Here is a 55,818-nt window from a genome sequence, read left to right on the forward strand (position 1 = left end):
ATCTCTGGAGTTTTCCAGCAGCAGGGCAAGGCTTTCATAAAGGCGCCGCTCGCCATCTTCTGGCGGCGCGACGCTATCAAAGCGCACCAGCGCATGCAGACCCAGTCGTGCAAGTGCCTCGCGCCATGCGGGCTCCCGGTGCTCTGCACTGCTGACAAAATTCAGGACTGGCAGCAACGGTTTGCCACAACTGGCCAGGATCGACAGCTCGTCGCGGTACTTGGCCAGTACCGGCTCGCGGGCATCGATGATGTACAAGCCGGCGTCAGAGGCCAGTAACTGGCGCATGACTTTGGCTTCCTGCTCAAAGCGCTGTCTTGCTTCACTGCCCTCCAGAAAGCGTGCCAGCCGTGCGGGGCCGTCCAGCCGCTCGCCCGGTCGATCCTGGCGTTCGAGAAAGTCCAGTAGCGCGATGGCATCTTCCAGGCCCGGCGTGTCGTAGAGCTCAAGCAGTGCCTGACCATCTACCGACAACCGCGCGCCTTCCACATGGCGGGTGGTGCTCGGCCGATGGGAGACTTCCCCGAAGCCTACGTCGCGAGTCAGCGTTCTGAGCAGCGAGGTCTTGCCGACATTGGTGTGGCCGACCACCGACAGTTTCAGCGGGCGGATCTTGTCCTTGTCAGTCATGACCCGTCTCCAGCCAGTTCAGTGGCGCGCTGTCGCTCCACGCGAGATCCAGTTGCTGCAGCGCCGCGTGCCAGTCACTGACTCGCTCTGCGTTCAGATGTTGCCCGGCAGGGGCCGATAGCAACCAGACCCGTGTTGCGCCCGCACAGCGAGCAAGTTCGGCAACCAGTGCAAGACTGCCGCGATCCGGCGAGCGACGTGGGTCGCAGGCAATCGCCAACCTTGCAGGTGGAAAGCGGGTCAGTTGATCGAGCAGTTTTTGCCGGGATTCCCGGCTGTCGAGAATGCCTGCATCGACCACGCCTTCCGGCAACCGGGGCGGCCATGGCTGTTCATCGTCCAGCTCGATAGCGACCAACAAGGCGCCGTTGCTTTGTTGTGCCGTGCCATTGGGCAGTACTTGATGCAGTTGCTCTGGCGCAGCGTCGCTGACCCCCAGTCTCTCGCTGCTGGGCATCAGGCGTTCGCGAAGCTGGCTGTAACCTGGCAAGGTCAGGTCCAGACTCAGTGCAGCCTGGCCGATGCGCCAGCGCCACAGGCAGACCAACGCAAGGATCAGGCGCGGCACGATGCCATAGACCAATAGCACGCCGACCAGCCATGCCGCCCAGGCCTGACGACCTGATTCAACAACCAGGGCGCTGTCGCCGCTGGCGCGGATCATGGACTCGTCCGGCACAGCAAAGCCCAGCATGGCCGGGAGAATGCCGAGCGTCTGGGTCAGGCTGACGAAGGTGTCGCTGCCTAAAATAGTGGTTTCCCACACAAAGCCATAACGTCGCGTCGCCATCAGCATCAATAGCAGCACCAGCGCGCTGACCAGTGCCAGCAGCCATAAACCGTGTATCGCCGCACCCAGTACCCATCGATTCAGGCGTTTGCGCTGCAACAGCACAATCAGCGCAGGTGCAAGCTGTGCGGCCTGGGCATCGCGGGCGAGCTTTTCGCTGAGCCATAGCCAGAGGCGTCCAAGGCTGGCGGTGTTTTGCCCGGCGACGCTAAAACTCATCGCCCAGCTGAAGAGCATAATCAGGTTCAGCCCGAGCAGGCTGCCCAGCGCCCAGAACACATTGACCGGCGTTTGGCCGTCGCCCAGCGCCGCGAAGGCGAGCCCGGCACCGCTGAGTACCGAGAGAATCGCCAGTGCAATCAGGGCCAGTCGGGCGCCTTGTTTCCAGTGTGGCAGTGCGGAGCGCATGCCATCGCGTTCGGCCAGCCACAGGGCCCGGCTTTGCACGCGGTTCGTCAGATCGCCACCGTTGGCCCGGGCGCGACGGTTGGCTTCAAGGTCTTCCAGCGGGCCGGCCTGTTCTTCGCGCAGGCGCACGGCTTCGGTCAGCCAGAGGGTATCGAGGGGAGTCAGAGCAGTCACACAGCGTCTCGTCGAATGAATCAGTAAAGGAGCATAACCTCTGCGCCCTGTATTCGAGCAAATCGGCCGCTACGAATTCAGTGTCAGCGTCTGTTATTCTCGCCGCCATGAAAAATCAACTTCCGCTTAGCCTGATTGCCGCCCTTGGTGAGAACCGAGTGATTGGCGTCGACAATTCCATGCCCTGGCACTTGCCGGGGGATTTCAAATACTTCAAAGCCACGACTCTGGGCAAGCCGATCATCATGGGTCGCAAGACCTGGGATTCGCTGGGGCGGCCACTGCCAGGTCGCCTTAATCTGGTGGTCACGCGCCAAGCGGATCTGCAGCTTGAGGGTGCCGAGGTCTTTACGTCGCTGGAGTCCGCTGTTGCCCGCGCTGAAGAATGGGCGCTGGAGCAGGGCGTTGCGGAAGTGATGCTGATCGGCGGTGCGCAGTTATATGCCCAGGGTCTGGCTCAGGCAGATCGCTTGTACCTGACCCGTGTGGCATTGAGCCCCGAGGGCGATGCGTGGTTCCCGGAGTTTGAACTGGCCGAATGGGCATTGGTGTCCGAGGTGTTGAACCCAGCGGTGGATGACAAGCCTGCGTATAGTTTTGAGGTTTGGGAGCGGCACTAATCTCCGGTTGACTGCGGACTTGTGCAGCCTGTGTGAAAACTGCTGCAGGCTGGGCACCTTCGGTGCTACGCGCACAATACTGCGTTAAAAACAGGCGAAAAATGCTCATTTAGAACACTAGAGTCGGACGCGACCCCGGCCGTTTTTCGCCTGTTTTTGCCTTGTCTTGCCGTCGCTCGCTACGTTTTCACACAGTCTGTGTGGGACCGGATTCATCCGGGAAGGGGTATTTCAGCCGAGATAAATTCAGCGTCTGCACCGGCCCCTTCGCGAATGAATTCGCTCCCACAGGATTTCTGACGGGTCACAAAAGTGTCGTAATCGGAAATCTGCGTCGCGAATCGCTTCCAGTGTGACGCCCTCGGAACGTACACAGTCGCTGGCATCCCCAATCAGTCATCATAATTTGTTACGGTCCATCCTCTTAACTTTCAGGGGGATACCACGATGAAGTTCGCTCCACGATTGCTTGCCGCCGCGCTCTGCCTTGGTCTGGCCGGGCAGGCGTTTGCTGCCACCGAGTTGAAACACTGGCCTGAGCCCGCCGCCAAAGCACTCGACGCGATGATTGCCGCCAATGCTAACAAGGGCAATTACGCGGTTTTCGACATGGACAACACCAGCTATCGCTTCGACCTCGAAGAGTCGCTGCTGCCGTACATGGAAAGCAAAGGGCTGATCACCCGAGAGAAGCTCGATCCATCCCTCAAGCTGATGCCTTTCAAGGACACGGCTGATCACAAGGAAAGCCTGTTCAGCTACTACTACCGCCTGTGTGAAGTCGACGACATGGTTTGCTATCCATGGGTCGCTCAAGTGTTCTCGGGCTTTACCCTCAAGGAGCTCAAAGGCTATGTCGATGAGCTGATGGCCCTGGGTAAACCGATCCCTGCCACTTATTACGATGGCGATGTGGTCAAGAAGCTCGATGTCGAGCCGCCGCGCATCTTTACCGGCCAGAAAGAGCTGTTCAACAAGCTGATGGAAAACGGCATTGAGGTCCACGTCATGACCGCCGCATCCGAAGAGTTGGTACGGATGGTCGCCTCAGATCCCAAATACGGCTACAACGTCAAACCGCAAAACGTGATCGGCGTGACTATGCTGCTCAAGGACAAGAAAACCGGTGAATTGACCACCGCGCGCAAGCAGATCACGGCAGGCAAGTACGACGAGAAGGCCAACCTTGGTCTTGAGCTGACGCCTTATCTCTGGACACCAGCGACCTGGATGGCGGGCAAACAAGCGGCGATCCTGACCTACATCGACCAATGGAAGAAGCCGGTGCTTGTGGCAGGCGATACGCCAACCAGCGATGGCTACATGCTGTTCCACGGCGTAGACGTCAACAAGGGCGGCGTGCATTTGTGGATCAACCGCAAAGACAAATACATGACTCAGTTGAACGGCATGATCAAAAGCAACGCAGAGGCTCAGGCCAAAGAAGGTTTGCCGGTGACCGCAGACAAGAACTGGGTGATCGTCAAGCCGGATGAGATTCAGTAAATAACAGAATGACGTGACCCCCTGTGGGAGATTCTATGGTTGTGATCAAGCCATAACCCACCCTTTGGGTTGATATTCGCTCTGATTTTTCATCAGGGCGAACGCCACCCGAGCGAGTTTGCGAGCGAGCATCACAAGTACCTGTGTGGTTGCTTTTCCGCGGCTGCGATGATGGTCGTAAAACTCTTTCCAGGCACTCGATCGGCTGGCCGACATTGCTGCGTTGTGCAGCAATCGGCGAATCTCCGAGCAGCCTCGTTTGGTTAGGAACCTACGGCCATTTTTTTGGCCAGAATCGGTCACTCTCAGATCCATGCCCAAAAAAGCAATGTAGGAGTCGCCGCTCTTGAAGTCGCCTCGGTTGTAAGCCATGACCAGAGCTGTCGCGGTCAGGAAGCCGATACCTTCAACAGCTTGGCAACGGGCCACTTGCTCCAGCAGGCCGGCTTCGCGCAAGGCATCTTTGAGCTTTGCCTTGACCAGCAGGTCCAGCCGTTCGATTGACTTGAGGAAGGCTGCAAATGACGCCTTCAAGCTGGTGTCATTTGCCCAGCTCTGGGTCAGGCTGGTTTTGGCTTGAATCAGTGAAGCCCTGCGTCGCAGAAGGCTTTGCAGCTTTCCGTAGACTGCTGGGGGCGGCGTCCAGGGGCGAAGATTTTCGCCTTCGTTTTTCAGAAATCGGGCAAGAAGACGGGCATCAGATGCGTCTGTTTTACTACGGCCACCGACACCTTTACGGTAATTACTGAGTTGAAAACCATCGATGATGTAGACGTCGAAACCAGACTCGTAAGCCAGCTCGACCAGATCGACGTGATAAACATTTGTCGCTTCAACAGCAATGGCAGTGGTCCTCGGTAACGTTTTAAGCCAGCGTTTTATGGCAGGCTTTTCGTTGGTTATCGAGGTGAGCAGATCCGGATCTGCCTGGTAGGTAACGAGCTCAACTTTGGCGACATCCACGCCTACGATTGACTTCGAAACACGCATTGCCATGAGCATTTCTCCACGCTAAGGTTTGACGACTTGTTGGGGGTTCACCCAGAGGCGCAGGCTTGTTTCTATCGTCGCTTGAACGAAGCATTCTTTATCGGCGCTTTTGGTGGAAGGGGTGGGGCGAGGTCTCCCACGGTCTGTACTGTTGCAGCAGTCAGATGCGAACTGTTCGTCCCACCACCCCTTCAAGTCTAACCATACAAGCGAATTCATTCGCGAATGCGGTGTTCCAGTCGACGGATATGTATCGTTTGTACCGGCCCTTTCGCGAATGAATTCGCTCCCACAGGTTTTGCGTTGATCCTGTCAGCCCAATAAAAAACCCGGCATCGCTGCCGGGTTTTTTGTGTTCACTGAAAAAGCTTAAGGCACCAGCTTGTCCAGCAACGCCTTGTCGCGCACAGCGCCTTTGTCGGCGCTGGTAGCGAGCAGGGCGTAGGCTTTCAGCGCTGTCGTCACTTTACGTGGGCGCGCTTCAACCGGCTTCCAGCCTTTCTTGTCTTGTTCAGCACGGCGCGAGGCCATTTCTGCGTCGTCGATCAGCAGGTTGATCGAGCGGTTCGGGATGTCGATCAGTACTTTGTCGCCGTCGCGCACCAGACCAATCGCGCCACCTGCAGCTGCCTCAGGCGACGCGTGGCCGATGGACAGACCCGAAGTACCGCCCGAGAAACGACCGTCGGTGAGCAACGCGCACGCTTTGCCCAGACCTTTGGATTTCAGGTATGACGTCGGGTACAGCATTTCCTGCATGCCCGGGCCGCCTTTCGGGCCTTCGTAACGGATGATCACGATGTCGCCGGCCTGGACTTCGTCCGCAAGGATGCCGCGCACAGCGCTGTCCTGGCTTTCGAAGATCTTGGCATTGCCTTCGAATACATGGATCGATTCGTCGACGCCCGCGGTTTTCACTACGCAGCCGTCCAGCGCGATATTGCCGTACAGCACGGCAAGACCGCCCTCCTGCGAGTAGGCGTGCTCGAAACTGCGGATGCAGCCGTTTTCACGGTCGTCATCCACGGTTTCCCAACGCGTCGACTGGCTAAATGCAGTCTGGGTCGGGATACCGGCAGGGCCTGCGCGGAAGAAGGTATGCACAGCTTCATCATCAGTCTGGGTGATGTCCCATTTGGCGATCGCTTCTTCCATGGACGGGCTGTGGACGGTCGGCAGGTCGGTGTGCAACAGACCACCGCGGGCCAGCGAGCCGAGGATGCTGAAGATACCGCCAGCGCGGTGCACATCTTCCATGTGGTACTTCTGGATGTTCGGCGCCACTTTGCACAGCTGCGGAACGGTGCGCGACAGGCGATCGATATCACGCAGGTCGAAGGGGATCTCGGCTTCCTGAGCGGCAGCCAGCAAGTGCAGGATGGTGTTGGTCGAGCCACCCATGGCGATGTCGAGCATCATGGCGTTTTCAAACGCTTTGAAGTTGGCGATGTTGCGCGGCAGCACGGCTTCGTTGTTTTCGATGTAGTACTGACGGCACAGGTCGACGATGGTGCGGCCAGCCTGCAGGAACAGCTGCTCGCGGTCGCTGTGAGTGGCCAGTGTCGATCCGTTACCCGGCAGTGCCAGACCCAGTGCTTCGGTCAGGCAGTTCATCGAGTTGGCGGTGAACATGCCTGAGCATGAACCGCAGGTCGGACAAGCGCTGCGCTCGTATTCGGCGACTTTCTCGTCGCTCGCTGTCGAGTCGGCTGCGATGACCATGGCATCGACCAGATCCAGACCGTGGGAGGCGAGCTTGGTCTTGCCGGCTTCCATCGGGCCGCCGGAAACGAAGATCACCGGGATATTCAGGCGCAAAGCAGCCATCAACATGCCGGGGGTGATCTTGTCGCAGTTGGAGATGCAGACGATGGCGTCAGCGCAGTGGGCGTTGACCATGTATTCGACGGAGTCGGCGATGATCTCGCGGCTCGGCAGCGAATACAGCATGCCGTCGTGGCCCATGGCAATGCCGTCATCCACGGCAATGGTGTTGAATTCTTTGGCGACGCCACCGGCCCGCTCTATTTCACGGGCAACCAGTTGGCCCATGTCCTTGAGGTGGACGTGGCCCGGTACAAACTGGGTGAACGAGTTGGCAACGGCGATAATCGGTTTCTTGAAGTCTGCGTCCTTCATCCCGGTTGCGCGCCACAAGGCACGAGCGCCGGCCATGTTGCGGCCGTGGGTGGACGTTTTAGAGCGGTAATCAGGCATGGAGCACTCCGGGCGGCTAACCAGGTAAATAGAAAGGGATTGAGCCTCTAGTGTCGTCACGGACAAACGGCAGTGACCGCTTGCTGCGAGGGAAACCGACACGCCACGGGATCACCGTGCGCTCGGCCTGAGCTCATAAACCCGCCGGGGATGACTGGCGATGAATAGCGCCGATTCTACACCTGTAGGGCGCAGAAGGGATGTGTGGGGTGGGATTTATGGATGAACGCTGGATCCGATACATTCGGCAGCACTCGCTTTGCGGCAATATCAACGTCGGAAGGCTAGCGTTTTAAGCTTTCAGCGGAGGGCAATGGATTGTCAGATTTCCACCGTAGTGAACGAGCCCGCACCGGTAGGTACTCGCAGCCTGGTCGGATCTATTTACTCACCTCTGTAGCTCAGGGCCGACAGCCTGTTTTTGCGGATTGGAGGCTTGGACGCTGTGTTGTAAAAGAGTTTCGAAGTGCTCAGGAACAGGGTTTGATCCATTCACTTGCGTGGGTGGTGATGCCGGATCATTTTCATTGGCTTGTCGAGCTTCAGTCTGGAACTTTGCAAGCGCTGATGCAGGGCACAAAATCCCGTAGTGCAATTGCGGTCAATCGTATGAGGGGATGTAGCGAACAGCTTTGGCAGCGAGGATTCCACGACCGTGCCATGCGCTACGACGAGGATTTGCTGAAGGCCGCCCGCTACATCATCGCGAACCCCTTAAGAGCAAGGTTGGTAAAGCGCGTTGGGGATTATCCGCTTTGGGATGCTGTCTGGCTTTGAGTACGTCATCGCGAGCAAGCTCACTCCTACAGTTGGAATGCGTTCCCCTGTAGGAGCGCGCTTGCCCGCGATGGCGTCATGTGCCGCAACGCAAAATCAGTTTTGATAATGCGTTCCCCTGTAGGAGTGAGCTTGCTCGCGATGACGTCATGTGCCGCAACGCAAAATCAGTTTTGATAATGCGTTTCCCTGTAGGAGTGAGCTTGCTCGCGATGACGTCATGTGCCGCAACGCAAAATCAGTTTTGATAATGCGTTTCCCTGTAGGAGTGAGCTTGCTCGCGATGGCGTCATGTGCCGCAACGCAAAATCAGTTTTGATAATGCGTTTCCCTGTAGGAGCGCGCTTGCCCGCGATTGCGTCAGTTGTCGTTACGCAGGTTTAAACCCAACCATCATTCTTCTTACGGCCGCGTGTCATGGCCGGGATGATCAGGCCGACGAGGAGGCCTGCGCCGGCGATGCTGCCGCCGTAGACCATATAGCGCATCAGGACGAGGTTGTTCTCATCGCCGAGTTTGGCCTGTGTGGTCCGCAGTTCTGACTGGGCCGCGGTGAGTTGCTCGTTGAGGTCTTTACTGCGGGCTTCGAGCTCATCGATCAGCTTTTTACGGGTATCCAGGGTTTCCTGCATGCCTTGCACGCGCACCTTCCAGCCGTCATCGATGGTCTTGAGCTGGCCACTCAGATCAGCCACCTGTTCAGTCAGCTCCGGCAGACGTTCGGCCTGGCCGGGCTGGCTTTGCAGGTCGGCAGTCGGAATCCATACCGAGTTACCACCCTCGCGCACCTGGCTGTACTCGCCTTGAGTGCTGATCAGCTCAACCTTCTGGCCGGACTTAAGGGTACCGACAATCCGATAGCCGTCGGTTGGTCCGCTGCGCACATACGTATTGAGGCTGTCACTGACCCAGCGGTCGTTGGCTTTGGGTTCTGCCGCATGGGCTGTAGTGCAAGCAGCGATCAGCAAGCCAGCGCCTAGAGTGCGGTAGTTGAAAACACGAGGAAGACGAGAAATGAATGCTGAAAGATGACGAGACATAGACATGGTTATCTTCGATAAAAGGAAAGATAAAGGCGCCGATGGTCGGGCCGGTAAAGATGGGGCAGTGATCTGCAGGGCAAAAGCGCTGCAACTGCGATGGATGATCGGCATGGGCGAAAAGGGGAATACATGAGCCTTTTGGGGCTCAACGCCAGCAACGCCATCCTTTTTTATCCCCACACACTGACCGTCAAAAAACGTTCGGGTTCATTGCCGGGGTGTGACAGTGACGGAATTCTGACTTGCGGTAGAAAGTCTTGGCTAGGATGACAGCGAATAGCTCGGCAGATGATCGTTGTATCTAACGTACAGTTTTGTTTGTAGGAGGTTTCTGAAAGTGCTGCTGACGGATTTTTTACATCCAGTCATCTCTATAGGATGCCGACGCACCGCAGCGCTTTCCACTAGGGAGGCCCGGTTTGGTCGGGAGGATGAAGTGGGCGACAATTTTGTTTGTGTCGTAGGCATGAAGGCGGATTGCAGTGATTGCGACAAAACGTTTTTACCAAGCAAGGAGCAGCAAAAAACATTGTTTATAAGGCAGCCTTTGGCCTGTCCACATTGTCGATGCATGTTGATCTCCCCTCAAGAGCAGCTTGATGCTCTAGGAGATAAGGGCAATCCTGGAATGAGCTATATCCCGACGATGATAATTATGGGTATCTGCAACATGGTGTTTTTCGGGATGGTTATAGCGGGGATAATCGATCAAGAGGCCGTGATTCTTCTAGGATTCGCGGTAGCAATTTTTGGTCTCATGATAGTGAGCTTCGGTTTCAGATCTGCTACTCGTGACCTGAAAATCCGGCTGGAGAAATACGACTCCCCTTGATTCAAAGGGAGTCGTTACAGCTTAGCTATTCGGCAACAACCGGCACGTGATGCTCTTGATGTAGCGCGTTTCGGCGATCGCCGGGTGTACCGGGTGATCCGGGCCCTGGCCGCCGCGCTCGAGCAGCTGGATGTTGCGATCCAGGTGGCGGGCGCTGGTCAGCAGGATGTTTTGCAGGTCATCTTCCGGCAAATGCATCGAGCACGACGCGCTGATCAGGATGCCGTCCTTGCTGAGCAATCGCATGGCTTGCTCGTTCAGGCGACGGTATCCGGCTTCGCCGTTTTTCAGGTCTTTCTTACGTTTGATGAAGGCCGGAGGGTCGGCAACGATCACGTCGAAGCGCTCTTCGCTGGCTTTCAGCTCTTTAAGGGCTGCGAACACATCACCTTCGATGCAGGTGAGTTTCTCCGCAAAACCGTTCAGTGCAGCGTTGCGCTCCACACCGTCCAGTGCAAATGCAGAGGCATCGACGCAGGTTACGTCAGTGGCGCCGAACGCTGCGGCCTGAATGCCCCAGCCACCGATGTAGCTGTAGAGGTCCAGAACACGTTTGCCTTTTACGTACGGGGCTATGCGTGCGCGGTTCATGCGGTGATCGTAGAACCAGCCGGTTTTCTGACCTTCCATGACCGGCGCTTCGAATTTCACGCCGTTCTCTTCCAGCGCGACCCACTCCGGAACCAGGCCAAATGCGGTTTCCACATAACGGTTCAGGCCTTCTGCATCCCGCGCAGCCGAGTCGTTCTTGAACAGGATGCCGCTTGGCTTGAGCACTTGAACCAGGGCGGCAAGCACGTCTTCCTTGTGTTTTTCCATGGTGGCTGACGCCAGCTGGACCACCAGAATGTCGCCGAAACGATCAACGACCAAGCCCGGCAGCAGGTCCGAGTCGCCATAGACCAGGCGATAGAACGGCTTGTCGAACAGGCGGTCACGCAGAGACAAGGCCACATTGAGGCGATGCACCAGCAACGATTTGTCCAGCGGCAACTTGACGTCCCGCGACAGCAGGCGGGCGCAGATCAGGTTGTTGGGGCTCATGGCGACGATGCCCAGCGCTTTGCCGCCTGCGGCTTCCAGCACGGCTTGATCACCTGCGGCAAAGCCGTGCAGCGGGGTCGCGGCTACGTCGATTTCGTTGCTGTAGACCCACAAGTGACCGGCGCGCAGGCGACGGTCGGCGTTGGCTTTGAGGCGCAAGCTAGGCAGGGACATGACGTCGCTCCGGAAAAAAGAGCGGGATTATAGCGCGTCATCTCGCTCTGGGGCGCGATGATGTGAATTAACCGGCTAGCGGTTGTGCAGCCGCAGGCTCGATCATCCCAACCGCCCGAGTCCTGCTTTTGAAACAGATTTCTACAGAATCTTCGCAGCTTGAAATGCCTGCACATCTCGATATTTTTTAGCGGCTTGCAAGGGCCGTTGCTTCAGTGTCGGGATAATTGACGCCTTTTAGGCGATTACCGTCGGCATTGATGGCTATAAAGCCACGGGCATGAAGGAGTAGAATCCAGATCTGTCCTTGAGTGTTGACCTATGTCCCAAGAGCTTACGTCCGAGCAGATTCAGCACGTCTTGCAAGGCATCAGTGTGCCTCCGCAACCGCAAATCATGGTGGATTTGCAGATGGAGCAGTACATGCCCGACCCCGATCTTGATGTGATCGCGAAGCTGATTTCTCAAGATCCTGGTTTGTCAGGGGCTCTGCTGAAAATCGTCAACTCGGCTCACTACGGGCTTGCCAACAAGATTGCCTCGATCCAGAAGGCGGTCAATCTGTTGGGGATTCGCTCTGTGATCAACCTGATCAATGCGCAGTCGATCAAGGGCGAGATGAGCGATGAAACCATCGTGACGCTGAACCGTTTCTGGGATTCGACTCAGGACGTGGCGATGACCAGTCTGACGCTGGCCAAGCGCATTGGCTCGCAAACTGTGGACGAATCCTACGCGCTGGGTCTTTTCCATGACTGCGGCATTCCCCTGATGCTCAAGCGCTTTCCCAACTATATGGAGGTCTTGGAGCAGGCTTATACCAGTGCAAGTGGGGAGCGCCGGGTCGTGGACACTGAAAACGAAACGTTTGATACCAATCACGCCGTTGTCGGCTATTTCACGGCAAAGTCCTGGCGTTTGCCCGAACATGTCACCAATGCCATCGCTAATCACCATAATGCACTGGCGATTTTTCAGGATGACTCCAACCGTAATGCACCGCTGAAGAACCTGCTGGCAGTATTGAAAATGGCCGAGCATATCTGCGCGTCGCACAAGGTGCTCGGCAACGAAGACGAAGATCACGAGTGGGATGCCATCGGGCATCTGATCCTCGATTACGTTGGTCTGTCCGATTACGATTTCGAAAACCTTAAAGAAAGCATTCGCGAACTGTCCGCGCACTGATCCTGCGCACTGTTGCATCGCTTCGCGCATCACCGAGTTATCCATGCCTGAACTACCCGAAGTTGAAACCACCCGCCGGGGCATTGCGCCTCACCTCGAAGGTCAACGTGTCAGCCGAGTCATTGTGCGTGACCGACGTCTGCGCTGGCCGATCCCGGAAGATCTGGATGTGCGCCTCTCAGGGCAGAAGATCGTGGTGGTCGAGCGACGCGCCAAGTATTTACTGATTCAGGCCGAAGTCGGAACCTTGATCAGCCACCTGGGCATGTCAGGCAACTTGCGTCTGGTGGAGGCCGGCATGCCCGCGCTCAAGCATGAGCATGTGGATATCGAGCTGGAGTCCGGCATGGCGCTGCGTTATACCGATCCACGTCGGTTCGGCGCAATGCTCTGGAGCCTGGACCCGCTTAATCATGAACTACTGGTACGCCTGGGCCCTGAGCCGCTGACTGATTTGTTCGATGGTCAGCGCCTGTTCGAGCGTTCGCGGGGCAAGTCCATTGCGGTCAAGCCGTTCATCATGGACAACGCGGTAGTGGTGGGCGTTGGGAATATCTATGCCACCGAAGCGTTATTTGCGGCCGGTATTGATCCGCGCCGAGAGGCCAAAACCATTTCTCGTGCCCGCTATCTGAGATTGGCGATTGAGATCAAACGCATCCTGGCCGCCGCCATCGAGCGTGGCGGTACGACATTGCGTGACTTCATTGGCGGTGATGGGCAGCCTGGTTACTTCCAGCAAGAGTTGTTTGCCTACGGCCGTGGCGAGCAGCCCTGCAAAATCTGTGGCACTACGTTGCGTGAGATCAAGCTGGGGCAGCGGGCGAGTGTGTATTGCCCGAAGTGTCAGAAGTGATTCGACTAAACGCTCGGAAAGTGGACGATTCGATGTTTGCCTGCAAGCTCAAATGAGATGCAAATCCTGTGGATGCGGTGCTTGCTCGCGATTCTAGCGACTCGGTCTGTCCGGGAGTTGTGTCTAGACTTATCGCGGGCAAGCCCGGCTCCCACAAGGGAGTCGCTTCAACATATTGTTGTGTTTGCCGCACTTGCTTAACCGTCATCGCTGTTTATAGTTAACGGCATCCCAAACCGCTGTACATGAAGGACCATGCCATGAAGCCGTTTCGACTGATCGCCGCCAGCCTGGCTTTGATTTTCGGCATGCAGGCAATGCCTGTAACGGCCAACGAGCCGGTGAATCACGGCAGCGGAGACCCGGTTTACAGCATCCAGAATCCACCGGCTTACGCCATGATCGGCGATTTGCTGATTGCCCGACCGCTACTGATCGCAGCCACTATTGTCGGCGCCGGGTTGTTTGTTGTTGCTCTGCCTTTCACCGCGATGGGCGGTGGTATTGGCCGCACTGGCAAGGCACTGGTCGTTGACCCGGGCAAGGCAGCTTTTGTGCGCTGCCTGGGCTGCACAGGTGATGGTTATAACAGGCAGGAGTAAGGCATGTCTGCTCAGGGCGCGGTTTGCCTGACCTTCGGATCGAATGTTTCTGACACGCCCAGGCCTCTCGGGTCGCTGGCCGCTTCGATACGTTTCCCGGTCTTGTCCCACAGCAACACTTGTTGGTTGCCATAGCCTCGCGAAACTTCCTTGAAGTGATAACCGCGCGATTGCAGGGCTTTCATTTCTTCCTGGCTGAACGCTCCCGGCTCGTGCTCGACCACGTCCGGTAGGTACTGGTGATGGTAGCGCGGCACGGCTGGCCAACTGGCAATCGGCTGGCCATTCAGATACTCCAGCATCGACAGCAGCACCATGCTCGGAATACGGCTGCCGCCCGGCGTGCCGAATGCGGCGAACTCATCGGGGCTTTCCAGAAAGCTCGGGCTCATGCTGGACAGTGGACGTTTTCCTGCCGCAATCGAATTGGCTTTACTGCCTGCAAGTCCATAGGCGTTGCTGCCTTGTGGGTCGGCAGCGAAATCATCCATTTCGTCGTTCAGCACAACGCCTGTACCCGGCACGGTGAACGCCGCGCCGAATGGCAAATTGACTGACAGCGTCGCCGCGACTGCATTGCCGTCAGTGTCCAGAACGGCAAAGTGGGTGGTGTGTTCACCTTCACGCCAGCGCGGTGAAGGCTCAAGGCTGCTGCTTGGCGTCGCGTCTTGAGGGTTGATGCTGCCCGCCAGATGCACCAGATACTCGCGATCCAGCAGATGATCGAGAGGATTGGCGACGAAGTCCGGATCGCCCAGCAGGCCACGGTCGCGATAGGCGCGCCGCAGCACTTCCAGCACATAGTGGGCGCGCTGCACTTTGTCTGACTGCTGCCATGGGAGTTGTTGCAACATCATCAGGCTTTGGGCCAACGCTACGCCGCCTGCGGAGGGTGGCGGGGCGCTGATCAGCTCTCGCTGATCATCCAGGCGAAAACGCAGCGGCGCTCTTGTCGCGACCTGATACTGATCCAGATCCTCTGAATTCCAGATGCCGCCTGCCGTTTTCACGCCATGAACCAACGACTGAGCCGTCAGACCAGCGTAGAAACCATCGCGGCCATTGTTGGCCAGCCGGTTCAGCGTCGCGGCCAGCTCCGGCTGCTGGATGATCGCGCCCATCGCCGGGACTTCGCCGTTACGCAGAAACAGCCGTGCGCTTTCCGGGTCGTCGCGCAATGCCGAAAGGCGAGCGGTGGCGCGTTGCTGATAAATCCTGTCCACCGGGAAGCCCTGATAGGCCAGGCGAATGGCCGGTGCCATGGAGATGTTCAGCGGCAGCTTGCCATAACGCTCGGCCAGTTCGACCAATGCTGCGGGCAGGCCCGGGATGGCGGCGGCCAGCGGGCCGTTCAGTGAGAGGCCAGGTTGTATCTTTCCATCGCGGCTATAGAGATCGTAAGTCGCTTTGAGCGGTGCTTTTTCTCGCGCATCCAGAAACACATAGCCTGTCTGCGCGCCGCTTTGGCGTAACAGGAAGAACCCGCCGCCTCCCAATCCCGAACCATAAGGTTCAACCACGGCCAGCGCTGCACTGATGGCCACGGCAGCGTCGAAGGCATTGCCGCCCGCCACCATGATCTCCCGGCCCGCTGCAGTGGCTTCTGGATGCGGGCTGGCGATGGCGGATTTTGCAGGCCGGGGAAACGCCGCTTCAGCAGCGAAAGTCGTCTGCGCTAATAAAGCGCAAAGCAAAAAAACACTGGATAGAACGTGCTTGAGGGTCATGCCGGGTTCGCTTTGGTCGGCCGGCAAGATAGCTGGATGTCAGCGATTCAGCGCCGAGGGGTCAAGCCTTGCCGGTGATGATCAGGTATTTGTTCATCAGCTCGTCTTTGCTTTCGACGCGGTTTTCATCCAGCGGGATGCAATCCACGGGGCAGACTTGCTGACATTGCGGCTCGTCGTAATGGCCAACGCATTCGGTGCACAGGTTCGGATTGATCACGTAGATCTCCTCGCCTTGAGAAATCGCCTCGTTCGGGCACTCGGGTTCGCAGACGTCGCAATTGATGCAATCGTCAGTGATGATCAGGGACATGGAACACTCCTGCCACGGTCAATGCCGGGGCATATGAAATCTAATGCGGCGAATTGTGCCGCATTAGTCGTTTCGTTGCACCCGGACGTTACCGTAAAACTCAGCGTTTGAAGCGTTCAGTCAGCGCCTCGGCGACAGCCGGGTGGACAAACTTGGTGATATCTCCGCCCAAGGCCGCGATTTCACGGACCAGCGTCGAGGAAATGAACGAGTACCGTTCGGATGGCGTGAGGAAAAGACTTTCGACGTCCGGTGCCAATTGGCGGTTCATATTGGCCAGCTGGAACTCGTATTCAAAGTCAGAGACGGCGCGCAGACCACGCAGAAACACATTGGCGTTCTGTTCTTTGGCAAAGTGCGCCAGTAGTGTCGAAAAGCCTACCACTTCGACATTCGGCAAGTGTTTAGTGACCTCTTGGGCCAGCTCCACGCGCTGTTCCAGTGGGAAAAGCGGGTTTTTCTTCGGGCTGGCGGCAACCGCAATGATCACATGGTCGAACAGGCGCGAGGCGCGCTCGACCAGATCGCCGTGGCCCTTGGTAATAGGGTCGAAGGTGCCTGGATACAACACTCGGTTCATCGCGTCGTCCTGGTCGGAGTCCTTGGGGAGTCGGATGGTAGCGCAGCATTCCCGGTGGGCCAAGTCGAAGTGCTGAAGGCTAAGGTCGTATTGCCATTGAAGTCGGGTGTTAGAGCTGTGTATGCCCTGTCCCTGCCGGACATCGCGAAACGGTAGAAATGTAGGAGTGAGCTTGCTCGCGATAGCGGTCTTTCTGTCACAAAATAGTTGATTGGCAGAACGTTATCGCGAGCAAGCTCACTCCTACAGGGGCCATGTTTGCCGCGAGTCAGGGCGGTGTGATGGACTCCGGGGCAGCTCCCATCAAACTACATGTATGCAATTGAATTGGAATGCGTTCTGTAGGAGCGCACGTGTAATGGTCCAGTTTTTTTGGACCGTTCCGTAGGAGTGTTAGGCCGCCAGTTTTTCGAAAACAGCTGGCGGCAGGTTATTCGAGGCAGAGTGGCAACGTCGATGGTTGTAGTGAGCAATAAAATCCATCACGTCTCGTTCTGCCTCGAAGTGATTCGAGTAACCGTTCTCAGGTGACCAATCGTGTTTCTGTGATCGGAAGTAGCGTTCCACTACCGCATTGTCCCAACAGTTTCCGCGCCGACTCATGCTCTGCACGATTTGCTTCTCGGCCAGATAGCTAACGAAGCGGTCAGCGGTGTATTGGCATCCCTGATCCGAGTGAAACACCAGCTCGGAAGAAGGTCGGCGCAGCCCCACCGCAAGTCGTAAAGCCTGCAATGAAAGCTCGGTATCGGCCGTCCTTGAAAACGCCCAGCCAACGATCCTGCGCGAGAAAAGATCCATCACAATTGCCAGGTACAGCCAACTACCACCGACACGGATATAGGTAATGTCTCCCGCCCAGAACGTGTTGGGATGTTCAGGGTTAAAGCGTCGTGCCAGCACATTGGGCGCAATGTTGGACGGTTTGGTAGCCCGTCGATAGTGCGCATGCTGTGCCCGACGCCTCACCAAACCCAGACTCTTCATCAAGCTGCGCATACGATGACGCCCCATTTGGACGCCTTGTGCCTTCAGCGCTTTAACAAATCCGCGACTGCCCAGCGCGCCTCGATGTTCTTTGTGCAAAAGCCGGATCTTCTTCTCTAACTGCGGCTCGATACTGCGTTTAGCTCGAGGCCGACGCATGGCGTAATAACTGCTGCGAGGTATGCTCAGTACGCAGCACAAGCGTCGAACCGACAGCTTCTTTGTAGCGCCCTCAATCATTTTCTTCGGCCAAACAGCACCTTTAGATGAGAGGGCAACTGCTTTTTTAAAACATCGTTCTCGGCCTCCAGCAGTGCCAATCTGGCCTGCAGCGAGTCGATGAGATCTTGATCCTGAGGCCGGGTAGTTTGCGCGGCTCCTACCTGCTCCTTGCGCCACCGTGAAACCCAGCGCCGCAACGCGGTAGGCCCTACGCCAGTCTGCTCACACGCTTTAGGCACTGAGTAATTCAACTCAACGACAAGGCGAATAGCCTCGGCTTTTTCTTCGGCTGTAACGACCCGAAATCCCATGATGCTTCCTTAGGTTGATACTCCTACATCATGGTCCATAAATATTGAGCCACAACAACGAGCAATGCGAGGCCGCGAAAGCGGTATCAGGTAGAACGCCTTCGCTGCCTCGCGGTGCTCGTAGGCTCCTACAGTGCGGTGTCGATTCGTATGCACTAAAGACAGAGCCCAGCCATCACCGGATAAACAGTTTATAGACCAACCTTAGCATCGCTTTCCCATAAGGCGGATAGATCAGCCGGGCAGCGTTGAAACGCTGTTTGATCAGCACGCCTTTGGCCTTGCTGAAGGTCAGGAAGCCTTCATGGCCGTGGTAATGGCCCATCCCGGAAGGGCCGACGCCGCCAAACGGCAAGTCATCCTGGGCGACATGCAGCAGGGTGTCATTCAGGCACACCCCCCCGGAATGGGTCTGCTCCAGCACGCGTTGCTGTTCGGCTTTGTCGTAGCCTAAGTAATACAAGGCCAGTGGGCGAGGGCGCTGATTCACGTAGGCGAATGCCTCGTCGATTCCTGAATACGGCACGATGGGCAGGAGTGGGCCGAAGATTTCGTCCTGCATCACCAGCATGTCGTCGCTGACATCAAGCAGCAGGCTGAACGGCATGCGTCGATCCTGGCCGCTTTCGTAAAGCGAAATAACCTGTGCGCCTTTGCTTGCGGCGTCATCCAGATAGCGGTTTAGTCGAGCCAACTGACGTTGATTGATAATCGCCGTGTAGTCCGGGTTGTCAGACAGCGTGGGGTAAAACCTGAGGACGGCGGTTTTGTACGCTTCGATGAATCCTGTCACGCGATCCTCCGGCACCAATACGTAATCAGGCGCGACGCAGGTTTGCCCGGCGTTGAGCGTCTTGCCGAAAGCGATGCGCTCGGCCGCGTCTTTCAGCGGCACGTCACGGGACACGATGGCCGGGGATTTACCGCCAAGCTCCAACGTCACTGGCGTGAGGTTTTCCGCCGCTGCACGCATGACATGCTTGCCAACGCTGGTTGCGCCAGTGAATAGCAAGTGGTCGAACGGCAAGCCTGAGAAGGCGATGCCGACGTCCGCTTCGCCCAGCACTACGGCGACCAGATCCTCCGGGAACACCTGCGCGAAAAGACGTTTGAGCAGTTCACCCGTGGCCGGTGTTGACTCACTGAGTTTGAGCATCACCCGATTACCCGCCGCCAACGCCCCGATCATTGGCCCGATTGCCAGAAACAGCGGGTAATTCCAGGGCACGATAACCCCCACGACGCCCAGCGGTTGATACACCACCTTGGCCGATGCGGGCTGGAAGGCGATGCCCACTTTTCGTCTGGCAGGCTTCATCCATTTTTTCAGGTGCTTACGGGCATCCTTGATGCCGAACAGGCTGGGCATCAACTCGGCGAGCAACGTCTCATCAGCGCTGCGATGGCTGAAGTCACTGCTGATTGCCTCGATCAAAGCCTGCTGCTCGGTGCAGAGCAGGTCATGCAGACTGGCAAGCCATTGCAGGCGCTGGTCTGCGGTAGGCATCGGATTGGCGGCAAAGGCTTTGCGCTGCTCGGCAAACACTCGCTCAAGTTCGCTGGTGGGTTGTGAGCGATCCGATAACCAGGCGAGTTCGGCAGGCATGTGGCAATTCCGTTTGGAGTTATCCACTGTTTTTAGAGTCATTGCTCTAGGAAGTCAAATTACGTGTTGGGCTGCTACGTTTTCCTAGGATCTATGCTTTGAGTTAGCCGTGATTCAGCTACGGACGAACTCAGTAAGCAAAGCGTAATTCCCTGCATCCGCGTCGCGCAGGGATTGGATGTATCGACCTCGAACTTCGCTGGCTGAGACGAGGTTTTTGCTTCCCCAAGAGAACTCCGGATGGCCGCACTGCTTCAGAAGGGCGTCAGCCATGCAGCGGGCGTGTCGGCCGTTTCCGTTGGGGAAGGGGTGTATCCAGACGAGTTCGCGATGGAAGCGAGCGGCTATCTCGTCCGGCTCAAAGGTCTCTTTTTCGATCCAATAGGTAACGTTCCCCAAAAGCTGATTTAGCTGGATCGCTATCTGAATGGGGTCGCAGCCAATATTCTTTTCGGTTTTCCGAAACGTGCCTGCCCAAATCCAGGTGTCGCCGAACATTCTCTTGTGCAGGTTGCGGCAAAATTTTTCATTCAGCACATCAAGCTTTTTCTGGCCGTTGAGCCATCGAGTGGCGCTGAGCAGGTTTTCAGCTTCCCATTCGTCAAGCTCGCCCTGAGTGCTGATGTGTTTTGGCTTGAGTCCGGCTGATTCGTCAGCATCCAGGGGCGTTTGGCCGGGTTTCAGGTTCGTCTCTAACGCCACAGTCGGCTCCATGCACCCGCTAGCAACTCCTGACGCCGCTCATTCACCTTACGTTCGACGAATGCGTCAGAGGGACGCTGATCTTCAAGGGCCATGGTGTGTGAAACCCCCATCACTTCTTTCTGTGCCAGCCATTGCGCACGGTCTTCGACCATTTCGTGCAGTGGCTTTTTTGGCACAAGTGCATAGACCAGCTCGCAATCCAGTCCATTTGCCAGCTTTCGCAGCTGACCGAGCGTGATCCGGTCCTCGGCTTCAGACTTTTCGGATTTCTGGAGGGTCGTTGGTGACAGGTCCAGACATGCAGCCTGACTCCTTAAAGAGCGGCCGAGCGACTCTCGGATTGAACGCAGCCAACCCCCGGGCGGTACGGTTTTGCCTTTCAAAGCAGTGAATGGTTCCAATGCACGCTCTACCTGATTCAGACGCAGCTTGTTCAGTGACGAAGTACCCATGGAATCCCCCTTTTGGCAGCCATCAGGCAGCTTTGCAGAAATAACCGTAGGCCTATAGGTTGTGATTTTAGAAAAAATCGTAAGCCTTCAGGCGTACATATGTATTTTTATGTTAGCTCATAGGCGTGCATCTATATAAGTAATGTAATCCTATAGGCCTACACCTATTTGCGAGGTGTACGCCTATAGGGTGTCATTCAGGATGTGCCAAGAGATGGCGGTATTACGCCTTATCTGAAAGTCGCGGCGATGGCCGAGCAGGCCAGATTGATGCTGGCATCGCACTTTGCCATGGGGTTGCATGTTCATCTGGCAGCGGCTTATCCGACAGAGTCGTTGAGCGAGCAGGTCAAGCCCTGGACCGCGCAGCAAGTGGAAATTGGCAAGCGCCCTTGAAGGAAAGTGATGTCCGGACGGTTGATGCCCGGACATCATGCTTGCGTTAAGATCGCTGGATACCGATAACAGCCGAGCGATCAAGTGTGAGCCTGACCCCGCGTATCAAAACCCGTGAACGGATCGTGCTGAACAGTCTGGAACTGTTCAATCAATTGGGCGAACGCAGTGTCAGCACCAACCATATCGCGGCGCATCTGGAAATGTCGCCGGGCAATCTGTATTACCACTTCCCCAATAAGCAGGCGATCATCGCCGAGTTATTCACCGAATACGAAACTCTGGTGAACACCTTCTTGCGCCCGCCCAAAGGTCGCTTGCCCAGCGTTGAAGACAAGCGTTATTACTTGTTGGAAATTCTCGACGGGATGTGGCGTTATCGTTTTTTGCATCGCGATCTGGAGCATCTGCTGGATTGCGATGTGGAGCTGGCCGCGCGTTATCGACGCTTCTCCCAGCATTGCCTGATTCAGGCCATGGCCATTTATGGCGGATTCGTTGAGGCTGGCATCCTGCAGATGAACAAGGTGCAAATCGAGTCGCTGACGCTCAATACCTGGATCGTTCTGACGTCTTGGGTGCGTTTCCTCTGTACTACGCGGGAAACCAGCACTCACCTGAGTGCGGACGCCATGCGCCGTGGCGTTTATCAGGTGCTGATGCTTGAGTCGGGCTATGTCACCCCACAGGCGCAAGACGAAGTGAAAGCGCTGTGTGAAGAATTTTACGTACCGTTGCATCAAGCGCTGGCGGATGGAGTCTGAACATCATCAGCCGCAACGATCTGGAAAAGTGCTGAACCTTTCAATTGTCCACAGGAGCCTGTCATGCCTATCGCGCAACTGATCAGCCCGCAGCAGTTGGCCGCTCGCCAGCTGGAGCCGGGGCTGGTGATTCTCGATTGTCGTTTTGCTCTGGAAGATACCTCCTACGGCCAGCGCAGCTATGCCGACGGGCACATCGATGGCTCGTCTTTCGCCGATTTGGAGCGTGATCTCAGCGGTCCGGTCAGCAAGGGGAAAACCGGTCGTCATCCTTTGCCGGATCCACAGAAGCTGGTTGAGCGCTTGCAGTATTGGGGCATTAACGCCGACAGCGATATCGTGCTGTACGACGACGGACCTGGCGCTTTCGCTGCTCGGGCCTGGTGGCTGCTGGCCTGGTTGGGCAAGCGTGACGGAGTATTTATTCTCGATGGTGGGCTGAAGGCCTGGCACGCCGCAGGTTTGCCGTTAAGCCTTGATCCTCCGGGCAAAGAGCCTGGGGAGTTTAAGGGCCAGCCTGATGACTCGCTGGTGTTGAGTGCCGATCAATTGCAGAAACGTCTCAATAAACCAGAGCTCACCCTGATTGATGCTCGCGCCGAAGCTCGCTTTCGCGGGGACGTGGAGCCTATTGATCCGGTTGCCGGACACATTCCCGGTGCGCAATGTGCGGCGTTCAACGAGAACCTCGGCCCGGACGGTCGTTTTTTACCGGTTGAGCAACTCAAGCAACGCTTCGCCGAAAAGCTTCAGGGACGCCCACCAGAGAGTCTGGTTGCCTATTGCGGGTCTGGTGTGACGGCGTGTCATAACCTGTTTGCGCTGTGTCTGGCGGGTTATCCGCTGGGGGCGTTGTACGCGGGGTCGTGGAGTGAGTGGATTACCGATCCGGGGCGTGAGGTTGCGACGGGGGCTTGAACGTAATCTTCTCCAGTAAAGATGAGCTGACTGGGTGTCCATGGCACCGGGCTGTATCGCGGCGAATATTTGACCTGTAGGAGCTGCCGAAGGCTGCGATAGCGATGTATCAGAATGAATGCCTCGCAGCCTTCGGCAGCTCCTACAGGGGATGTGTTTAATGTAATAAGCTAAAGCCCTGTCCCATGAGCACTCGTCAGCCACAACGGAATCCGCCGCTCAAGGTAATAGCCGGGATTCTTCAGCGAGCCGTCGACGAACCCTACGTGCCCGCCTTTTTCCTGTAGCTCGAACTCGGTGCTGGCAGACAGTTCTTCCGGTTCTGGCAGACTGTGCTTGAACACGAACGGATCGTCTGCCGCCTGGATAATCAGCGTCGGTGTGCGGATGTCTCCCAGGTAATAGCGACTGGACGCGCGGCGGTAGTAATCCTTGGCGTCTGCGAATCCATGCAGGGGGGCGGTTACCCGGCCATCGAAATCCCAGAACGTGCGCATGTTTTCCAGTGACCCCAGTGCGGACAATTCAGCCAGTCCTTCGCTGATCCCTTCGTCCTTGAAGTGACGCTGTTTGTCCTTTACGTACGTAACCATTTCCCGCATGAAATGCCGCTGGTAGACCCTGGAAAAGCCCATGCCAATGCGGTCGGCGCACTCATCCAGCCGGAACGGCACGGACACGGCCACTGCGCCTTGCAGATCACTGTTCTCGCCCGACTCACCCAGATATTTGAGCAGCACGTTGCCGCCCAATGAGTAACCCACTGCGTAAAGCGGTGCCAAGGGGCGTTTGGCTCTGAGGTGGGCAATGACTGACGCGAGGTCTTCGCTGGCGCCGGAGTGATAACTGCGCGACAGCAAGTTCGGCTCACCGGAACACCCTCGCCAGTTCAGTGCGACGCTGGCCCAACCTTCCAGAGCGATCGCCTTTTGCAAGCCGACCACATAAGGCGAGTTCGATGAGCCGGTCAGGCCGTGCAGCACCAGCACCAGTGGAGTGTTCAGCTCATGCGGGCCAAACCAGTCAAGATCGAGAAAGTCCCCATCGGCCAGCCAGATACGCTCACGTTGTCGTTCGATTCGATTTTTTCTTCGCCATAGCGGGCCCCATAAGGTCTGCAGATGGGGATTGCCCAGGCCTGATGCGGGAATGAAGCGATTGGCGAAGGAGGATTTAGCAGGGCGTGTGAACACGGTCGTCCTCTCTCGGCGGATTGCGTATAGATGTACGTTGCCACAAGTGGCGAGGGATGTAAGGAAGTTGCTGCTGAGTGGTCGCCACTATGGATAGGTGGTGTGTAAACGGCCTGAGGTGAAGGATTGCCCTGAAACTGTGGGATATTCTATGTTCACTGCAAGCTCAATGATCAATCGCATTCTCTGTGGGAGCGAGGCTTGCCCGCGATAAGGACAACGCGGTTTGCCTGATAAATGAAAGCGCCCGCATCGCGAGCAAGCTCAGCTCCCACAGATTAATTCAGAACGCCACTATCTGTTACCCACGCTGCCACAGCGCGTAGTACACCTGCCCGGCCTTTTTCTCCCGGTGCAGACGCCAGCTACCCGGCAAACCGGTGGTCGATGGCGGGGTTTCGCTTTCGGTGTAGATCCACGCGTTTTCCGCCAGCCAGCCGTGTGATTCCAGCAGCGCGCAGGCCGAAGCCAGCAGGTTCTGGTGGAACGGCGGGTCGAGGAACACTACATCGAATGGCTCTGCGGTCTGGGTTTCCAGGTGGCGCAGCGAGTCGGCCTGTGTGACCTGACCGGTGGTGCAATTCAACATGCTCAGATTCTGACGCAGGCTCGCAATCGCTGCCGCACTGTTGTCCAGCGCCAGGCCTTTACTCGCGCCACGTGACAGCGCTTCGAAGAACAGCGCGCCGCTGCCGGTGAAAACATCCAGCACCTTGGCACCGGCAATGTCCATTGCCAGCCAGTTGAACAGGGTTTCGCGGACGCGATCCGGTGTCGGGCGCAGACCTGGGGCGTCGGGGAACGTCAGCTTGCGACTGCCCCATTCGCCACCAATGATGCGCAGTTGACCCAGGCCGTTGTGGCCCTTAGGGCGTGGATTGGCCATTAATGCTCCGGGACCCCGAGAGGGCGTTCAGCAGGTTTGTCGGTGGGCGGCGGCAGCGGCTTTTGCGCCACGGTCGGCCCGGCGGTGACGATCACCATCTTGTCAGCGCTCAAGTGCTTGTTCATCACCTCTTTGACTTGCTCGACAGTCACGCTTTGCGACTGGGTGATGAAGTCTTCGAGGAACGTCAGCGGCAAGTCGTAGAAGCCGATGGCGCCCAGTTGCGCAACGATGGACGAGTTGCTGGCCGCGGTTAGCGGGAAGCTACCGGTCAATTCGCGCTTGGCGTCGTCCAGTTCTTTCTGGGTCGGGCCGTTGGCGAGGAAGTCGCGGACGATGTCCTGCACCAGCTTCAGGGTGTTCTCGCTCAGTTCGGCGCGGGTCTGCAGGCCAATCATGAACGGACCCTGAGTCTGCATCGGGGTGAAGCCCGAAGAGACGCCATACGTCAGGCCGCGTTTTTCACGGACTTCAGTCATCAAACGGCTGCCGAAACCACCACCGCCGAGTACCGAGTTGCCCAGCGACAGTGCCGCATAGTCAGGATCGTTACGCTTGATGCCCAATTGGGCGAGCATCAGGTGAGTCTGTTTCGAAGGAAACTCGATGTGCGTTTCGCCAGCTTTGGGTTCGGCAGGGATTGGCAGTTTCGCCAATGCCGGGCCTTTAGGCAGCGATGCCGAGACTTGCGCAGCGATGGCCTGCGCTTCGTCGCGGGACAGATCGCCCACCAGCGCAATTACCGCATTGCCTGCCGCATAAGCCTTGGCGTGAAACGCTTTGAGCTGCGCGAGAGTGATCGGTTTGATGGACTCGGCAGTGCCTTCGCTTGGATGACCATAAGGGTGGTTGCCGTACAGACGCTTGAACAGCTCTTCGCCTGCGAGCGAACCCGGGTTCTGCTTCTTGTATTCGAAGCTGGCCAGCAATTGGTTCTTGATGCGAGTCAGCGAGTCCGCAGGGAAGGTCGGCTTGCCTACCACTTCGGAGAACAACTTCAACGCAGGCTCGCGTTTGTCCGTCGCGCTCAGGCTGCGAATCGAAGCCACTGCCATGTCGCGATAGGCACCGTTGCTGAAGTCCGCGCCGAGGCCTTCGAAGCCCTGAGCGATAGCGGTTACATCCTTACCTTTCACGCCTTCGTTGAGCATGGCGTTGGTCAGCACCGCGACGCCCGGCAGGTTCTGATCCTGACTGCTGCCTGCTGCGAAAGTCAGGCGCATATCAAACATCGGCAGCTCGTGAGCTTCGACGAACAGGACTTTGGCGCCCTCGGCGGTTTGCCAGGTCTGAATGTCCAGGCTGCGGCGTGCCGGAGCCTTGCCGTCGAGCTCTTTCAAGGATTCCAGAGCCGGGCGTGCGGGCGCGGCGTCGCTGGCGGCTTCTTCAGCCAGTGCCGACTGTGCAGCGAAAACACCGAGGCTGGTGGTCAACAGCAGGCCAAACAGCATCTTACGTGGGCCGTTGCGCTCACTCATTTTGCTTTCTCCTCAGGCAGAACGTGCGCAACGCTGAGGCGCTCACGGGTGAAATAGGTGCTGGCGGCTTTCTGAATGTCTGCCGGAGTCACGCTTTGCAGCGCGGCCAGTTCCTCGTCGATCAACTTCCACGACAGGCCGACGGTTTCCAGTTCGCCAATGGTGCTGGCCTGACTGGTGATCGAGTCGCGCTCGTAGACCAAGCTCGCGATTACCTGAGCCCGTACGCGTTCCAGCTCTTCGTTGGTTGGCGGCTTGGTTTTCAGCTCGTTGAGCAAACGCCAGATGCCGGCTTCGACGTCAGCCAGGGTTTTCTTCTTCTGAGTGTTGGGCGTGGCGCTGATCATGAACAGGCTGTCGCCCCGGGCGAAGGCGTCATAGTTCGAGCCTGCGCCGGATACCAGCTCTTCACCGCGCTCAAGGCGCGTCGGGATGCGCGCGCTGTAGCCGCCATCCAGCAAGGCTGCGATCAGGCGCAGTGCGTTGACCGAACGCGGATCCTCGGCGGTGGCCAGGCTTGGCACGTTAAAGCCGTACATCAGGCTCGGCAGCTGAGTCTGTACATGCAGAGTGATGCGGCGCTCGCCAGGTTCGGCCAGCTCCAGTGGTTTCTTCGACGGTGGTACGTCACGGCGCGCAATCGGCCCGAAGAAACGTTCAGCCAAGGCTTTGACTTCGTCGGGTTTGACGTCGCCTACTACCACCAGCGTGGCGTTGTTCGGTACATACCAGGATTCATACCAGTGGCGCAGCTCTTCGACCTTCATGCGTTCAAGGTCAGCCATCCAGCCAATAGTTGGCGTGTGATAGCCGCTGGCTGGATAAGCCATGGCCTTGAAGCGCTCGAAGGCTTTGGACGTCGGCTTATCGTCGGTGCGCAGGCGGCGCTCTTCCTTGATCACTTCGATTTCGCGGCTGAACTCATCAGCCGGTAGCTTCAGACTGGCCATGCGGTCAGCTTCCAGCTCAAAGGCCACGGCCAGACGATCACGCGCCAGCACTTGGTAGTAGGCGGTGTAGTCGTCGCTGGTGAATGCGTTCTCTTCGGCGCCCAGATCCCGCAGGATCAGCGACGCTTCGCCTGGACCGGTTTTCGAGCTGCCTTTGAACATCATGTGTTCAAGGGCGTGGGACAAGCCGGTCTGGCCTGGGGTCTCGTAGCTGGAACCCACTTTGTACCAGACCTGCGACACTACAACCGGCGCGCGGTGATCTTCGCGAACGATGACCTTCAGGCCGTTGGCGAGGGTGAATTCATGAGTAGGTTGCGGATCGGCGGCCATTGCGCCGAATGGCAGACAAATTGTGCCGAACAGCAGGCCTGCGGCACGGCGGGCTAGAGCATTCATTCGTAATTTGAACCTGTAAGACGGCCCGTTTGAACTTAGCGTCCACGGGCGCGGGGGTGTTAGGATAGCGGCCTGTTTGCTCTGCGACCATGACAAAGATGCAGGAATGCGCGGGTTGGAGATCGGCAAAGACCTCTGTAGGAGTGAGCTTGCTCGCGATCCAGTGCGCAGCGCTGGCAAAAGGGTTTGAATTCAAATCAGCCAGAAGGCTGTTCCAGCCTTATCGCGAGCAAGCTCACTCCTACAGGAAACTGCGGATTATGCTCAGCCAGCAGATGAACAAGCAGACTCAAATGTAGTCTGTTTCGCATATCAGAATTTTTCAGAGGCGCCGCTCTGGCGCGTCGCTACCTTGAGATAGCCGTCCTCCATGTTTGGTTCCAACGACGACAAGAAGACCCCAGCCCCGGCTGGCGAGAAGAAAGGCCTGTTCGGATGGCTGCGCAAAAAGCCGCAGGAAACCGCTGCCGAACAGCCTCAAGACCTATCCACAGCAACTGCGGAGCCGGTGATTGAATCGACTCCGCTGACGGCTGAGGTGCAGCTTGCTCCGGCATTGACGCCCGAGCCTGCGCACGAAGTCGCTGCTGAACCTGTCGTGGAACAGGTCCAGCCGGGCGAGCCGACGTCAGAGCCTTGGCTGACCTTGCCGGTCGCCGAAGAGCCTGTCGCGCTGGTCAATGAGTACGAGCTGCACGTTACGCCACCGATTGCGCCTGTTGCCGATCCGGTTGAACCGCAGCCTGAGTCGCCTCGTATTGACGTGCCGATTGCCGAGCCGGAATCGACCATCACTCCAGAGCCAGAGCCAGAGCCAGAGCCGGTTGCGATAGAACCCGAGCCGCAACCTGAGCCGGTTGTTCCTCCCGTGGTTGCTGCCATGGCTCCGGCCGCTGCTGCAGCTGTTGCACCCATCATTGAACCCCCGCCAGCGCCTGTTGCTGCTCAGCCAGAAGCGACCAAGGCTGGCTTCTTTGCTCGCCTCAAACAAGGTTTGTCCAAAACCAGCGCCAGCATTGGCGAGGGTATGGCCAGCCTGTTCCTGGGCAAGAAAGCGATCGACGATGATCTGCTGGAAGAGATTGAAACCCGCCTGCTGACCTCCGACGTTGGCGTCGAGGCAACGGGTGTGATCATCCGCAGCCTGACCCAGAAAGTGGCACGCAAGCAGCTCACCGACGCCCAGGCGTTATACGCCTCGCTGCAGGAAGAGTTGGCGGCAATGCTCAAACCGGTTGAGCAACCGTTGGTCATCGACGCGTCGCATAAACCCTTCGTGATTCTGGTCGTCGGCGTCAACGGTGCGGGCAAAACCACGACGATTGGCAAGCTGGCGAAGAAGCTGCAACTGGAAGGCAAGAAAGTCATGCTCGCCGCCGGTGACACGTTCCGCGCCGCTGCCGTCGAGCAACTGCAGGTCTGGGGCGAGCGCAACAAGATTCCGGTCATCGCTCAACATACCGGTGCCGACTCCGCCTCTGTGATCTTCGACGCTGTGCAGGCCGCCAAGGCCCGCGGTATCGACGTGCTGATCGCTGACACCGCCGGTCGTCTACAAACCAAAGACAACCTGATGGAAGAATTGAAGAAGGTGCGCCGGGTCATCGGCAAACTGGACGCCGAAGCACCTCACGAAGTTCTGTTGGTGCTGGACGCCGGTACCGGACAGAACGCGATCAGTCAGGCTAAGCATTTCCACCAGGCGGTGTCCCTGACCGGTTTGGCGTTGACCAAGCTGGACGGTACGGCCAAAGGCGGCGTGATCTTTGCGCTCGCCAAACAGTTTGATCTGCCTATCCGCTATATCGGCGTGGGGGAAGGCATTGATGACCTGCGTACTTTTGAGGCCGAGCCGTTTGTTCAGGCCCTGTTTGCGGAGCGCGAGCGCACATGATTCGTTTCGAACAGGTCGGTAAACGCTATCCGAACGGACACGTCGGCTTGCATGAGCTGAGCTTTCGAGTGCGTCGTGGCGAGTTTCTGTTCGTGACCGGCCACTCCGGCGCGGGCAAAAGCACCTTGCTGCGCCTGCTGCTGGCCATGGAGCGTCCGACCACCGGCAAACTGCTGTTGGCGGGGCAGGATCTTGGTCAGATCAGCAATGCACAGATTCCATTTCTGCGCCGCCAGATCGGCGTGGTGTTCCAGAATCACCAGTTGCTGTTTGATCGTACGGTCTTCAACAACGTCGCGTTGCCGCTGCAGATTCTTGGTTTGTCCAAGCTGGAAGTCACGAAACGCGTGGACTCCGCTTTGGAGCGCGTGGCTCTTTCCGACAAGGCCGAGCTGTACCCCGGCGATCTGTCTACCGGCCAGCAACAACGGGTCGGCATTGCTCGCGCCATTGTGCATCGTCCAGCTTTGCTGCTCGCGGATGAACCCACCGGTAACCTCGATCCACGGCTCGCAGCGGAAATCATGGGTGTATTCGAAGACATTAATCGCCTCGGCACCAGCGTGCTGATTGCCAGTCACGATTTGGCGCTGATCGCCCGTATGCGTCACCGAATGCTCACTCTGCAACGCGGTCGTCTCATCGGTGATGGGGAGGCTGGGGTATGAGTGCCACACGTTCCCCTAAGGTTTCCGAGCGCGTATCGCCGAAAGCCGCCGATCCTGCTCCGAAAAAGTCAAAAAACAGCCATGACGATGACGGCCCGGACTTCGGTACGCTGTTCAACGCCTGGCTGGAAGCGCATCGTTCAAGCTTGATCGACAGCTTGCGTCGCTTGGGCAAGCAACCGATCGGCAGCTTCTTCACTTGTCTGGTGATGGCGATTGCCTTGAGTCTGCCCATGGGCTTGTCGTTGTTGCTCAACAATGTCGAGCGGTTGGGTGGTTCCTGGCAGCGCGCTGCACAAATCTCGATCTACCTGAAGCTGGATGCCAGCGCCAGCGAGGGCGAAAAATTACGTAACGAAATTCGTCTGATGCCAGGCGTCTCCGAGGCTGAATACATCAGCCGGGAACAGGCGTTGGCGGAGTTTCAGCAGCAATCCGGCTTGGGTGAAGCGCTCAAGGAATTGCCGGAAAACCCGCTGCCGGGCGTCGTGCTGGTGACTCCGGATGAGGTGGACAAACCTGCGCTAGAGGCCTTGCGGACTCAACTTGCAGGCATGCCTAACGTCGAGCAGGCGCAACTGGACCTGGTCTGGGTTGAGCGTCTGGCGGCGATTCTAAAGTTGGGCGACCGCTTTGTGTTTGGCCTGACCGTGTTATTGGTGGCGGCATTGCTGCTGGTGATTGGTAACACCATTCGTCTGCACATCGAGAACCGCCGTACCGAAATCGAAGTCATTAAGCTGGTAGGCGGCACCGATAGTTATGTACGGCGTCCCTTCCTTTATATGGGCGCATTGTATGGGCTTGGCGCAGGTTTTCTGTCTTGGGGTGTGTTGGCTTTCGGGCTGGACTGGCTCAACGACGCGGTAATTGGACTGGCCGGATTGTACGGAAGTGATTTTTCTCTGGCTGGCGTTCCAGCGTCCGATGGTCTATCACTCTTGCTTGGAGCGGTGTTGTTAGGGTATATCGGTGCCTGGATTGCAGTAGCACGCCATTTGAGAGAGCTGGCACCTCGGTAAATTTTTCTTCATGTATTGACTTTTTTATACAGGGAACTTGTATAGCGGTTCCCGAGTCAATTTCGCAGTGCTGAACTGCACGAGTCATGTGACGGAGGTAACATTTCGTATGACCACTTCTTTGCAACCTGCGTATGCCTTAGTCCCGGGTGCGAACCTGGAAGCCTATGTGCACACGGTGAACAGCATTCCTTTGCTGACCCCTGAGCAGGAGCGTGAACTGGCTGAGAGTCTCTATTATGAGCAGGATCTGGGGGCGGCTCGGCAGATGGTCCTCGCCCACCTGCGTTTTGTTGTGCACATCGCACGCAGTTATTCCGGTTACGGCCTGGCTCAGTCAGATCTGATTCAGGAAGGTAACGTCGGCCTGATGAAGGCCGTTAAACGCTTCAACCCGGAAATGGGTGTGCGTCTGGTTTCGTTCGCTGTTCACTGGATCAAGGCGGAAATTCACGAGTTCATCCTGCGTAACTGGCGCATCGTGAAAGTCGCGACCACCAAAGCCCAGCGCAAGCTGTTCTTCAACCTGCGTGGCCAGAAGAAACGTTTGGCGTGGCTGAACAATGAAGAAGTTCATCGCGTGGCTGAAAGCCTCGGCGTTGAGCCGCGTGAAGTGCGGGAGATGGAAAGTCGTCTGACCGGTCACGACATGGCGTTCGACCCGGCTGCTGAAGCCGACGACGACAGCGCGTTCCAGTCGCCAGCGAACTATCTGGAAGACCATCGTTACGATCCGGCACGTCAGTTGGAAGATTCCGACTGGACTGACAACTCCACTGCCAATCTGCATCAGGCTTTGGAAGTGCTGGACGACCGCAGCCGTGACATCCTCTATCAGCGCTGGCTGGCTGAAGAGAAAGCGACGCTGCATGACCTGGCGCAGAAGTACAACGTCTCCGCCGAGCGTATTCGCCAGCTTGAGAAAAGCGCGATGAACAAGCTCAAGTTGTCGATAGCCGCGTAAGCGTTCCGTCGATAACAAAACGCCCTGACCGGGAAACCGGTTGGGGCGTTTTTGTTTGTTTGTTTGTTTTGATGCTGATGTCTATCAAAACTGGAATGCATTTCTGTAGGAGCTGCCGAAGGCTGCGAAGCGTTTAAACTGACACACTGCCATCGCAGCCTTCGGCAGCTCCTACAGAATCCAGGGCGCGTCCAGATGGATAACATCCCGGCTTCTTAACGGCCTCGGTAGGAGCGAATTTATTCGCGAGCTGGCGCGAAGCGGCAGCAAAACCTGCTACCCGATACATGTGCAGGAGTCGGGTCGCCAGATTTGCGACTGCTGCGCAGCCGTTCGCGAATGAATTCGCTCCTACCGGTTCGAGTCCGCCTGTCAGAGCTTACGGCTGTTATTCAAACCCAGCAGATAATCGTCCCCACCCAACTGCTGCATCTGGCGACGAATCCAGCTGGCGCGGCCTGCGACATAACTGGTTGGGCGGCTGGCGCTCCATTCGCGGGGGTTGGGAAGCACCGCTGCCAGATAGCTGGCCTGCTGCACCGAAAGGGCGCTGGCATTCACGCCGAAGTGATGCTGCGCTGCCGCTTGAGCGCCGAACACACCGTCATCCCACTCGACACTGTTCAGGTAGACCTCAAGGATCCGCTGCTTGGACCAAAGGATTTCGATCAGCCCGGTAAACCACGCTTCCAGGCCTTTGCGCAGATAGCTGCGGCCCGACCACAGAAACAGGTTCTTGGAGACTTGCTGGCTCAGGGTGCTGGCACCGCGAATAGAGCCGCCCATCTCATTGTGGGCAATGGCAGCCTGAATGGCCTCAACATCAAAGCCCCAATGCTCAGCGAACTTCTGATCTTCGCCCGCGATAACCGCGACCTTCAGGTCATTGGAAATCTTGTCCCATGGCTGCCAGGTGCGCTGCAGATCAATAGGCTTGCCGTCGACCCACGATTCAACCTTGCGCTCAACCATCAGCGCCGTGCCCGGTGGCGGCACGAAGCGGAAGATCAGGACCAGCAACACGCTGCCCGCAGCAAACAGGAGCAGGGCTTTGATAAGACGACGTACTAGTGAACGCAGCATAGAGATGGCTTGGCCGAACCCGTTGAGCGGGCCATTATACAGACCGTGCGCCTTTGGACGATTTTTGAACGGAGTTAGTTATGGTTCGTAGCTTTTTAATGTTGGCAGCGTTCTTCGGTTTTACCGGCGTTGCCCTCGGAGCCTTTGCCGCGCATGCCCTTAAAAACCGCCTGAGCCCTGAGTATCTGGCGATTTTCCATACTGGCGTGCTCTATCAACTGATCCACGCGTTGGCGATTCTGGGCGTGGCGGTGCTTGCCGCTCAGCTTCCGGGCAGGCTCATGACCTGGGCGGGTTTCTCGTTTGCGCTGGGGATTGTGTTGTTTTCGGGCAGCCTGTATCTGCTGACCCTGACCGGCATCAGCAAATTGGGCATCATCACGCCATTTGGTGGGCTGGCGTTTCTGGTGGGCTGGGCGTTGCTGGGCTTGACCGCGTGGCGACTGGGTGGGGTTTGATCTGAATTGCGCAGGGCACCCCTGTGGGAGCGAATTCATTCGCGAAAGCGGTGTGTCAGACAAAGAAATATTGAACGTGCTGCTGTCTTCGCGGATGAATCCGCTCCCACAGGGATAAATACCAGCAGATCGCCCGAGACGAATGGCATGGCTTTACCTTGGTCATACCGGCTGATCGGGCTAGAATGCTCGCCCCCAAAAATGATGGCTGCTCCCGCGCATGCACATTCAGTTGAACGGTGAACCCTTTGAATTGCCCGACGGCGCGACCGTTCTGGCATTGCTGACCCGCCTTGATCTTGTCGGGCGTCGTGTCGCAGTCGAGCTGAACCTGGATATCGTGCCGCGTAGCCAGCATGAGACTACGGCCTTGAACGAAGGCGATCAGGTCGAAGTCGTCCACGCGATTGGCGGCGGCTAGGCTTCGACGTTTCCTGATTCAACTGCAAGACCTCAACTTCCAAGAGGATTTCCAATGAGCAATGTTCGCAGCGACAAGCCGTTTGTTCTGGCCGGTCGGACTTTCGAGTCGCGCCTGCTGGTGGGTACCGGCAAATACGTGGATATGGAGCAGACCCGTCTGGCCATCGAAGCGTCGGGTGCCGAGATCGTCACCGTCGCAGTACGCCGGACAAATCTGGGCCAGAACCCGGGCGAGCCGAACCTGCTGGATGTCCTGCCGCCGGATCGCTATACCATCCTGCCGAACACGGCGGGCTGCTTCGACGCCATTGAGGCGGTGCGCACCTGCCGCTTGGCCCGTGAACTGCTCGACGGCAAGAATCTGGTCAAACTGGAAGTGCTGGCGGATCAGAAAACCCTGTTCCCGAACGTGATCGAAACCCTCAAGGCCGCCGAAGTGCTGGTCAAGGAAGGCTTCGACGTGATGGTTTACACCAGCGATGATCCGATCATTGCGCGTCAACTCGCTGAAATCGGCTGTATCGCGATCATGCCGCTGGCTGGCCTGATCGGTAGCGGGTTGGGTATTTGCAACCCGTACAACCTGCAGATCATCCTGGAAGAAACCAAAGTGCCGGTGCTGGTGGATGCTGGTGTCGGCACTGCTTCCGACGCCACCATCGCCATGGAACTGGGCTGTGAGGCGGTGTTGATGAATTCTGCCATCGCTCACGCTCAGGACCCGATCCTGATGGGCGCAGCCATGAAGCACGCAGTGATTGCCGGTCGTATGGCTTACCTCGCCGGCCGTATGCCCAGAAAACTCTATGCCAGCGCGTCTTCGCCGCTGGATGGGTTGATTCGGTAAGGCAGCCTGATAAAGAACCCCTGTGGGAGCGAGGCTTGCCCGCGATAAGGCTGGACGCGGTTCACCTTGGATCGCGTCGCCCATATCGCGGGCAAGCCTCGCTCCCACATGAGATTGCATTCCAGTCCAGAAAGTTATGTATCGTTTTATAAGAGCCCATTGATGACTGATCCACTCGTTCCAAACCCAGAGCTGCCCGTTGCCGAAGAAGGCGAAGAGCGCCAGCACCGCCGTATCAAGAGTTTCGTGATGCGCGCAGGTCGTATGACTGAAGGCCAACAGCGTGGTCTGGATCAAGGCCGTCCGCTGTATGTGTTGCCGTTGACCGACGCACCGGTAGATTACGATCAGGTGTTCGGTCGTTCTGCGCCGCGCACGCTGGAAATTGGCTTCGGCATGGGGCACTCACTGCTGGAGATGGCTGCTGCTGCGCCGGATCAAGACTTCATTGGTGTTGAAGTGCACTATCCGGGTGTTGGCGCGCTGCTTAACGGTGTACTGACTCAGGGCCTGACCAACGTACGGGTCTACGATTGCGACGCGATTGAAGTGCTCAACCGTTGCATCGCCGATAACAGCCTTGATCGTCTGATGCTGTTTTTCCCGGATCCGTGGCACAAGAGCCGTCACCACAAGCGCCGCATCGTTCAGCCGGCGTTTGCCGAGCTGGTGCGCAGCAAGCTCAAGGTCGGTGGTGTTCTGCACATGGCCACTGACTGGGAACCGTATGCCGAATTCATGCTGGAAGTGATGAATGTCGCGCCGGGTTATCGCAACCAGGCCGAAGACGGCAAATGCGTTCCACGCCCTGCCGAGCGCCCCATTACCAAGTTCGAACGCCGTGGTGAGCGTCTGGGGCATGGGGTTTGGGATTTGAAGTTCGAGAAGGTGGATTAACTGATACCAATCCTCTGTAGGAGCTGCCGAAGGCTGCGAACATAGCGAAAACGCAGCGACCGGTTCCCGGTCTATCGCAGCCTTCGGCAGCTCCTACAGGTTTATTTACTTCCTGTCCGCAACAACCCCGATCAACACCAGCACCACCAGCAACACGGGCGCAAGGCTGTAGTTGTTGAACTGGCTCAGGCCACGAATCACCCACGGTGTGGCATAGATCAGCGCTGCGCCGCTGCCGATGGTGACCAGCAAGGCCATCAACGGGATGCGCAAGGCACCCGCGAAGCTGCTGATGCGTTGTTCGACCCAGCCCTTGAAGTCAGCGCCAAACAACACCAGCAGACAGCCCACCAGGGCGAGGGATATTTCCGAGAGGTTGCTGCGGCTCCAGCGGGAGATGGTGGCGAGCAGGTCGAGTATCAAATCCATGCAGGGTCCTTAGATCAGAAAGTATTGCAGCAGGTCGTTGAGAAACAACTGGCCCTGCGGCGTTGCGACCAATCGGGTCGAATCAGCTTGCAGCAGGCCGCGTTGCTCGGCTTGCTGGCGCGCACTGGCCAGCGAATCGAGGCTTAGACCGGTGCGTTCACGAAATAATGCAGCGTCCACACCATTTGTCAGGCGCAGCGCATTCATCAGGAATTCGAAGGGCAATTCTTCAACACTGAGCAGCTTCTCACCGGCCTTGAATGGCTTGGCCGGATTCAGATAATCCTTGGGCAAGCGGGTTTTCCAGGTGCGCACAATGCGCCCGTCCGGATGGCTGAGCTTGCCATGGGCTCCGGCACCGATGCCGATGAAGTCTCCAAAGCTCCAGTAATTCAGGTTATGCCTCGCCGGTCGGCCGGGTTGCGCATAGGCCGACACTTCGTATTGCGCGTAGCCGTTCTGCGCCAGCAACAACTGGCCTGCCTCCTGAATGTCCCAAAGGATGTCGTCTTCCGGCAGCGTCGGCGGCTGGTTCCAGAACACCGTGTTGGGCTCCAGCGTCAGCTGATACCAGGACAAATGCGTCGGTTTCAGGTCGATGGCTTGTTGCAGGTCGCCCAATGCATCCTCAGGCGACTGATCCGGCAGGCCGTGCATCAAGTCCATGTTGAAGTTATCAAAGCCCGCCTGGCGCGCCATGTCGGCGGCCCGAATGGCTTCATCGCCGTTGTGAATACGCCCCAGTGCCTTGAGTTTGGCTTCCTGGAAGCTCTGGATACCAATGGACAGGCGATTGATGCCCAGCCCGCGATAGGCGCTGAACTTGACCTGCTCGAAGGTGCCGGGATTGGCCTCCAGGGTGATCTCGATGTCACTGGTAAAACGAATGCGTTGCTCGACTCCCTGGAGCAAGCGGCCCAGCGCTTCTGCACTGAACAGACTCGGCGTGCCGCCGCCGAAGAAGATCGAACTGAGTTCGCGCCCATAAACGTAAGGCAGGTCCAGATCCAGATCGGCCAGCAGCGCGTCGATGTACTCCGCTTCCGGCAGCACGGGGCTGGCGGTGTGGGAATTGAAGTCGCAGTACGGGCATTTGCGTACGCACCACGGGATGTGTATGTACAACGACAACGGCGGCAGTTGCGGCAAGGCTGTCCTCGGCTCGGTCGATGAGAAACCGGTTGCGCTGAGGAACAGCGGTTTTGCAGGTGTTTCGTGGGTCATTTCAAGCCCAGACGCGTAAGCAGGATCGCCATGGCCCGGGCGCGGTGGCTGAGCTGGTTCTTCTCGGCGGGACTTAGTTCGGCGCTGGAGCAATCGCGCTCCGGCACCCAGAACAGCGGATCGTAACCGAAGCCGTGCTCGCCGATGGCAGCGGTCAGGATGCGCCCATGCCACAGGCCTTCACAGAGGATCGGCAATGGATCATCGGCATGACGCACCAGCGCCAGTACGCAAACGAACTGCGCGCCGCGTTGCTCTTGAGGGACGTCTTTGAGGGCGTCGAGCAGCTTGGCGTTGTTGGCGGCATCGCCTTGGCCGTCGGCATAGCGCGCGGAGTAGATGCCTGGTGCACCGCCCAGGAAATCCACCGCCAGCCCCGAATCGTCAGCCAGCGCTGGCAAGCCGGAAATCCTCGCCGCGTTGCGAGCCTTGAGAATGGCATTCTCGACGAACGAAAGACCGGTTTCTTCAGGCTCCACGCTGCTGAATTCGCCGATAGAGCGCAGTTGTACGCTGTCGCCGAGCATGGCCTGGAGTTCTTTGAGCTTGCCAGCGTTGTGGCTGGCCAATACGAGCTGCGGGAAAGTCATCATTCGCCTGGATAGAGTTCTTGATTGAAGCTGAAGGAATGGTTGTCCTGATTCCCGGCTTTCACATCAATGTTGAAGGTGTAGGTTCCGGCCTGTTCAAGCGGGAACTGCGCGATGTAGCTGATCCAGCCTTTGTCCGTTACCTGCTTGAAGGTCAGTGGTTCAGGGCGTCCGGTCAGGTCCTTGTAGGTACCTGTCACCACAGACGGCGCTGGCTTGCCCGCCTTGAGCACGGTGATGTTCATTACGTTCAGCTGTTTGCTGCGGATCAAACCGGATGCTTTCGCCACGTCCGCTGACAAAGTGGTTGAAGCAAAAGCATTGTAGTGGACCGTCACGTCTCCGAACGTTTCCTGCCGATTCGGCCTGGCGTAGTCAGCAGCAAATGCCGACAGGCTGAGGGCGCACATCAACATGATTGCCAGGCGATGCATGGTCGTTCTCCTTATCAAACTTGTAGGAGCGCGCTTGCCCGCGATGGCATTCGTTCAGGCGACCAATAGGCCAAGTTTAAAATCGAATCGCGGGCAAGCGCGCTCCTACAGGGTTTGTGCGTAATTTTTAGATCGCGATCTTGTGTTCCTGCAACCCCGGGCTGCTGACCCGGTAGATACCGATCTCACCCAACAGGTTCGGCCATTGTTTGCTGGCCCAGCCATGCCGATGCTGTTGATCCACTGCCAGCCGATCAATGACCTTCGCGTGGCGGCCACGGCACAGCTCTTCGAAGTCTTCGAAGGTGCAGAAGTGGATGTTTGGCGTGTTGTACCAGGTGTAAGGCAGAAAGTCCGACACCGGCATCCGGCCCTTGGTCGCCAAGTACCAGCGGCAGCGCCAGTGACCGAAGTTCGGGAAGGTAATGATGCACTGTCGGCCCACGCGCAGCATTTCGTCCAGGATCTTGTCCGGGTAATGCACCGCTTGCAGCGCCTGGGTCATGACCACGACGTCGAAGCTGTTGCTGGCGAAGTTGCCCAGACCCTTGTCCAGATCCTGTTCGATGACGTTGACGCCCTTGGTGATGCAGCGAGCAATGTTATCGGCGTCGTTTTCAAGGCCGTAGCCGGTGACTTGCTTGTTGTCGCGCAGCCACGCCAGCAGTTCGCCGTCGCCGCAACCAAGGTCGAGCACGCGGCTGCCCGCAGGGATCCATTCTTGGATGATTTCCAGATCGGCTCTCATGGCGTCCTCAAAGTACAATTCGGTTCATGTAGCTGGAGAAGGCCTGCAAGTAGCGCGGGATCGGGATCAGGAACGCATCGTGGCCCTGAGGTGCGTCGATCTCCAGATAGCAGACGTTCTTCTTGGCCGCCATGAGTGCGTCCACCAGTTCCCGGGAGCGGGCAGGCGAGAAGCGCCAGTCGGTGGTGAACGACATGACGCAGAAGTCTGCAGTCACGTTGGCGAAGGTCGCAGCCAGGTTATCGTTGAACGCGCCTGCCGGGTCGAAGTAATCCAGCGCTTTGGTCATCAACAGGTAAGTGTTGGCATCAAAGCGGCCGGAGAACTCTTCACCCTGATAGCGCAGATAGCTTTCAACCTGGAATTCCACACTGTGGAAGTCGTAGTTGAGCTTCTCGCTTTTCAGGCCACGACCAAATTTTTCGCCCATGGAGTCATCGGACAGGTAGGTGATGTGCCCGACCATTCGCGCGAGCATCAAGCCGCGTTTGGGAATGACACCAAACTCCTGAAAGTCGCCGCCATGGAATTCCGGGTCCGAAAGGATGGCCTGACGCGCCACTTCGTTGAAGGCAATGTTCTGCGCCGACAATTTTGGGGCCGAGGCGATCGCCAGGCAGTGACGAACCCGGTCGGGGTAAGTCATGGTCCATTGTAGAGCTTGCATGCCGCCCAGGCTGCCGCCGACTACCGCTGCCCATTGCTGGATGCCCAGCGAGTCAGCGAGCCGCGCCTGGCTGTGTACCCAGTCCTCAACGGTCAGGACCGGGAAGTTGGCGCCGAAAGGTTTTCCGGTTTCCGGGTTGATACTGCTTGGCCCTGTTGAGCCATTGCAGCCGCCCAGATTATTCAGGCTGACGACGAAGAAGCGGTTGGTATCGATAGGCTTGCCGGGACCGATGCAGCTGTCCCACCAACCGGGCTTGCGGTCATCGACGCTGTTATAGCCTGCCGCGTGGTGGTGACCGGAAAGGGCATGGCAGATCAACACGGCATTGCTGCGCGCGGCATTGAGCTGGCCATAGGTTTCATAGATCAGATCGTAGGCAGGCAACGAGCGGCCACAGGCCAGTGCCAGAGGCTCGCTGAAATGTGCCGTTTGCGGCGTGACTAGACCGACAGAATCTTCGGGAAAGACCGTGGACATCGACCCTGCTCTCGCTTAAATGAGGCGTAAGTCTAATGACCACAGGGGGGAGGGGCAACAGAGGAATTCGGTGGGGGCTCAAGGTGGTGCAAAACCCTGTGGGAGCTGAGCTTGCTCGCGATAAAGCTGGGCGCGATTCACTTTAAATCGGCGGTGTCATCATCGCGGGCAAGCCCGGCTTCCACCGGGTCTCGGTCGGCTGCATCATCTGGCGTGGTGGCCTTTTGGGGCCGTTGTACTCAAATTTTTATGCACAAGTGGCAGGCCAAAATAACCAAATGGAATGAAATTTCCGGAAATGTTCTCGTTTGAATACAACTGTATGTTTTTAAAAGATTTTTATGAAGCGAAAAGTCGAACACCTGACCGTTCGGATAAGTAGCCTGCTGAGCAAATGGGACGTCTGTCAATTTTTCATCAACAGAGTTATCCACAGGCTATGCAATTGATAACCGTCAATGCAACTGCGCAATCATCAGCAAATTACGTGGCGTAATGCGGCTCTCGCAGAAGGTCCCTACGTTCACGCTATAGTGATGTTCTTGCAGATAAAGTGCCTTGTCGAGCACCAGCCACAGCTCCAGTGGACGGCGGAACAAGTTGCGCACCAATTCCAGATTTCGCACTTGAGCCAAGCGCTCCCAACCAGCAGCTTCGAGGGTGGACCAATGTTGTTCGCCGACAGCGGGCAAACCCTTGAGCGCTGCCAGGTCGCGGCAATAGTCAGCAAAAGGCTTATCCAGCCAGGCGCTGGGCAGCGACGGCGTAGGCAAGTAATCCTGACTGTTTTGCAGCCGTCGCTGCAGCAAATCAAACGATAGGCGACGAGCCATGGATTGGTCGCGCTGTCGACGGACGCGCGCACCGGCGGTTACCGTTTCGCTCAGAGGCAGGCCGAGATCGTCCCGGGACAGCTTCAGCGCTGACGCCTGTCCCTCACTTGATACCGGTTGGTAGTACTCGGTCTCGATGCGGTTATAGCAGCACGGGGCAATTGCCAATTGATTGCAGCCAACCTGACTGGCCAGCCGCATCAACTGCACGTGTAGATCCCCGCATGCATGCAGGGCGACAGGCGTTTGATGTGCTTGAAGCCGACGCCATGCATCGTCAGCCATTACGTCCTGCTGCACATGGGTGGCGTTTACGTTCAAGCGCGCGCTGAGCTGGTTTCCTGCTTCGACCAGAGCTGGGTCGCGCTCCAGGCAAGTAAGGCCCTGGGTGGGTTCGAGCAGACGCCGTCCCAGATGGCCTTTGCCCGAACACCAGTCCAGCCAGTGGGCCGGTTTGTGTTCGAAGCTCAGGCAACTGGCGAACGCTTCGATCTGCTGCCATTTGCGGCCTGGCACGTCGACACTCATGCGCGGCTCAACAGGGGGAAGCTCAAAGGCGGGCAGCGGGTGTACCTGACTTAGCGCCTGTGCCTCACCTGCCAGCTGTGGAAAGGGGAACGGTGCTGCCAGATGCTCCGGGTGGTTGGGGGCTGCTTCGGCCTGGTCCAGCGAGCGATGGCGTAACCAGTCAGCCAGTTCCGGGTACTGATGCTCCCAAGGCAACTGCAGATGGGTGAAGGGGCGTGGCCGCCACAATCCCTGCCAGGCGAACAGGAAGCTGTCCAAAGCCCGGAATCGACTGCGAAGCTGTTCATCGTGCAAAGCGAGGTCGTTGGCCATGGTCAGCTGTCGGGTTCAAACGCGTAAGAGGGCTGGCTGTGGAAAGCCAGCCCTCTTCATAACAGCGCCCTGATCGGGCGTCTACGCGTAAAGGACGTCTGAGCGCAGAAAAATATTAATACGTAAGTGTTAGCAGGCGCTTTGGATCACAGAATGCTGAACGGGAAATACTTGTCGTTGATCTTCTTGTAGGTGCCGTCTTCGATGATTTCCTTGATCGCCAGATTGAGTCGGGCGCGCAGCGGGTCGTTCAGACGCACGGCAATACCGATCTTGTCATTGTCCAGAACAGGATCGCCTTTGAACTCGAAGCTTGCGCCGGGCTGGCCCTTGAGCCATTCGTAACTGGCGTATTTGTCGGCGAGGACCGCGTCCACGTGTCCTTCGGCAAGATCGGTGAAGGCACTTTCCTGAGTGTCGTAAAGCTTCAGGGTGATATCCATGCCCAGGTTTTCCTGCAGCCAGGACGCCGAAAGCGTCGACGCCTGCGCACCGATGGTCTTGCCCAGCAGCGAATCGCGAATGGAGTCCTTGTCGGTTTTGAGCTCGGTGCCTTTTGGCGCCACAAACTGCAATTTGCTGGAGTAGTACGGCGCGGTGAAGTCCACCTGCTCGGCGCGTTCTTTGGTAATCGACATGGATGAAATCAGGAAATCGAATTTGTTGTCATTGAGCGCCGGGATGATGCCTTCCCATTCGGTGGTGACCACTTCGCACTCGACTTTCATTTTTGCGCACAGTGCGTGTCCGATTTCCACATCAAAGCCCACTGCCTGCCCGCTGGCATCCTTCCCGTTGAACGGTGGATAAGCGCCTTCGACGCCGAATTTCATCTTCTCCACCGCAAAAGCGCTGGTCGTCAGGGCCAGAGTGGCGGCTGCGACCAGCAGGAATTTTTTATACATCTGCATGGGTGTTGCTCCGTTGCAATTGCGGGACTTATTGGGCGGCTGTGAAGACGACTGTTGTTGGACATGAGTTACCGCAAAATGTCGCTGTCGGCCTGAAGCATTTGTTAAGCCATGTATCGGCGAGGTCAGCACTCGCGCATCAATACACGATGTCCTTATGAAACCAGCCCCCTGTGGAAGCGAATTTATTCGCGAAGCGGTCTTTCAGGAAGTGCATCGGCGTCTGACAAAACGCATTCGCGAATGAATTCGCTCCCACATAGACCGCGCTAATCCGTAGGACCGGCTTTAGCCGGGAGGACGTCAGGACATTCGCTAAATATCCTTCGGTAGTAATACCGCCCTCCCGGCTAAAGCCGGTCCTACGGGATTGCAGGTGAACATAGAATCTCCCACGGATGTTCATATGCAGGCCTCAAGAGAGCCATCAACCGCCTGAGCCGTCCTGCTGATTTGTGCTTCTTTCTCGATTCCAATGCCGGGCACTCTGATAGTGCGTACGTGAACGCTCTGTGTATTTTTGGTGCGTTTTTCTCGCTCAAGGCTGTGCACATCGGTAACAAAACATGTCACTGGCTAGCTGAAACGATTCTTCCCGCCGTTAATCCGACTGCTCTAGCACTAACGTTTCCGTAAGCGACGTCGTTTTTGAGTCATTCTGGCGCAGAATTTGCGTAAAGAATAAAAAACGCCCCGTTTCTTTCCTTTTACGAAAACGGTTGGGCAGTCGCTCCGCACGCAAAGGTAGTTTTTAATGAGCAGCATCCCTAATGCTTCAGAGCTCGATCAGGGGCTCAAACCTCGGCACATCACCATGTTGTCCATCGCTGGTGTCATTGGTGCCGGTCTGTTTGTGGGTTCGGGCCACGCAATTGCCGAAGCGGGCCCGGCGGTACTGCTGGCTTACGCCGCTGCCGGTACGTTGGTGGTTCTGGTCATGCGCATGCTGGCCGAGATGGCTGTTGCGGCACCGGATACCGGGTCTTTCTCGACGTATGCCGATCGCGCGATCGGGCATTGGGCCGGTTTTACCATCGGCTGGCTGTACTGGTGGTTCTGGGTCCTGGTGATTCCACTGGAGGCCAACGCCGCCGCTACTATCCTTCACGCGTGGTTCCCGAACATTGCCATCTGGGTATTCACGCTGGTGATCACCTTGCTGCTCACTGTGACCAACCTGTTCAGCGTAAAGAACTACGGCGAGTTCGAGTTCTGGTTCGCCTTGATCAAAGTGCTGGCAATCATCGGCTTTGTAGTACTGGGTGTCGCGGCTATTTTTGGCCTGCTGCCCAACAGCCAGGTGAGCGGTGTCAGCCATCTGTTCGATACCCAGGGCTTTTTGCCTAATGGTATGGGCGCTGTGCTGGCTGCGATGCTGACCACCATGTTCTCGTTCATGGGCACAGAAATCGTCACCATCGCTGCAGCGGAATCGAAGAATCCGGAAAAGCAGATCACCAAGGCAACCAACTCGGTGATCTGGCGGATCTGCCTGTTCTATCTGGTGTCGATCTTTATCGTGGTCTCGCTGGTACCGTGGAATGACCCGCGTCTGGCTGAAGTGGGCTCCTATCAGACCGTGCTGGACATGATGGGCATTCCAAACGCCAAATTGATTGTGGATATCGTGGTGCTGATTGCAGTGACCAGTTGCCTGAACTCGGCGCTGTACACCGCTTCGCGCATGCTGTTCTCGTTGGGTAAGCGCGGCGATGCCCCGGCGGTATCGACCCGTACCAGTAAAAGCGGTACGCCTTACTGGGCGGTCATTCTGTCTACTGCGGCCGCGTTCCTGACGGTGTTCGCCAACTACGTGGCTCCGGCTGCCGTATTCGAGTTCCTGCTCGCCAGCTCCGGCGCAATCGCGCTGTTGGTGTACCTGGTGATCGCGGTTTCCCAACTGCGCATGCGCCAGAAGAGCATTGCTGCAGGTGAAACCCTGTCGTTCCGCATGTGGCTGTTCCCGTACCTGACCTGGTTGGTGATCGTGTTCATCATCGGCGTGCTGGGCATCATGCTGGTTCAGGAGTCACATCGCGTGGAGATCATCGCGACGGGCTTGCTGAGTATTCTGGTGATTGCCACCGGCGTCCTGGTTTCCCGTCGTCGCAAGGGCGAAAGGGCTGGCAAGGCTGTGTTGAATTGACCGATTGACCCGCTGAAAACAAAACGGCCGCGATCAGTAATGATCGCGGCCGTTTTTGTTTGTGCTGTGAAATGCTTGGTAGGAGCGAACTTGTTCGCGAGGCGGTATCCCCGTTTGTGCAGGCCTAATGTCTCGCCAACAAGTTGCCTCCTACAGGTTCGTATGGCGGCTTGAATACATCCGTCCCTCGGCTATCAACGCCAACAGATTCGGGTCGCGCTCCTTCGATTTCAGAAACACCATGCCGATGTGCTGTTGCATGCGATAGCGCTGCTGCAGCGGTATCAGCTTCACCCGGTTCTCGTAAACCGCTGCGATACGCCCCGGCAACAGCGCATACCCCACGCCTGAGCTGACCATGCTCAGCAAGGTGAAGATGTCGTTCACCTGCATCGCTACCTTCGGTTCAAACCCTGCCTGCTGAAAAACCCGGATGCCATCACGATGTGTGGCGAAGCCTTGAGTCAGGGTGATGAACGTCGCCTCGCGCAGGTCGCTCAGGTCTACTTCGCTGTGTTGTGAAAACGGTGAGTCGGCGGGGACGGCGAGAAAGATGTCGTCGGAAAACAGCGGCAGATGTTCGCAGTCCGGGTCGTTGACGCTCTCGTCCAGTGACACCAGAATCGCGTCGACTTCCATGTTCTTGAGCTTGTAGAACAGGTCGATGTTAGAGCCCATGATCAAGTCGATGTTGAGCTCGCTACGGCGGATTTTCAGACCCATGATCAACTGCGGAACGGTCTTTACCGTCAGCGAATACAGCGAACCGAGCTTGAAGCGTGCGGCGGAAAATCCGGCGGCCTGACGTGTCAGCTCAACCGTGGCGAGCACGTCCTGAATCAGTTTATGGGCTCGCTCTTCCAGCACATAGGCGCTTTCCAGCGGCGTCAGGTTACGGCCTTCATGCTTGAATAGCGGGCAGCGCAGGGCGCTTTCCAGTGAATGAATGGCGCGGTGCACGCTGACGTTACTGGTGTTCAGGTCCGCGGCCGCTTTGGTCAGGTTGCCGGTGCGCATGAACGCCAGGAATATTTCCAGTTTTTTCAGGGTCAACTCATCGTCGATTTGCATGTCGTGAGGCTTCTTGTTTGAGTGCCCCGATTGTGCACATTTAGATAGCCACTGGCTGTAATAAAAAACTGTTTGGCTAACGCATGGCTTGCGCTTTACGTCCCTAAGCTAGAGCCTTGCGCTGCAGTTCAGAACGATGAGGTAGTGTGCGGATGTATTACGGAGAAAAATTCAACGCCTGGTCCCACCTGGTCGGTGCAGTGCTGGCTTTGGTCGGAGCCATCTGGTTGCTGGCGATTGCCAGCCTTCAGGGTGATATCTGGAAGATAGTCAGCGTCGCGATCTACGGCGTAACGCTGGTGTCGTTGTACAGCGCATCGACCGTTTACCATAGCGTGCGCGGACGGGCGAAAACGATCATGCAGAAGGTTGATCACTTTTCGATCTACCTATTGATCGCAGGCAGCTACACGCCGTTCTGTCTGGTGACCTTGCGCGGCCCCTGGGGCTGGACGTTATTCGGCGTGGTCTGGGGCCTGGCGGTGATCGGCATCCTGCAGGAAATCAAACCCCGCTCCGAAGCCCGGATCATGTCCATCGTGATCTACGCGGTCATGGGCTGGATTGTGCTCGTGGCCGTCAAACCCCTGATCGCTGCACTGGGCACGGCAGGCTTTACCTGGCTGGCAGCTGGCGGCGCGCTGTACACCATCGGCATTATCTTCTTCGCTTACGACACCCGTTTTCGCCACTGGCACGGCATCTGGCATTTGTTTGTGATCGCCGGGAGTCTGCTGCACTTTGTGGCGATTTGTTTTTATGTGTTGTGAGTAGCGGATGCCCTTAATGAACAACATCTGCATCACTGAATTGAACGCATTTCTGTAGGAGTGAGCTTGCTCGCGATTCGATTTTTCTTTCGATAATTTTCCCCTGACCTGACCTGACCTGACCTGACCTGACCTGACGCTATCGCGGGCAAGCGCGCTCCTACAGGTCCGCGGTTTGCAGCGAGACAGTGAAGGAATATCGATTCACCTGACGCCCCGCATCAGTGCACGCCTTCGCACCCCATCAAACGATTTCCCACCAACCCTCGCCGTAGCGCGCCGCCCCGTGCGGGCGCACCAAATCGGCAGGCTTTTGCACTGCATTGAAGCATTTAATTCATTGTCTAAAATTGTTGAATTATTTGATTCTTGCTCCTAGTCTGTTCCTCGACCCGCCTGCTGGCGACTTCTTGCAACGACTGAGACCGGGAGCAAAAGATGAACGTGAAAGTACTCTTGAGTATGGCGGTGGCCACTGCGTTTTCGGCTTCTACCTGGGCGGCGGACTGGACGGTAGGGGCCAACGTGGGCAATGTGCCCTGGGAGTTTCAGGACGCCAAGGGCGAGATCGTCGGCTTTGAGGTCGACGTGGTCAAAGAAGTCGCCAAGCGTGCCGGCAAGACAGTCGAGTTTGTGAATATTCCGTTCAACGGCCTGTTCAGTGCCGTGCAGTCCAAGCGTGCAGATATCGCTATTTCGTCGATCACGATCACCCCAAAACGTCTTGAATCAGTGGGCTTCGCTCAGCCGTATTACGACAGTGATCAGTCACTGTCGGTGCTGACCAAGTCTGGCATTGATGGCCTGAAAGGCATGCAGGGCAAAGTGGTCGGCGTAGACACCGGCTCGACGGGTGACATGTGGGTGACGGCGCATCAGGCCGAGTACAAGTTTGGCGATGTGTCCCGCTACGAAGGGCTTTCCCCGGCGATGCTCGACCTTGCTTCCGGGCGTATGGACGGCTACATCAGCGATATTCCGGCCGTGCTCTATTACATCAAGGACAAGCCGCAATACCGGGTGGTCGCCCGTATTCCCACCGGCGAGAAGTACTCGTTGATGCACGCCAAAGGCTGGGCGTCTGCGACTCAGGTCAACGACATCATCACCACCATGAAAAAAGAAGGCGTGATCGCAGGCTTGCACAAGAAGTGGTTTGGCGCCGATGCCGATCCAGAGTCCAGCACCGTCAAGGTTGTCGACGTACTCAAATAAGCGCGGCTAATAACCTCTGACTGTTCAAACCCGGCGCCTGGCGCTGTCACCAAGGAGTCCTGATGGAGCTGGTCCAGACTTTCTTCAACTGGGGTGTGTTTGTCGACGCACTGCCGCAGATGTTGCGGGGCCTCGGGGTGACGGTGTTGCTTGGCGTGGTCAGCATCATTCTTGGTCTGGTGGGCGGTTTGCTGCTGGCCATGCTACGTCTGTACGGCTATGCACCGATCCGGTTGCTGGCGCGAATTTACATCGATGTGATGCGCTCTATCCCGCTGTTGGTGTTTTTGGTGCTGATTTATTACGCACTGCCGTTTGTGGGAATTCGTCTTTCCTCGTTCGCCGCAGCGGTGGCAGCGCTATCGCTGGTGTCTTGCGCATACTCGGCAGAGATTTTTCGCTCCGGTATCGAAGCCATCCCGCGCGGCCAGTTCGAAGCAGCGGCGTCGCAGGGCATGAGCTTCTTCAACACGATGCGCGACGTGATCCTGCCTCAGGCCATGCGCATTGTTTTGCCGCCCATGACCAGTAACTGCATCAACGTCATGAAGGACACGGCACTCGCTTCGGTGGTCGCCATGCCGGATCTGCTCAAGCAGGCGACTCAGGCGCAGGCACTCTCTGCCAACCCCACGCCGCTGGTGGGCGCCGCAATCATGTATCTGTTGCTGTTACTGCCCCTGGTGCAACTGGTCAGTTGGGTCGAGCGGCGCAACAGCGCCGGGAGGAAGAGCTGATGAGCGCAGTCATCCAGATCGAAGGTGTTGCCAAGTTTTATGGCAGGTTTCAGGCCCTGGCGGATATCAACCTGTCAGTCGAGCAGGGCGAAGTGGTGGTGATCCTCGGGCCGTCAGGCTCAGGAAAATCCACGCTGATTCGCTGCATCAATCTGCTGGAGGAGTACCAGGAAGGCGAGATCCGGGTAGCAGATCAACGGGTCGAAACCGGACCGAAACTGGCAGGTATTCGCTGTGAAGTCGGCATGGTCTTCCAGAATTTCAATCTGTATCCGCACATGACGGTGCTGGCCAATGTGGCGCTGGCTCCGGTGCGGGTGCGCGGTTTATCACGCCGCGATGCGCAGGATCGAGCGCGGGTATTGCTGGAAAAAGTCGGCATGAGCGCACACGCCGACAAATACCCCGGCCAGCTTTCCGGTGGTCAGCAACAACGCGTCGCTATTGCCCGAACCATGGCCATGGAGCCACGGGTGATTTTGTTCGACGAACCGACTTCTGCGCTGGACCCGGAAATGGTCGGTGAGGTGCTCGATGTCATGCAAAACCTGGCGCGCTCAGGCGTGACCATGGTCGTGGTCACCCATGAAATGGGCTTCGCGCGTAAAGTCGCAGACCGTGTGATTTTCATGGAGAGCGGCCGGATCATCGAACAGAACAAGCCCGAAGCCTTTTTCACAGCGCCTCAGGAACCGCGAACACAGGCCTTTTTGCAGGCCATCCTGCACCACTGATTCCTTTTGGAGACTGCCCAATTGAACGCCCTCGATATCGATTATGTTCGCCGCCAGTTCCCCATGCTGGCTGACGGTTTTGCCTATCTGGACAACGCCGGTGGTTCGGCGGTGCTCGGGCGCGTGGCTGACCGGGTCCGCGACTACCTGATTCACAACAGCGTGCAATTGGGCGCGTCCTACAACGGATCGGCTTCAGCCGGTGCGCTGGTGCTGCAAGCCCGGGAGTCCGTGGCGCAACTGATCAACGCGTATCACGCCGAAGAATGCGTGATGGGCGGCTCGACCACGCACCTGCTGCAAATCCTCTGCCGCGCTGTTGCGCCTTCGATCAACAGCGGCGATGAAATCATCGTCACCCACAGCGATCACGAAGCCAATATCGGCCCGTGGCAGCGGTTGTGCGAGGAGCGTGGCGCGACGCTGCGAGTGTGGTCAGTCGATCCGCAAACTCTGGAACTGGAGCTCGACGATCTGGATGCACTGCTTGGCTCGCGTACCCGCTATGTGGCCATGACCCATGCGTCGAACATTCTGGGCAGCGTCAACCCGGTGGCCGAAGTCGCCCGTCGTGTGCACGCCGTGGGCGGCAAGCTGTGCGTCGATGCCGTGGCGTATGCGCCCCATCGTCTGGTGGATGTGCAGGCCAGCGGTGCCGATTATTACGTGTTCAGTTTCTACAAGGTGTTCGGCCCGCACTTCGCGGTTCTTTGGGGGCATCGCGAGGCGCTACTTGAACTGCCGAGCCTCAATCACTTTTTCATCGGGCAGGACGTGATCCCTTACAAGCTGCAACCGGGCAACCTCAACTACGAGTTGTCTTACGGTTGCATGGGCATCAATGAATACCTGCTGGATATCGGTCAGCGTCTGGGGGCAAGCGGCAGCCCACGCCAGATCATGCAGGCAGCGTTTGATGCGTTCGAAGTACAGGAAGATTTGCTCGCCGAAACCCTGTTGTCATTTCTGCGCGAAACCGAGGGTGTTCGCATTATCGGCAAGTCGCGTGTCACCTCTGGCGATCGGGTGCCGACCATCAGTTTCGTGGTGGAGGGTGTGCAATCGGAAGCCATCGTGCGGCACATTGACGAACACAGGATCGGGATTCGCTTCGGTGACTTCTACGCGCGACACTTGATCGAACAGTTGGGCCTGGCCCGGTTCGGCGGTGTGGTACGTGTCTCGATTGCGCACTACAACACGGTCGACGAAATGCAGCGTCTGGTCCGGCATCTGGCCGAGGCGATCAACGACTTGCGTCCATCCTGATTTTTACGAGCGACCTTTCATGTCAGCAGTGCCTCAAACCCTTGCCGAGTTACGTGCGGCTATCGTCGAGCAGCAGGATCGTTTGACCGCGCGTATGCGAGATGCGGCGTGCTACCTCACCGAGCATCCCCATGACGTGGCGCTCAACACGGTGGCTGCGCTGGCGGAGCGCTCCGGGATTGCTTCATCGGCTTTTATTCGGCTGGCCAAGGCGCTGGGGTTCAACGGCTTCAGCGACTTGCAGCGATTGTTCAAGGCACCGTTGCAGCAGGCGGGTTCGTCGAGCTTCAGCGAGCGCATTCGTCACTATCAGGGTGAAGAGCTTCTGGAAGACCCGACCGATGTCGGCGCCATTCTGACCGCGTTCAGCCGGGCCAACATCGTTTCTCTGGAGCATCTGGCCGAGGGGCAACAGGTCGAAGCGCTGGAACAGGCAATCACTCTTTTGCAACGGGCGCGCACCACGTTCGTGGTGGGCATGCGGCGGTCATTCCCGATGGCCAGTTACCTGAGCTATGCGCTGAGTCGCGTCGGTCGTCGTGCCGTGCACATCAGCGGTCTCGGTGGTTCATTGCGCGAGCAAGTCGGCGCGCTGCATAGCGATGACATTCTGGTTGCCGTGAGCTTCCCGCCCTATGCCCCGGAAACCATCGAAGCCTGCCAGCAGGCGGTTGCAGCAGGCACACCTATTGTGGCGATTACCGATAGCCTGCTCAGCCCTATCGGCCAGCATGCGGCGGTGATCATTGAAGTCAACGATGCGGAATTACTGGGCTTTCGCTCACTCACGGCGGCGTTCTGCGTGGCCCAGACCCTGGCGATGGGTCTGGCGTTTCGCGACGGTCAGTCGCTGAGCGGCCCTGATCATGATGCTTTGAAAAACATCGACTGCTGAGCCGAGTTTTGGCGGTCTGCTTGAACCCAACCATCTGCGCCTGTGCAGGAGATTGCTCTTATGGCTACACCCCTTCGCGATCTGGTCGGCTATGGCCAAAACCGTCCTCAAGGCACCTGGCCTAATGGTGCGCGGTTGGCAATCAGTCTGGTCATCAATTATGAGGAAGGCTCCGAGCGTTCGCTGGCAATGGGCGATCCCGATCAGGAAAGCATGACCGAATGGGGCAGCTATCAATTCCCTGATGGCGTGCGCAATCTGGCGATGGAGTCGATGTATGAATACGGCTCGCGGGTGGGTATCTGGCGGATTCTGGAGATCCTCGAAAAAGCCGGCGTGCCATCGACCTTCCACGCCTGCGCGGTAGCGTTTGAGCAGAACCCGGACGTCGCCAAGGCGGCCGTTGCGCTGGGTCATGAAGTCTGCAGTCACGGCTATCGATGGGAAGAGGTTTTCCGCCTGACCGAAGAGGAGGAGCGAGAGCACATTCGTCTCGCCGTGGAATCATTCGAACGCACCTGCGGCAAGCGCCCGGTCGGCTGGTATTGCCGCTACGGCGCAAGCGTGCGGACCCGGCGTCTGGTGGCCGAAGAGGGTGGTTTTCTGTACGACTCCGACGCCTATAACGACGACGTGCCGTACTACGTCGACGTTGAAGGCAAACAGCATCTGGTGGTGCCGTACACCAGCGACGTGAATGACTTCCGTTACTGGAACTCGCCCGGCCTGTCTCAGGCGTCGGACTTTTTCGAATACATGAAGGAAAGCTTTGAGGTGCTCTATGAAGAGTCTGCTGATGGCTTGCGCATGATGTCGGTGGGCTTGCACCCGCGCATGGTTGGTCGTCCGGGACGCGTGCGGGCGATCAAGCGATTCATCGAATATGCCCAGGGCCACGAAGGCGTCTGGTTCGCGACCCGCGAGCAGATTGCCAAAGCCTGGATGAGCCGCGGCTAACCCAACCTTTAGGAGCACCGCGCCATGCAGGCTTTCGATTTAGTCATTCGCAACGCCAAAGTCATCACGGCGGCGGACAGTTTTGTCAGTGATATTGGCGTTCGCGACGGGCTGATCGTCGCGCTGGGTCTGGGGCTGGAAGGCGCTACTCGTGAAATCGATGCAGCCGGTCGCTCGGTGACGCCAGGCGGCATCGACAGTCATGTGCATCTGGATCAGCCCACCGGCGACGGTTCGGTGATGGCGGACGATTTCGAAAGCGGGACCCGCTCCGCAGCCTGCGGCGGCACGACGACGGTGATCCCGTTCGCCTGTCAGCAGAAAGGGCAAAGTCTGCGTGCCGCTGTCGATGATTATCACCAGCGAGCGGATGGCAAGGCGTTGATCGATTACGCTTTCCACTTGATCGTGACAGATCCTACAGAAGACGTGTTGAGTCGCGAGCTGCCTGAACTGATCGCAGAGGGTTACACCTCTTTCAAGATCTACATGACCTACGACGCGCTAAAGCTGGACGACCGGCAGATACTGGAGACGTTGTCTGTTGCACGTGCTCAGGGTGCGATGGTCATGCTGCACGCTGAAAACAGTGACTGTATTGCCTGGCTGACCGAGCGACTTCTCGCGGCGGGGTTAAGCGCTCCGCGTTATCACGCAACGTCACGGCCCATGTTGGTAGAGCGCGAAGCCACTCACCGCGCCATTGCTCTGGCTGAACTGGTGGATGTGCCCATCCTGATCGTGCATGTATCGGGGCGCGAAGCCATCGAGCAGATTCGCTGGGCGCAGGACCACGGCTTGAAGGTGTATGGCGAAACCTGTCCGCAATACCTGTTTCTGACCGCCGACTCGCTGGGCTGCGATGACAGTTTTGAGGGCGCCAAATGCATTTGCAGCCCGCCACCGAGAGACGCTGCGAACCAGCAAGTCATCTGGGACGGCCTGCAGAATGGCTCGTTTGAGGTGTTCTCCTCGGACCACGCGCCGTTTCGTTACGAAGGTCCGGACGGTAAACGCGCTCATGGCGAACATGCGCCCTTTTCGGAAGTGGCCAACGGCATCCCCGGCATTGAAACGCGCATGGCGTTGCTCTGGTCGGAAGGCGTCTGCACCGGGCGCATTACTGCGCAGGAATTTGTCGCGCTGACTTCGACCAATGCCGCACGGCTTTATGGCTTGTATCCGCGCAAAGGCAGTATCGCGATTGGCGCCGATGCGGATTTGGTGATCTGGGACGAAGGGCTGGATTTCGAGTTGCACAACGACCGCTTGCACCATCGCGTGGATTATACGCCGTACGCGGGCATGCGCTTGACCGCTTGGCCTGCGCTGACGCTTTCACGGGGCGAAGTGGTGTGGGATGGCAAAGCGCTGGGCCAGCCGGGACGCGGACAGTTCTTGCCCTGCGCAAGACCGGAACCAGCCAAGGCCCGGCGCAGGAAGACCGAGTTGCCTTACCTGTAGCGAGGAGCCTGTAGGAGCGCGCTTGCCCGCGATGGCTTTGTGTCAGGCACCATCAACGTTGGATGTGCCGGCATCATCGCGGGCAAGCGCGCTCCTACACAGACTGTGTGAAAACTACTGCAGGCTGGGCACCTTCGGTGCTACGCGCACAATACTGCGTTAAAAACAGGCGAAAAATGCTCATTTAGAACACCTAGACTCCGCTTTTTCGCCTGTTTTTGCCTTGTCTTGCCGTCGCTCGCTACGTTTTCACACAGTCTGTACAGGTCCAGTATTGCGGCGCGATGAGATTAAAAATCCCCCCACAACTGCTGCGCCACGCTCAGAGCAACAACAGGTGCGGTTTCGGTGCGCAGCACGCGAGGGCCGAGGCGGGCGGCGTGGAAGCCAGCGTCCTGAGCCTGGTCGACTTCGGCGTCGTTCAAACCGCCTTCCGGGCCAATCAGGAAGGCGAGGGTGGTGGGCTTGTTGTGGCTGGTCAGCGGCTCTGCAACAGGGTGCAGCACCAGCTTGAGTTCGGCATCGCTGCGCTTGAGCCATTCAGCCAAAGGCATAGGCGGGTGAATCACCGGCACCACCGAGCGACCACATTGCTCGCAGGCGCTGATCGCGATTTGCTGCCAATGAGCCTGACGCTTCTCGGCGCGCTCGTCCTTGAGGCGCACTTCGCAGCGCTCGCTGACAATCGGAGTGATCTCTGTAACGCCCAGTTCGGTTGCTTTCTGAATCGCCCAGTCCATGCGCTCGCCACGGGACAAACCCTGGCCGAGATGGATACGCAGCGGCGATTCGGTTTGCCCGGGGAAGGTTTCATCGAGCTGGACGCGTACGCGTTTCTTGCCGACTTCCAGCAAGGTGCCGCGAAACTCCTGGCCTGAGCCATCAAACACTTGCAGTGCATCGCCTTCGGCCATCCGCAGCACGCGGCCGATGTAATGCGCCTGGGCTTCAGGCAGTTCGTGTTCACCGAGGCTCAGGGTGGCGTCGATGAAGAAGCGGGACAGTCTCATGGTGGGTCTCTGAAATTTTGGTAAATCGCAGACCCTTTGTGGGAGCGAGGCTTGCCCGCGATAAGGGCGACGCGGATATCAGGTCTGTTGCGTCCAGCCTTATCGCGGGCAAGCCTCGCTCCCACAAGGGGGGCGCGTTTCATCTAATGCTTGTTACTAACCCGGATCACGAAAATCCGGGTGGAAATTCTCTCTAACGGCAACGCTGATGCTTTTACGCGTCGCGATGTCGATGCCTTCAGTTGCGACTTCGGCGAGGAAGTCGATCTGCTCGGGCGTGATCACATACGGTGGCAGGAAGTAAACCACGCTGCCCAGCGGACGCAATAGCGCGCCGCGCTCCAGTGCATGCTGGAACACCTGCAGTCCACGGCGTTCCTGCCACGGGTAGGCTGTTTTG

57 protein-coding genes and 1 pseudogene (2 of these 58 running past the window's edge) are annotated in these 55,818 nt (G+C 57.6%); 28 read left to right on the top strand and 30 right to left on the bottom strand.

Translation table 11 applies throughout. The features are described 5' to 3' along the window. Both K3169_RS01535 and K3169_RS01540 read right to left on the bottom strand, forming a co-directional pair. A protein-coding gene (locus K3169_RS01535) for a GTPase/DUF3482 domain-containing protein (protein WP_263269690.1) crosses the window boundary here: on the bottom strand, positions 1-630 show its 5' end (the start). The gene continues 759 nt to the left of window position 1, outside the view; the window shows 630 of its 1,389 coding nt (coding positions 1-630); the start codon lies at positions 628-630; the stop codon falls past the left edge of the window. Then, positions 623-2,002, bottom strand: a complete 1,380-nt coding sequence (locus K3169_RS01540; RefSeq protein WP_263269692.1) for a DUF2868 domain-containing protein — start codon at positions 2,000-2,002, stop codon at positions 623-625. Before K3169_RS01540 ends, K3169_RS01535 begins: the two co-directional genes overlap by 8 nt. Before the next feature lie 107 nt (positions 2,003-2,109). Here K3169_RS01540 and K3169_RS01545 point away from each other — a divergent pair, with 107 nt between their 5' ends. Next, positions 2,110-2,622, top strand: a complete 513-nt coding sequence (locus tag K3169_RS01545) for a dihydrofolate reductase (protein WP_263269694.1) — start codon at positions 2,110-2,112, stop codon at positions 2,620-2,622. Between the two features lie 447 nt (positions 2,623-3,069). Continuing rightward, complete coding sequence (locus tag K3169_RS01550; RefSeq protein ID WP_263269696.1) at positions 3,070-4,128, top strand: haloacid dehalogenase-like hydrolase; 1,059 nt, start codon at positions 3,070-3,072, stop codon at positions 4,126-4,128. A 45-nt stretch (positions 4,129-4,173) separates the two neighbouring features. On the opposite strand, the gene K3169_RS01555 is transcribed toward K3169_RS01550, so the two are convergent. Both K3169_RS01555 and ilvD read right to left on the bottom strand, forming a co-directional pair. Further along, on the bottom strand, positions 4,174-5,124 hold the full coding sequence (locus K3169_RS01555; protein WP_027898101.1) for an IS110 family transposase: 951 nt from the start codon (positions 5,122-5,124) through the stop codon (positions 4,174-4,176). 363 nt (positions 5,125-5,487) lie between these two features. Beyond that, entirely contained in the window at positions 5,488-7,335 is a 1,848-nt protein-coding gene (gene ilvD / locus K3169_RS01560; protein ID WP_231676006.1) for a dihydroxy-acid dehydratase, read from the bottom strand. 318 nt (positions 7,336-7,653) lie between these two features. On the opposite strand from ilvD, the gene K3169_RS01565 reads away from it, so the two are divergent. Beyond that, positions 7,654-8,112, top strand: coding sequence for an REP-associated tyrosine transposase (locus K3169_RS01565; RefSeq protein WP_263269699.1), 459 nt, complete (start codon positions 7,654-7,656; stop codon positions 8,110-8,112). Positions 8,113-8,492: 380 nt separating this feature from the next. Here the strand turns inward: K3169_RS01565 and K3169_RS01570 are convergent, their stop codons facing one another. Beyond that, on the bottom strand, positions 8,493-9,152 hold the full coding sequence (locus tag K3169_RS01570) for a TIGR04211 family SH3 domain-containing protein (RefSeq protein ID WP_231676126.1): 660 nt from the start codon (positions 9,150-9,152) through the stop codon (positions 8,493-8,495). A 4-nt stretch (positions 9,153-9,156) separates the two neighbouring features. Between K3169_RS01570 and K3169_RS01575 the strand changes: the two genes are divergently transcribed. Both K3169_RS01575 and K3169_RS01580 read left to right on the top strand, forming a co-directional pair. Next, on the top strand, positions 9,157-9,288 hold the full coding sequence (locus K3169_RS01575) for a hypothetical protein (RefSeq protein WP_255879654.1): 132 nt from the start codon (positions 9,157-9,159) through the stop codon (positions 9,286-9,288). Positions 9,289-9,492: 204 nt separating this feature from the next. Continuing rightward, positions 9,493-9,987, top strand: a complete 495-nt coding sequence (locus tag K3169_RS01580; RefSeq protein ID WP_231676007.1) for a hypothetical protein — start codon at positions 9,493-9,495, stop codon at positions 9,985-9,987. Between the two features lie 21 nt (positions 9,988-10,008). On the opposite strand, the gene K3169_RS01585 is transcribed toward K3169_RS01580, so the two are convergent. Then, complete coding sequence (locus K3169_RS01585; RefSeq protein ID WP_027899680.1) at positions 10,009-11,205, bottom strand: class I SAM-dependent rRNA methyltransferase; 1,197 nt, start codon at positions 11,203-11,205, stop codon at positions 10,009-10,011. 375 nt (positions 11,206-11,580) lie between these two features. Here K3169_RS01585 and K3169_RS01590 point away from each other — a divergent pair, with 375 nt between their 5' ends. The 3 genes from K3169_RS01590 to K3169_RS01600 all read left to right on the top strand — a co-directional run bounded on the left by K3169_RS01590 (position 11,581) and on the right by K3169_RS01600 (position 13,851). Next, entirely contained in the window at positions 11,581-12,393 is an 813-nt protein-coding gene (locus K3169_RS01590; protein ID WP_161628575.1) for an HDOD domain-containing protein, read from the top strand. Between the two features lie 43 nt (positions 12,394-12,436). Beyond that, positions 12,437-13,249, top strand: coding sequence for a bifunctional DNA-formamidopyrimidine glycosylase/DNA-(apurinic or apyrimidinic site) lyase (gene mutM / locus K3169_RS01595; RefSeq protein WP_027899682.1), 813 nt, complete (start codon positions 12,437-12,439; stop codon positions 13,247-13,249). A 260-nt stretch (positions 13,250-13,509) separates the two neighbouring features. Continuing rightward, entirely contained in the window at positions 13,510-13,851 is a 342-nt protein-coding gene (locus tag K3169_RS01600) for a multidrug transporter (protein WP_231676009.1), read from the top strand. 11 nt (positions 13,852-13,862) lie between these two features. Here K3169_RS01600 and ggt read toward each other — a convergent pair whose 3' ends face one another. The 8 genes from ggt to K3169_RS01640 all read right to left on the bottom strand — a co-directional run bounded on the left by ggt (position 13,863) and on the right by K3169_RS01640 (position 20,754). Beyond that, positions 13,863-15,578: a gamma-glutamyltransferase gene (gene ggt, locus K3169_RS01605; protein WP_263269701.1), complete on the bottom strand. Its 1,716-nt coding sequence runs from the start codon at positions 15,576-15,578 to the stop codon at positions 13,863-13,865. A 61-nt stretch (positions 15,579-15,639) separates the two neighbouring features. Further along, positions 15,640-15,891, bottom strand: a complete 252-nt coding sequence (locus K3169_RS01610; protein WP_027899685.1) for a YfhL family 4Fe-4S dicluster ferredoxin — start codon at positions 15,889-15,891, stop codon at positions 15,640-15,642. 100 nt (positions 15,892-15,991) lie between these two features. Continuing rightward, positions 15,992-16,471 carry a pantetheine-phosphate adenylyltransferase gene (gene coaD, locus K3169_RS01615; protein ID WP_027899686.1) on the bottom strand — a complete coding sequence of 160 codons (480 nt, stop codon included), beginning with the start codon at positions 16,469-16,471 and terminating at the stop codon, positions 15,992-15,994. Positions 16,472-16,864: 393 nt separating this feature from the next. Next, entirely contained in the window at positions 16,865-17,779 is a 915-nt protein-coding gene (locus tag K3169_RS01620) for an IS3 family transposase (protein ID WP_231677976.1), read from the bottom strand. After that, positions 17,695-17,991 carry a transposase gene (locus tag K3169_RS01625; RefSeq protein WP_095096866.1) on the bottom strand — a complete coding sequence of 99 codons (297 nt, stop codon included), beginning with the start codon at positions 17,989-17,991 and terminating at the stop codon, positions 17,695-17,697. Before K3169_RS01625 ends, K3169_RS01620 begins: the two co-directional genes overlap by 85 nt. 175 nt (positions 17,992-18,166) lie before the next feature. Beyond that, positions 18,167-19,597: a coniferyl aldehyde dehydrogenase gene (locus tag K3169_RS01630; RefSeq protein WP_263269703.1), complete on the bottom strand. Its 1,431-nt coding sequence runs from the start codon at positions 19,595-19,597 to the stop codon at positions 18,167-18,169. A 114-nt stretch (positions 19,598-19,711) separates the two neighbouring features. Beyond that, positions 19,712-20,299: a mobile mystery protein B gene (locus tag K3169_RS01635; protein ID WP_263269705.1), complete on the bottom strand. Its 588-nt coding sequence runs from the start codon at positions 20,297-20,299 to the stop codon at positions 19,712-19,714. Further along, the gene (locus tag K3169_RS01640; protein ID WP_099269153.1) at positions 20,290-20,754 is read right to left on the bottom strand and encodes a mobile mystery protein A; all 465 of its coding nucleotides are present in this window, start codon (positions 20,752-20,754) and stop codon (positions 20,290-20,292) included. Before K3169_RS01640 ends, K3169_RS01635 begins: the two co-directional genes overlap by 10 nt. 192 nt (positions 20,755-20,946) lie before the next feature. Between K3169_RS01640 and K3169_RS01645 the strand changes: the two are divergent. The 3 genes and pseudogenes from K3169_RS01645 to K3169_RS01655 form a co-directional block, all read left to right on the top strand. After that, positions 20,947-21,150: pseudogene (locus K3169_RS01645) on the top strand (enolase C-terminal domain-like protein); the annotation flags it as partial. A 92-nt stretch (positions 21,151-21,242) separates the two neighbouring features. Then, positions 21,243-21,914, top strand: coding sequence for a TetR/AcrR family transcriptional regulator (locus tag K3169_RS01650; protein ID WP_122806142.1), 672 nt, complete (start codon positions 21,243-21,245; stop codon positions 21,912-21,914). Between the two features lie 63 nt (positions 21,915-21,977). Next, a complete protein-coding gene (locus K3169_RS01655; RefSeq protein ID WP_263269708.1) occupies positions 21,978-22,832 on the top strand; it encodes a sulfurtransferase in 855 nt (284 codons plus the stop codon). A 170-nt stretch (positions 22,833-23,002) separates the two neighbouring features. Here the strand turns inward: K3169_RS01655 and K3169_RS01660 are convergent, their stop codons facing one another. From K3169_RS01660 to K3169_RS01675, 4 genes are all read right to left on the bottom strand, one after another. Further along, entirely contained in the window at positions 23,003-24,025 is a 1,023-nt protein-coding gene (locus tag K3169_RS01660; protein WP_231676022.1) for a hydrolase, read from the bottom strand. A 301-nt stretch (positions 24,026-24,326) separates the two neighbouring features. Next, positions 24,327-24,911: a 16S rRNA (guanine(966)-N(2))-methyltransferase RsmD gene (gene rsmD / locus K3169_RS01665; protein WP_122397923.1), complete on the bottom strand. Its 585-nt coding sequence runs from the start codon at positions 24,909-24,911 to the stop codon at positions 24,327-24,329. Then, positions 24,911-26,389: a M16 family metallopeptidase gene (locus tag K3169_RS01670; protein ID WP_231676025.1), complete on the bottom strand. Its 1,479-nt coding sequence runs from the start codon at positions 26,387-26,389 to the stop codon at positions 24,911-24,913. The genes rsmD and K3169_RS01670 overlap by 1 nt, the downstream gene beginning before the upstream one ends. Beyond that, positions 26,386-27,738: a M16 family metallopeptidase gene (locus K3169_RS01675; RefSeq protein WP_099269148.1), complete on the bottom strand. Its 1,353-nt coding sequence runs from the start codon at positions 27,736-27,738 to the stop codon at positions 26,386-26,388. Before K3169_RS01675 ends, K3169_RS01670 begins: the two co-directional genes overlap by 4 nt. A 370-nt stretch (positions 27,739-28,108) precedes the next feature. Here K3169_RS01675 and ftsY point away from each other — a divergent pair, with 370 nt between their 5' ends. From ftsY to rpoH, 4 genes are all read left to right on the top strand, one after another. Further along, positions 28,109-29,632, top strand: a complete 1,524-nt coding sequence (gene ftsY / locus K3169_RS01680) for a signal recognition particle-docking protein FtsY (RefSeq protein ID WP_263269712.1) — start codon at positions 28,109-28,111, stop codon at positions 29,630-29,632. Continuing rightward, positions 29,629-30,300, top strand: coding sequence for a cell division ATP-binding protein FtsE (ftsE, locus tag K3169_RS01685; RefSeq protein ID WP_027899698.1), 672 nt, complete (start codon positions 29,629-29,631; stop codon positions 30,298-30,300). The genes ftsY and ftsE overlap by 4 nt, the downstream gene beginning before the upstream one ends. Next, positions 30,297-31,322, top strand: coding sequence for a permease-like cell division protein FtsX (gene ftsX, locus K3169_RS01690; protein ID WP_122397927.1), 1,026 nt, complete (start codon positions 30,297-30,299; stop codon positions 31,320-31,322). The genes ftsE and ftsX overlap by 4 nt, the downstream gene beginning before the upstream one ends. 109 nt (positions 31,323-31,431) lie before the next feature. Further along, entirely contained in the window at positions 31,432-32,286 is an 855-nt protein-coding gene (gene rpoH / locus K3169_RS01695) for an RNA polymerase sigma factor RpoH (RefSeq protein ID WP_027899700.1), read from the top strand. A gap of 372 nt (positions 32,287-32,658) precedes the next feature. Here the strand turns inward: rpoH and mtgA are convergent, their stop codons facing one another. Continuing rightward, positions 32,659-33,369, bottom strand: a complete 711-nt coding sequence (mtgA, locus tag K3169_RS01700; RefSeq protein WP_099269144.1) for a monofunctional biosynthetic peptidoglycan transglycosylase — start codon at positions 33,367-33,369, stop codon at positions 32,659-32,661. Between the two features lie 80 nt (positions 33,370-33,449). Here mtgA and K3169_RS01705 point away from each other — a divergent pair, with 80 nt between their 5' ends. From K3169_RS01705 to trmB, 4 genes are all read left to right on the top strand, one after another. Beyond that, entirely contained in the window at positions 33,450-33,827 is a 378-nt protein-coding gene (locus K3169_RS01705) for a DUF423 domain-containing protein (RefSeq protein WP_027899702.1), read from the top strand. Positions 33,828-34,047: 220 nt separating this feature from the next. Further along, a complete protein-coding gene (gene thiS / locus K3169_RS01710) occupies positions 34,048-34,248 on the top strand; it encodes a sulfur carrier protein ThiS (RefSeq protein ID WP_027899703.1) in 201 nt (66 codons plus the stop codon). A 54-nt stretch (positions 34,249-34,302) separates the two neighbouring features. After that, positions 34,303-35,097: a thiazole synthase gene (locus K3169_RS01715; RefSeq protein ID WP_027899704.1), complete on the top strand. Its 795-nt coding sequence runs from the start codon at positions 34,303-34,305 to the stop codon at positions 35,095-35,097. 249 nt (positions 35,098-35,346) lie between these two features. Next, complete coding sequence (trmB, locus tag K3169_RS01720) at positions 35,347-35,994, top strand: tRNA (guanosine(46)-N7)-methyltransferase TrmB (RefSeq protein WP_218927839.1); 648 nt, start codon at positions 35,347-35,349, stop codon at positions 35,992-35,994. Between the two features lie 105 nt (positions 35,995-36,099). Here trmB and K3169_RS01725 read toward each other — a convergent pair whose 3' ends face one another. The 8 genes from K3169_RS01725 to K3169_RS01760 all read right to left on the bottom strand — a co-directional run bounded on the left by K3169_RS01725 (position 36,100) and on the right by K3169_RS01760 (position 43,150). After that, positions 36,100-36,423 (bottom strand): DUF3392 family protein, encoded by a 324-nt coding sequence (locus K3169_RS01725; RefSeq protein ID WP_027899507.1) that lies wholly within the window; start codon positions 36,421-36,423, stop codon positions 36,100-36,102. A gap of 9 nt (positions 36,424-36,432) precedes the next feature. Further along, positions 36,433-37,647, bottom strand: a complete 1,215-nt coding sequence (hemW, locus tag K3169_RS01730) for a radical SAM family heme chaperone HemW (RefSeq protein ID WP_263269718.1) — start codon at positions 37,645-37,647, stop codon at positions 36,433-36,435. Beyond that, the gene (rdgB, locus tag K3169_RS01735; RefSeq protein WP_263269720.1) at positions 37,644-38,240 is read right to left on the bottom strand and encodes an RdgB/HAM1 family non-canonical purine NTP pyrophosphatase; all 597 of its coding nucleotides are present in this window, start codon (positions 38,238-38,240) and stop codon (positions 37,644-37,646) included. Before rdgB ends, hemW begins: the two co-directional genes overlap by 4 nt. Further along, positions 38,237-38,671 carry a DUF4426 domain-containing protein gene (locus K3169_RS01740; protein WP_027899504.1) on the bottom strand — a complete coding sequence of 145 codons (435 nt, stop codon included), beginning with the start codon at positions 38,669-38,671 and terminating at the stop codon, positions 38,237-38,239. Before K3169_RS01740 ends, rdgB begins: the two co-directional genes overlap by 4 nt. A 127-nt stretch (positions 38,672-38,798) precedes the next feature. Next, positions 38,799-39,419 carry a methionine biosynthesis protein MetW gene (metW, locus tag K3169_RS01745; protein WP_027899503.1) on the bottom strand — a complete coding sequence of 207 codons (621 nt, stop codon included), beginning with the start codon at positions 39,417-39,419 and terminating at the stop codon, positions 38,799-38,801. A gap of 7 nt (positions 39,420-39,426) precedes the next feature. Beyond that, positions 39,427-40,566 carry a homoserine O-succinyltransferase MetX gene (gene metX / locus K3169_RS01750; protein WP_027899502.1) on the bottom strand — a complete coding sequence of 380 codons (1,140 nt, stop codon included), beginning with the start codon at positions 40,564-40,566 and terminating at the stop codon, positions 39,427-39,429. 455 nt (positions 40,567-41,021) lie between these two features. Continuing rightward, positions 41,022-42,239 carry an SAM-dependent methyltransferase gene (locus K3169_RS01755; protein ID WP_263269725.1) on the bottom strand — a complete coding sequence of 406 codons (1,218 nt, stop codon included), beginning with the start codon at positions 42,237-42,239 and terminating at the stop codon, positions 41,022-41,024. A 146-nt stretch (positions 42,240-42,385) separates the two neighbouring features. Continuing rightward, entirely contained in the window at positions 42,386-43,150 is a 765-nt protein-coding gene (locus tag K3169_RS01760) for a transporter substrate-binding domain-containing protein (RefSeq protein WP_027899500.1), read from the bottom strand. 754 nt (positions 43,151-43,904) lie between these two features. Here K3169_RS01760 and gabP point away from each other — a divergent pair. Continuing rightward, on the top strand, positions 43,905-45,296 hold the full coding sequence (gene gabP, locus K3169_RS01765) for a GABA permease (protein WP_027899499.1): 1,392 nt from the start codon (positions 43,905-43,907) through the stop codon (positions 45,294-45,296). Between the two features lie 150 nt (positions 45,297-45,446). On the opposite strand, the gene K3169_RS01770 is transcribed toward gabP, so the two are convergent. Further along, on the bottom strand, positions 45,447-46,367 hold the full coding sequence (locus K3169_RS01770; RefSeq protein WP_231676069.1) for a LysR substrate-binding domain-containing protein: 921 nt from the start codon (positions 46,365-46,367) through the stop codon (positions 45,447-45,449). 152 nt (positions 46,368-46,519) lie between these two features. On the opposite strand from K3169_RS01770, the gene trhA reads away from it, so the two are divergent. The 8 genes from trhA (at position 46,520) to hydA (ending at position 54,408) form a co-directional block, all read left to right on the top strand. Then, positions 46,520-47,137 (top strand): PAQR family membrane homeostasis protein TrhA, encoded by a 618-nt coding sequence (gene trhA, locus K3169_RS01775; protein ID WP_099267851.1) that lies wholly within the window; start codon positions 46,520-46,522, stop codon positions 47,135-47,137. A 438-nt stretch (positions 47,138-47,575) separates the two neighbouring features. Continuing rightward, the gene (locus K3169_RS01780; RefSeq protein ID WP_263269730.1) at positions 47,576-48,352 is read left to right on the top strand and encodes a transporter substrate-binding domain-containing protein; all 777 of its coding nucleotides are present in this window, start codon (positions 47,576-47,578) and stop codon (positions 48,350-48,352) included. Between the two features lie 62 nt (positions 48,353-48,414). Continuing rightward, entirely contained in the window at positions 48,415-49,089 is a 675-nt protein-coding gene (locus K3169_RS01785; RefSeq protein ID WP_027902050.1) for an amino acid ABC transporter permease, read from the top strand. Then, positions 49,089-49,823 (top strand): amino acid ABC transporter ATP-binding protein, encoded by a 735-nt coding sequence (locus K3169_RS01790; RefSeq protein ID WP_027902049.1) that lies wholly within the window; start codon positions 49,089-49,091, stop codon positions 49,821-49,823. The genes K3169_RS01785 and K3169_RS01790 overlap by 1 nt, the downstream gene beginning before the upstream one ends. A 21-nt stretch (positions 49,824-49,844) precedes the next feature. Beyond that, complete coding sequence (locus K3169_RS01795) at positions 49,845-51,092, top strand: cysteine desulfurase-like protein (protein WP_263269732.1); 1,248 nt, start codon at positions 49,845-49,847, stop codon at positions 51,090-51,092. A gap of 19 nt (positions 51,093-51,111) precedes the next feature. Beyond that, positions 51,112-51,987 carry a MurR/RpiR family transcriptional regulator gene (locus K3169_RS01800; protein WP_122395390.1) on the top strand — a complete coding sequence of 292 codons (876 nt, stop codon included), beginning with the start codon at positions 51,112-51,114 and terminating at the stop codon, positions 51,985-51,987. A 60-nt stretch (positions 51,988-52,047) separates the two neighbouring features. After that, entirely contained in the window at positions 52,048-52,944 is an 897-nt protein-coding gene (locus K3169_RS01805) for an allantoinase PuuE (protein WP_122395389.1), read from the top strand. A 24-nt stretch (positions 52,945-52,968) separates the two neighbouring features. Then, complete coding sequence (gene hydA, locus K3169_RS01810) at positions 52,969-54,408, top strand: dihydropyrimidinase (RefSeq protein WP_027902045.1); 1,440 nt, start codon at positions 52,969-52,971, stop codon at positions 54,406-54,408. Between the two features lie 290 nt (positions 54,409-54,698). Here hydA and K3169_RS01815 read toward each other — a convergent pair whose 3' ends face one another. Then, positions 54,699-55,418, bottom strand: a complete 720-nt coding sequence (locus K3169_RS01815; RefSeq protein WP_099267857.1) for a 16S rRNA (uracil(1498)-N(3))-methyltransferase — start codon at positions 55,416-55,418, stop codon at positions 54,699-54,701. Between the two features lie 156 nt (positions 55,419-55,574). Then, positions 55,575-55,818: the final stretch of an adenosylmethionine--8-amino-7-oxononanoate transaminase gene (locus K3169_RS01820; protein WP_122395387.1), read on the bottom strand. Its footprint extends 1,163 nt past the window's final position; the window shows 244 of its 1,407 coding nt (coding positions 1,164-1,407); its start codon lies off the right edge, out of view; the stop codon is at positions 55,575-55,577.

The organism is Pseudomonas phytophila, from assembly GCF_025643095.1.
GTDB lineage: Bacteria > Pseudomonadota > Gammaproteobacteria > Pseudomonadales > Pseudomonadaceae > Aquipseudomonas > Aquipseudomonas quasicaspiana.

What these genes read in the sequence shown, in the direction of transcription:
- K3169_RS01545 (WP_263269694.1), top strand. Translation starts at nt 2,110, where the DNA reads ATGAAAAATCAACTTCCGCTTAGCCTGATTGCCGCCCTTGGTGAGAAC.
- K3169_RS01550 (WP_263269696.1), top strand. Translation starts at nt 3,070, where the DNA reads ATGAAGTTCGCTCCACGATTGCTTGCCGCCGCGCTCTGCCTTGGTCTG.
- K3169_RS01555 (WP_027898101.1), bottom strand. Translation starts at nt 5,124, where the DNA reads ATGGCAATGCGTGTTTCGAAGTCAATCGTAGGCGTGGATGTCGCCAAA.
- ilvD (WP_231676006.1), bottom strand. Translation starts at nt 7,335, where the DNA reads ATGCCTGATTACCGCTCTAAAACGTCCACCCACGGCCGCAACATGGCC.
- K3169_RS01570 (WP_231676126.1), bottom strand. Translation starts at nt 9,152, where the DNA reads ATGTCTCGTCATCTTTCAGCATTCATTTCTCGTCTTCCTCGTGTTTTC.
- K3169_RS01575 (WP_255879654.1), top strand. Translation starts at nt 9,157, where the DNA reads ATGGTTATCTTCGATAAAAGGAAAGATAAAGGCGCCGATGGTCGGGCC.
- K3169_RS01585 (WP_027899680.1), bottom strand. Translation starts at nt 11,205, where the DNA reads ATGTCCCTGCCTAGCTTGCGCCTCAAAGCCAACGCCGACCGTCGCCTG.
- mutM (WP_027899682.1), top strand. Translation starts at nt 12,437, where the DNA reads ATGCCTGAACTACCCGAAGTTGAAACCACCCGCCGGGGCATTGCGCCT.
- K3169_RS01600 (WP_231676009.1), top strand. Translation starts at nt 13,510, where the DNA reads ATGAAGCCGTTTCGACTGATCGCCGCCAGCCTGGCTTTGATTTTCGGC.
- ggt (WP_263269701.1), bottom strand. Translation starts at nt 15,578, where the DNA reads ATGACCCTCAAGCACGTTCTATCCAGTGTTTTTTTGCTTTGCGCTTTA.
- K3169_RS01610 (WP_027899685.1), bottom strand. Translation starts at nt 15,891, where the DNA reads ATGTCCCTGATCATCACTGACGATTGCATCAATTGCGACGTCTGCGAA.
- coaD (WP_027899686.1), bottom strand. Translation starts at nt 16,471, where the DNA reads ATGAACCGAGTGTTGTATCCAGGCACCTTCGACCCTATTACCAAGGGC.
- K3169_RS01625 (WP_095096866.1), bottom strand. Translation starts at nt 17,991, where the DNA reads ATGGGATTTCGGGTCGTTACAGCCGAAGAAAAAGCCGAGGCTATTCGC.
- K3169_RS01630 (WP_263269703.1), bottom strand. Translation starts at nt 19,597, where the DNA reads ATGCCTGCCGAACTCGCCTGGTTATCGGATCGCTCACAACCCACCAGC.
- K3169_RS01640 (WP_099269153.1), bottom strand. Translation starts at nt 20,754, where the DNA reads ATGGGTACTTCGTCACTGAACAAGCTGCGTCTGAATCAGGTAGAGCGT.
- K3169_RS01655 (WP_263269708.1), top strand. Translation starts at nt 21,978, where the DNA reads ATGCCTATCGCGCAACTGATCAGCCCGCAGCAGTTGGCCGCTCGCCAG.
- rsmD (WP_122397923.1), bottom strand. Translation starts at nt 24,911, where the DNA reads ATGGCCAATCCACGCCCTAAGGGCCACAACGGCCTGGGTCAACTGCGC.
- K3169_RS01670 (WP_231676025.1), bottom strand. Translation starts at nt 26,389, where the DNA reads ATGAGTGAGCGCAACGGCCCACGTAAGATGCTGTTTGGCCTGCTGTTG.
- K3169_RS01675 (WP_099269148.1), bottom strand. Translation starts at nt 27,738, where the DNA reads ATGAATGCTCTAGCCCGCCGTGCCGCAGGCCTGCTGTTCGGCACAATT.
- ftsY (WP_263269712.1), top strand. Translation starts at nt 28,109, where the DNA reads ATGTTTGGTTCCAACGACGACAAGAAGACCCCAGCCCCGGCTGGCGAG.
- ftsE (WP_027899698.1), top strand. Translation starts at nt 29,629, where the DNA reads ATGATTCGTTTCGAACAGGTCGGTAAACGCTATCCGAACGGACACGTC.
- ftsX (WP_122397927.1), top strand. Translation starts at nt 30,297, where the DNA reads ATGAGTGCCACACGTTCCCCTAAGGTTTCCGAGCGCGTATCGCCGAAA.
- rpoH (WP_027899700.1), top strand. Translation starts at nt 31,432, where the DNA reads ATGACCACTTCTTTGCAACCTGCGTATGCCTTAGTCCCGGGTGCGAAC.
- mtgA (WP_099269144.1), bottom strand. Translation starts at nt 33,369, where the DNA reads ATGCTGCGTTCACTAGTACGTCGTCTTATCAAAGCCCTGCTCCTGTTT.
- K3169_RS01705 (WP_027899702.1), top strand. Translation starts at nt 33,450, where the DNA reads ATGGTTCGTAGCTTTTTAATGTTGGCAGCGTTCTTCGGTTTTACCGGC.
- thiS (WP_027899703.1), top strand. Translation starts at nt 34,048, where the DNA reads ATGCACATTCAGTTGAACGGTGAACCCTTTGAATTGCCCGACGGCGCG.
- K3169_RS01715 (WP_027899704.1), top strand. Translation starts at nt 34,303, where the DNA reads ATGAGCAATGTTCGCAGCGACAAGCCGTTTGTTCTGGCCGGTCGGACT.
- trmB (WP_218927839.1), top strand. Translation starts at nt 35,347, where the DNA reads ATGCGCGCAGGTCGTATGACTGAAGGCCAACAGCGTGGTCTGGATCAA.
- K3169_RS01725 (WP_027899507.1), bottom strand. Translation starts at nt 36,423, where the DNA reads ATGGATTTGATACTCGACCTGCTCGCCACCATCTCCCGCTGGAGCCGC.
- hemW (WP_263269718.1), bottom strand. Translation starts at nt 37,647, where the DNA reads ATGACCCACGAAACACCTGCAAAACCGCTGTTCCTCAGCGCAACCGGT.
- rdgB (WP_263269720.1), bottom strand. Translation starts at nt 38,240, where the DNA reads ATGATGACTTTCCCGCAGCTCGTATTGGCCAGCCACAACGCTGGCAAG.
- K3169_RS01740 (WP_027899504.1), bottom strand. Translation starts at nt 38,671, where the DNA reads ATGCATCGCCTGGCAATCATGTTGATGTGCGCCCTCAGCCTGTCGGCA.
- metW (WP_027899503.1), bottom strand. Translation starts at nt 39,419, where the DNA reads ATGAGAGCCGATCTGGAAATCATCCAAGAATGGATCCCTGCGGGCAGC.
- metX (WP_027899502.1), bottom strand. Translation starts at nt 40,566, where the DNA reads ATGTCCACGGTCTTTCCCGAAGATTCTGTCGGTCTAGTCACGCCGCAA.
- K3169_RS01755 (WP_263269725.1), bottom strand. Translation starts at nt 42,239, where the DNA reads ATGGCCAACGACCTCGCTTTGCACGATGAACAGCTTCGCAGTCGATTC.
- K3169_RS01760 (WP_027899500.1), bottom strand. Translation starts at nt 43,150, where the DNA reads ATGCAGATGTATAAAAAATTCCTGCTGGTCGCAGCCGCCACTCTGGCC.
- gabP (WP_027899499.1), top strand. Translation starts at nt 43,905, where the DNA reads ATGAGCAGCATCCCTAATGCTTCAGAGCTCGATCAGGGGCTCAAACCT.
- K3169_RS01770 (WP_231676069.1), bottom strand. Translation starts at nt 46,367, where the DNA reads ATGCAAATCGACGATGAGTTGACCCTGAAAAAACTGGAAATATTCCTG.
- trhA (WP_099267851.1), top strand. Translation starts at nt 46,520, where the DNA reads ATGTATTACGGAGAAAAATTCAACGCCTGGTCCCACCTGGTCGGTGCA.
- K3169_RS01780 (WP_263269730.1), top strand. Translation starts at nt 47,576, where the DNA reads ATGAACGTGAAAGTACTCTTGAGTATGGCGGTGGCCACTGCGTTTTCG.
- K3169_RS01785 (WP_027902050.1), top strand. Translation starts at nt 48,415, where the DNA reads ATGGAGCTGGTCCAGACTTTCTTCAACTGGGGTGTGTTTGTCGACGCA.
- K3169_RS01790 (WP_027902049.1), top strand. Translation starts at nt 49,089, where the DNA reads ATGAGCGCAGTCATCCAGATCGAAGGTGTTGCCAAGTTTTATGGCAGG.
- K3169_RS01800 (WP_122395390.1), top strand. Translation starts at nt 51,112, where the DNA reads ATGTCAGCAGTGCCTCAAACCCTTGCCGAGTTACGTGCGGCTATCGTC.
- K3169_RS01805 (WP_122395389.1), top strand. Translation starts at nt 52,048, where the DNA reads ATGGCTACACCCCTTCGCGATCTGGTCGGCTATGGCCAAAACCGTCCT.
- hydA (WP_027902045.1), top strand. Translation starts at nt 52,969, where the DNA reads ATGCAGGCTTTCGATTTAGTCATTCGCAACGCCAAAGTCATCACGGCG.
- K3169_RS01815 (WP_099267857.1), bottom strand. Translation starts at nt 55,418, where the DNA reads ATGAGACTGTCCCGCTTCTTCATCGACGCCACCCTGAGCCTCGGTGAA.